At 41.3% G+C, this 57671-nt stretch carries 63 protein-coding genes and 1 pseudogene (2 of these 64 cut by a window edge); 17 read left to right on the forward strand and 47 right to left on the reverse strand.

The annotated features are described in order from the left end of the window. Positions 1-670 carry the 5' portion of a 3-deoxy-7-phosphoheptulonate synthase gene (gene aroF, locus ACTVAI_RS00290; RefSeq protein ID WP_443485623.1) on the reverse strand. 371 nt of this gene lie to the left of the window's left edge, so 670 of the gene's 1041 nt are visible here — the first part of the coding sequence; its start codon is at positions 668-670; the stop codon falls past the left edge of the window. A 13-nt stretch (positions 671-683) separates the two neighbouring features. Continuing rightward, positions 684-1523, reverse strand: a complete 840-nt coding sequence (locus ACTVAI_RS00295; protein ID WP_443485624.1) for a prephenate dehydratase — start codon at positions 1521-1523, stop codon at positions 684-686. Positions 1524-1949: 426 nt separating this feature from the next. Between ACTVAI_RS00295 and aroE the strand changes: the two genes are divergently transcribed. Genes aroE through aroQ form a run of 3 tightly spaced genes read left to right on the forward strand, consistent with a single transcriptional unit; the run spans position 1950 to position 3701 of the window. After that, positions 1950-2759: a shikimate dehydrogenase gene (gene aroE, locus ACTVAI_RS00300; protein WP_443485625.1), complete on the forward strand. Its 810-nt coding sequence runs from the start codon at positions 1950-1952 to the stop codon at positions 2757-2759. Then, a complete protein-coding gene (locus ACTVAI_RS00305) occupies positions 2756-3280 on the forward strand; it encodes a shikimate kinase (RefSeq protein ID WP_443485626.1) in 525 nt (174 codons plus the stop codon). The genes aroE and ACTVAI_RS00305 overlap by 4 nt, the downstream gene beginning before the upstream one ends. Then, the gene (gene aroQ / locus ACTVAI_RS00310; protein ID WP_443485627.1) at positions 3270-3701 is read left to right on the forward strand and encodes a type II 3-dehydroquinate dehydratase; all 432 of its coding nucleotides are present in this window, start codon (positions 3270-3272) and stop codon (positions 3699-3701) included. The genes ACTVAI_RS00305 and aroQ overlap by 11 nt, the downstream gene beginning before the upstream one ends. Positions 3702-3853: 152 nt before the next feature. Here aroQ and ACTVAI_RS00315 read toward each other — a convergent pair whose 3' ends face one another. The 8 genes from ACTVAI_RS00315 to ACTVAI_RS00350 form a co-directional block, all read right to left on the reverse strand. Further along, the gene (locus ACTVAI_RS00315) at positions 3854-4366 is read right to left on the reverse strand and encodes a DUF2812 domain-containing protein (RefSeq protein ID WP_443485628.1); all 513 of its coding nucleotides are present in this window, start codon (positions 4364-4366) and stop codon (positions 3854-3856) included. Continuing rightward, a complete protein-coding gene (locus tag ACTVAI_RS00320; protein WP_443485629.1) occupies positions 4353-4691 on the reverse strand; it encodes a PadR family transcriptional regulator in 339 nt (112 codons plus the stop codon). The genes ACTVAI_RS00315 and ACTVAI_RS00320 overlap by 14 nt, the downstream gene beginning before the upstream one ends. Positions 4692-4814: 123 nt before the next feature. Further along, positions 4815-5438, reverse strand: coding sequence for an ABC transporter permease (locus tag ACTVAI_RS00325; RefSeq protein WP_443485630.1), 624 nt, complete (start codon positions 5436-5438; stop codon positions 4815-4817). Then, positions 5435-6202 carry an ABC transporter ATP-binding protein gene (locus tag ACTVAI_RS00330; RefSeq protein ID WP_443485631.1) on the reverse strand — a complete coding sequence of 256 codons (768 nt, stop codon included), beginning with the start codon at positions 6200-6202 and terminating at the stop codon, positions 5435-5437. The genes ACTVAI_RS00325 and ACTVAI_RS00330 overlap by 4 nt, the downstream gene beginning before the upstream one ends. 18 nt (positions 6203-6220) lie before the next feature. Then, positions 6221-7093 (reverse strand): glycine betaine ABC transporter substrate-binding protein, encoded by an 873-nt coding sequence (locus ACTVAI_RS00335; protein ID WP_443485632.1) that lies wholly within the window; start codon positions 7091-7093, stop codon positions 6221-6223. A 1-nt stretch (position 7094) separates the two neighbouring features. Beyond that, positions 7095-7721: an ABC transporter permease gene (locus ACTVAI_RS00340; protein ID WP_443485633.1), complete on the reverse strand. Its 627-nt coding sequence runs from the start codon at positions 7719-7721 to the stop codon at positions 7095-7097. A 186-nt stretch (positions 7722-7907) separates the two neighbouring features. Next, positions 7908-8360 (reverse strand): YhcH/YjgK/YiaL family protein, encoded by a 453-nt coding sequence (locus ACTVAI_RS00345; RefSeq protein ID WP_443485634.1) that lies wholly within the window; start codon positions 8358-8360, stop codon positions 7908-7910. 78 nt (positions 8361-8438) lie between these two features. Continuing rightward, entirely contained in the window at positions 8439-9608 is a 1170-nt protein-coding gene (locus ACTVAI_RS00350; RefSeq protein WP_443485635.1) for a DNA/RNA non-specific endonuclease, read from the reverse strand. Positions 9609-9800: 192 nt separating this feature from the next. On the opposite strand from ACTVAI_RS00350, the gene brnQ reads away from it, so the two are divergent. Next, complete coding sequence (brnQ, locus tag ACTVAI_RS00355; protein ID WP_443485636.1) at positions 9801-11114, forward strand: branched-chain amino acid transport system II carrier protein; 1314 nt, start codon at positions 9801-9803, stop codon at positions 11112-11114. A 28-nt stretch (positions 11115-11142) separates the two neighbouring features. On the opposite strand, the gene ACTVAI_RS00360 is transcribed toward brnQ, so the two are convergent. From ACTVAI_RS00360 to ACTVAI_RS00375, 4 genes and pseudogenes are all read right to left on the reverse strand, one after another. After that, positions 11143-12504, reverse strand: a complete 1362-nt coding sequence (locus ACTVAI_RS00360; RefSeq protein WP_443485637.1) for a glycoside hydrolase family 32 protein — start codon at positions 12502-12504, stop codon at positions 11143-11145. A gap of 19 nt (positions 12505-12523) precedes the next feature. Then, a pseudogene (locus tag ACTVAI_RS00365) lies at positions 12524-13906 on the reverse strand (sucrose-specific PTS transporter subunit IIBC); the annotation flags it as partial. Positions 13907-14022: 116 nt separating this feature from the next. Continuing rightward, positions 14023-14994, reverse strand: a complete 972-nt coding sequence (locus ACTVAI_RS00370) for a LacI family DNA-binding transcriptional regulator (protein WP_443485638.1) — start codon at positions 14992-14994, stop codon at positions 14023-14025. A gap of 382 nt (positions 14995-15376) precedes the next feature. After that, positions 15377-15814, reverse strand: a complete 438-nt coding sequence (locus ACTVAI_RS00375) for an OsmC family protein (RefSeq protein WP_443485639.1) — start codon at positions 15812-15814, stop codon at positions 15377-15379. 232 nt (positions 15815-16046) lie between these two features. Here ACTVAI_RS00375 and ACTVAI_RS00380 point away from each other — a divergent pair, with 232 nt between their 5' ends. Genes ACTVAI_RS00380 through ACTVAI_RS00390 form a run of 3 tightly spaced genes read left to right on the forward strand, consistent with a single transcriptional unit; the run spans position 16047 to position 17620 of the window. Continuing rightward, a complete protein-coding gene (locus tag ACTVAI_RS00380; protein WP_443485640.1) occupies positions 16047-16334 on the forward strand; it encodes an ArsR/SmtB family transcription factor in 288 nt (95 codons plus the stop codon). A gap of 26 nt (positions 16335-16360) precedes the next feature. Continuing rightward, the gene (locus ACTVAI_RS00385) at positions 16361-17362 is read left to right on the forward strand and encodes a permease (protein WP_443485776.1); all 1002 of its coding nucleotides are present in this window, start codon (positions 16361-16363) and stop codon (positions 17360-17362) included. 24 nt (positions 17363-17386) lie between these two features. After that, the gene (locus tag ACTVAI_RS00390; protein ID WP_443485641.1) at positions 17387-17620 is read left to right on the forward strand and encodes a thioredoxin family protein; all 234 of its coding nucleotides are present in this window, start codon (positions 17387-17389) and stop codon (positions 17618-17620) included. Between the two features lie 135 nt (positions 17621-17755). On the opposite strand, the gene ACTVAI_RS00395 is transcribed toward ACTVAI_RS00390, so the two are convergent. Continuing rightward, the gene (locus ACTVAI_RS00395) at positions 17756-18997 is read right to left on the reverse strand and encodes an MFS transporter (protein ID WP_443485642.1); all 1242 of its coding nucleotides are present in this window, start codon (positions 18995-18997) and stop codon (positions 17756-17758) included. A 229-nt stretch (positions 18998-19226) separates the two neighbouring features. Between ACTVAI_RS00395 and ACTVAI_RS00400 the strand changes: the two genes are divergently transcribed. Next, on the forward strand, positions 19227-20435 hold the full coding sequence (locus ACTVAI_RS00400; protein ID WP_443485643.1) for an NAD(P)/FAD-dependent oxidoreductase: 1209 nt from the start codon (positions 19227-19229) through the stop codon (positions 20433-20435). A gap of 112 nt (positions 20436-20547) precedes the next feature. Next, on the forward strand, positions 20548-21147 hold the full coding sequence (locus ACTVAI_RS00405; RefSeq protein WP_443474122.1) for a nitroreductase family protein: 600 nt from the start codon (positions 20548-20550) through the stop codon (positions 21145-21147). A 190-nt stretch (positions 21148-21337) separates the two neighbouring features. On the opposite strand, the gene ACTVAI_RS00410 is transcribed toward ACTVAI_RS00405, so the two are convergent. Next, positions 21338-22486, reverse strand: a complete 1149-nt coding sequence (locus tag ACTVAI_RS00410) for an ArgE/DapE family deacylase (RefSeq protein ID WP_443485644.1) — start codon at positions 22484-22486, stop codon at positions 21338-21340. A 128-nt stretch (positions 22487-22614) separates the two neighbouring features. Continuing rightward, entirely contained in the window at positions 22615-23133 is a 519-nt protein-coding gene (locus ACTVAI_RS00415) for a GNAT family N-acetyltransferase (RefSeq protein ID WP_443485645.1), read from the reverse strand. A 133-nt stretch (positions 23134-23266) separates the two neighbouring features. Here ACTVAI_RS00415 and ACTVAI_RS00420 point away from each other — a divergent pair, with 133 nt between their 5' ends. From ACTVAI_RS00420 to ACTVAI_RS00440, 5 genes are all read left to right on the forward strand, one after another. After that, positions 23267-23719 (forward strand): PH domain-containing protein, encoded by a 453-nt coding sequence (locus ACTVAI_RS00420; RefSeq protein WP_443485646.1) that lies wholly within the window; start codon positions 23267-23269, stop codon positions 23717-23719. Positions 23720-23823: 104 nt separating this feature from the next. Next, positions 23824-24924: an exonuclease domain-containing protein gene (locus tag ACTVAI_RS00425; protein ID WP_443485647.1), complete on the forward strand. Its 1101-nt coding sequence runs from the start codon at positions 23824-23826 to the stop codon at positions 24922-24924. Between the two features lie 158 nt (positions 24925-25082). After that, on the forward strand, positions 25083-25637 hold the full coding sequence (locus ACTVAI_RS00430; protein ID WP_443485648.1) for a hypothetical protein: 555 nt from the start codon (positions 25083-25085) through the stop codon (positions 25635-25637). Beyond that, entirely contained in the window at positions 25637-26203 is a 567-nt protein-coding gene (locus ACTVAI_RS00435) for a hypothetical protein (protein WP_443485649.1), read from the forward strand. The genes ACTVAI_RS00430 and ACTVAI_RS00435 overlap by 1 nt, the downstream gene beginning before the upstream one ends. 288 nt (positions 26204-26491) lie before the next feature. Beyond that, complete coding sequence (locus ACTVAI_RS00440; RefSeq protein ID WP_443485650.1) at positions 26492-26674, forward strand: hypothetical protein; 183 nt, start codon at positions 26492-26494, stop codon at positions 26672-26674. A gap of 114 nt (positions 26675-26788) precedes the next feature. Here the strand turns inward: ACTVAI_RS00440 and sufB are convergent, their stop codons facing one another. From sufB to ACTVAI_RS00485, 9 genes are read right to left on the reverse strand one after another with little or no spacing between them, the layout of a single operon-like run. Then, positions 26789-28183, reverse strand: coding sequence for a Fe-S cluster assembly protein SufB (gene sufB / locus ACTVAI_RS00445; RefSeq protein WP_443485651.1), 1395 nt, complete (start codon positions 28181-28183; stop codon positions 26789-26791). Beyond that, positions 28180-28635 (reverse strand): Fe-S cluster assembly sulfur transfer protein SufU, encoded by a 456-nt coding sequence (gene sufU / locus ACTVAI_RS00450; protein WP_443474127.1) that lies wholly within the window; start codon positions 28633-28635, stop codon positions 28180-28182. Before sufU ends, sufB begins: the two co-directional genes overlap by 4 nt. Continuing rightward, positions 28622-29854 carry a cysteine desulfurase gene (locus ACTVAI_RS00455; RefSeq protein WP_443485652.1) on the reverse strand — a complete coding sequence of 411 codons (1233 nt, stop codon included), beginning with the start codon at positions 29852-29854 and terminating at the stop codon, positions 28622-28624. Before ACTVAI_RS00455 ends, sufU begins: the two co-directional genes overlap by 14 nt. Further along, complete coding sequence (sufD, locus tag ACTVAI_RS00460) at positions 29854-31128, reverse strand: Fe-S cluster assembly protein SufD (RefSeq protein WP_443485653.1); 1275 nt, start codon at positions 31126-31128, stop codon at positions 29854-29856. The genes ACTVAI_RS00455 and sufD overlap by 1 nt, the downstream gene beginning before the upstream one ends. Before the next feature lie 11 nt (positions 31129-31139). Next, positions 31140-31913 (reverse strand): Fe-S cluster assembly ATPase SufC, encoded by a 774-nt coding sequence (sufC, locus tag ACTVAI_RS00465; RefSeq protein ID WP_443485654.1) that lies wholly within the window; start codon positions 31911-31913, stop codon positions 31140-31142. Positions 31914-31955: 42 nt separating this feature from the next. Continuing rightward, the gene (locus tag ACTVAI_RS00470; protein ID WP_443485655.1) at positions 31956-32900 is read right to left on the reverse strand and encodes a siderophore ABC transporter substrate-binding protein; all 945 of its coding nucleotides are present in this window, start codon (positions 32898-32900) and stop codon (positions 31956-31958) included. Positions 32901-32917: 17 nt separating this feature from the next. Then, positions 32918-33676, reverse strand: a complete 759-nt coding sequence (locus ACTVAI_RS00475) for an iron ABC transporter ATP-binding protein (RefSeq protein ID WP_443485656.1) — start codon at positions 33674-33676, stop codon at positions 32918-32920. Continuing rightward, positions 33673-34626 carry an iron chelate uptake ABC transporter family permease subunit gene (locus tag ACTVAI_RS00480; RefSeq protein ID WP_443485657.1) on the reverse strand — a complete coding sequence of 318 codons (954 nt, stop codon included), beginning with the start codon at positions 34624-34626 and terminating at the stop codon, positions 33673-33675. The genes ACTVAI_RS00475 and ACTVAI_RS00480 overlap by 4 nt, the downstream gene beginning before the upstream one ends. Next, on the reverse strand, positions 34623-35576 hold the full coding sequence (locus tag ACTVAI_RS00485) for an ABC transporter permease (protein ID WP_443485658.1): 954 nt from the start codon (positions 35574-35576) through the stop codon (positions 34623-34625). The genes ACTVAI_RS00480 and ACTVAI_RS00485 overlap by 4 nt, the downstream gene beginning before the upstream one ends. A gap of 351 nt (positions 35577-35927) precedes the next feature. Between ACTVAI_RS00485 and ACTVAI_RS00490 the strand changes: the two genes are divergently transcribed. After that, the gene (locus tag ACTVAI_RS00490) at positions 35928-36671 is read left to right on the forward strand and encodes a gamma-glutamyl-gamma-aminobutyrate hydrolase family protein (RefSeq protein WP_443485659.1); all 744 of its coding nucleotides are present in this window, start codon (positions 35928-35930) and stop codon (positions 36669-36671) included. A 207-nt stretch (positions 36672-36878) separates the two neighbouring features. Here the strand turns inward: ACTVAI_RS00490 and ACTVAI_RS00495 are convergent, their stop codons facing one another. The 6 genes from ACTVAI_RS00495 to ACTVAI_RS00520 form a co-directional block, all read right to left on the reverse strand. Then, the gene (locus ACTVAI_RS00495; RefSeq protein WP_443485660.1) at positions 36879-37481 is read right to left on the reverse strand and encodes a Maf family protein; all 603 of its coding nucleotides are present in this window, start codon (positions 37479-37481) and stop codon (positions 36879-36881) included. Between the two features lie 15 nt (positions 37482-37496). After that, positions 37497-38282 carry a DUF3307 domain-containing protein gene (locus ACTVAI_RS00500; RefSeq protein ID WP_443485661.1) on the reverse strand — a complete coding sequence of 262 codons (786 nt, stop codon included), beginning with the start codon at positions 38280-38282 and terminating at the stop codon, positions 37497-37499. Continuing rightward, on the reverse strand, positions 38272-38943 hold the full coding sequence (locus tag ACTVAI_RS00505) for a SatD family protein (RefSeq protein ID WP_443485662.1): 672 nt from the start codon (positions 38941-38943) through the stop codon (positions 38272-38274). Before ACTVAI_RS00505 ends, ACTVAI_RS00500 begins: the two co-directional genes overlap by 11 nt. 121 nt (positions 38944-39064) lie before the next feature. Beyond that, positions 39065-40861 (reverse strand): beta-glucuronidase, encoded by a 1797-nt coding sequence (uidA, locus tag ACTVAI_RS00510; RefSeq protein WP_443474042.1) that lies wholly within the window; start codon positions 40859-40861, stop codon positions 39065-39067. Positions 40862-40994: 133 nt separating this feature from the next. Beyond that, the gene (locus ACTVAI_RS00515; RefSeq protein ID WP_443485663.1) at positions 40995-41462 is read right to left on the reverse strand and encodes an MFS transporter; all 468 of its coding nucleotides are present in this window, start codon (positions 41460-41462) and stop codon (positions 40995-40997) included. Next, on the reverse strand, positions 41462-42514 hold the full coding sequence (locus ACTVAI_RS00520; protein ID WP_443485664.1) for an MFS transporter: 1053 nt from the start codon (positions 42512-42514) through the stop codon (positions 41462-41464). Before ACTVAI_RS00520 ends, ACTVAI_RS00515 begins: the two co-directional genes overlap by 1 nt. 157 nt (positions 42515-42671) lie before the next feature. Between ACTVAI_RS00520 and ACTVAI_RS00525 the strand changes: the two genes are divergently transcribed. Continuing rightward, a complete protein-coding gene (locus tag ACTVAI_RS00525; protein ID WP_443474040.1) occupies positions 42672-43418 on the forward strand; it encodes a helix-turn-helix transcriptional regulator in 747 nt (248 codons plus the stop codon). After that, positions 43418-43645 (forward strand): hypothetical protein, encoded by a 228-nt coding sequence (locus tag ACTVAI_RS00530; RefSeq protein ID WP_443485665.1) that lies wholly within the window; start codon positions 43418-43420, stop codon positions 43643-43645. Before ACTVAI_RS00525 ends, ACTVAI_RS00530 begins: the two co-directional genes overlap by 1 nt. Positions 43646-43680: 35 nt before the next feature. Here ACTVAI_RS00530 and ACTVAI_RS00535 read toward each other — a convergent pair whose 3' ends face one another. The 15 genes from ACTVAI_RS00535 to ACTVAI_RS00605 all read right to left on the reverse strand — a co-directional run. Beyond that, positions 43681-44037, reverse strand: coding sequence for a glycine cleavage system protein H (locus tag ACTVAI_RS00535; protein ID WP_443474039.1), 357 nt, complete (start codon positions 44035-44037; stop codon positions 43681-43683). Positions 44038-44044: 7 nt separating this feature from the next. After that, a complete protein-coding gene (locus tag ACTVAI_RS00540) occupies positions 44045-44398 on the reverse strand; it encodes a Spx/MgsR family RNA polymerase-binding regulatory protein (RefSeq protein WP_443474038.1) in 354 nt (117 codons plus the stop codon). Between the two features lie 70 nt (positions 44399-44468). Next, positions 44469-45500 carry an AbrB family transcriptional regulator gene (locus ACTVAI_RS00545; protein ID WP_443485666.1) on the reverse strand — a complete coding sequence of 344 codons (1032 nt, stop codon included), beginning with the start codon at positions 45498-45500 and terminating at the stop codon, positions 44469-44471. A 64-nt stretch (positions 45501-45564) separates the two neighbouring features. Next, on the reverse strand, positions 45565-47022 hold the full coding sequence (locus ACTVAI_RS00550; protein WP_443485667.1) for a gluconokinase: 1458 nt from the start codon (positions 47020-47022) through the stop codon (positions 45565-45567). Continuing rightward, entirely contained in the window at positions 47023-47931 is a 909-nt protein-coding gene (gene gnd, locus ACTVAI_RS00555) for a phosphogluconate dehydrogenase (NAD(+)-dependent, decarboxylating) (protein ID WP_443474035.1), read from the reverse strand. Positions 47932-47988: 57 nt separating this feature from the next. After that, the gene (locus tag ACTVAI_RS00560; RefSeq protein ID WP_443474034.1) at positions 47989-49314 is read right to left on the reverse strand and encodes a 6-phospho-alpha-glucosidase; all 1326 of its coding nucleotides are present in this window, start codon (positions 49312-49314) and stop codon (positions 47989-47991) included. Positions 49315-49334: 20 nt separating this feature from the next. Continuing rightward, on the reverse strand, positions 49335-50936 hold the full coding sequence (locus ACTVAI_RS00565) for a PTS transporter subunit EIIC (RefSeq protein WP_443485668.1): 1602 nt from the start codon (positions 50934-50936) through the stop codon (positions 49335-49337). A gap of 105 nt (positions 50937-51041) precedes the next feature. Further along, the gene (locus tag ACTVAI_RS00570; protein ID WP_443485669.1) at positions 51042-51767 is read right to left on the reverse strand and encodes a MurR/RpiR family transcriptional regulator; all 726 of its coding nucleotides are present in this window, start codon (positions 51765-51767) and stop codon (positions 51042-51044) included. Between the two features lie 252 nt (positions 51768-52019). After that, positions 52020-52880 (reverse strand): 3-keto-5-aminohexanoate cleavage protein, encoded by an 861-nt coding sequence (locus tag ACTVAI_RS00575; RefSeq protein WP_443474031.1) that lies wholly within the window; start codon positions 52878-52880, stop codon positions 52020-52022. A gap of 22 nt (positions 52881-52902) precedes the next feature. After that, on the reverse strand, positions 52903-54021 hold the full coding sequence (locus ACTVAI_RS00580; protein WP_443474030.1) for an aspartate-alanine antiporter-like transporter: 1119 nt from the start codon (positions 54019-54021) through the stop codon (positions 52903-52905). A 103-nt stretch (positions 54022-54124) separates the two neighbouring features. Continuing rightward, the gene (locus ACTVAI_RS00585; protein ID WP_443474029.1) at positions 54125-54541 is read right to left on the reverse strand and encodes a hypothetical protein; all 417 of its coding nucleotides are present in this window, start codon (positions 54539-54541) and stop codon (positions 54125-54127) included. 23 nt (positions 54542-54564) lie between these two features. After that, positions 54565-56076 (reverse strand): sodium:solute symporter family transporter, encoded by a 1512-nt coding sequence (locus ACTVAI_RS00590; protein ID WP_443474028.1) that lies wholly within the window; start codon positions 56074-56076, stop codon positions 54565-54567. Between the two features lie 3 nt (positions 56077-56079). Further along, positions 56080-56586 (reverse strand): hypothetical protein, encoded by a 507-nt coding sequence (locus ACTVAI_RS00595; protein ID WP_443474027.1) that lies wholly within the window; start codon positions 56584-56586, stop codon positions 56080-56082. A 79-nt stretch (positions 56587-56665) separates the two neighbouring features. Further along, entirely contained in the window at positions 56666-57466 is an 801-nt protein-coding gene (locus ACTVAI_RS00600; protein WP_443474026.1) for an alpha/beta fold hydrolase, read from the reverse strand. Between the two features lie 23 nt (positions 57467-57489). Next, on the reverse strand, positions 57490-57671 hold the final stretch of the coding sequence (locus ACTVAI_RS00605) for a hypothetical protein (RefSeq protein ID WP_443474025.1). 193 nt of this gene lie beyond the right edge of the window; only the last 182 of its 375 coding nucleotides appear in the window; the start codon falls outside the window, past its right edge — the gene reads right to left on this strand; the stop codon is at positions 57490-57492.

Genomic DNA, 57671 nt, shown 5'->3' on the forward strand with positions numbered 1-57671 from the left:
TGTACTCGGCTGACATCAACCACTCTTTGTAAGTTGCGGACAGACCACGTTTCAAAAGAATAGGGGTTTGGGTTTTACCGATTTCTTTCAAAAGGTCAAAGTTTTGCATATTACGTGCCCCGATTTGGATGACGTCCACACGGTCTACGAATTCATCCAGATATTTGGTGGACATTAATTCGGAAACAATTGGCATACCCGTTTCTTTCTTGGCAAGTTCCAATAGGCGTAAGCCGTCCAATTCCAATCCTTGGAAAGAGTAAGGAGAAGTTCTTGGTTTGAACGCACCGCCACGGATGAAGTTTGCTCCCGCAGCTTTCATGCGTTTGGCAATGCTTACGATTTGCTCTTCACTTTCAACCGAGCAAGGTCCGGCAATGATTGCTAACTGTTTGCCGCCGATGATCTCATTACCGACCCGAATTTGCGTGTTTTCGGGGTGGAAAGCACGGTTTGCCAGTTTGTAAGGTTCGGAAACACGCAGTACTTCGGCCACGTTCTTGTCAGCCCGGATGGTGCGGATATCAACGGTTGCTGTATCGCCGGTTACACCGATTACGTCACGTTCGGTCCCTTCAATGATCACCGGATTTAGTCCAGCTTCTGTGATGTGTCCCATCACTTCTTTTACTTCTTCTGCGGTTGCGTTTCTTTTCATTACAATAATCATAATTAATCTCTCCTTAGTTATTATATTCTTTATCGTTCCGACGTTCAAACTGCCCTAGAATCTGGATTTGGTTGACTGCTTGTAAAACGGTTTGCCACAAAACTTCGAATGAAACTGCCATATCTGACATGTCCAATTCAAGAAAGAATCCATAGGCAAAAGGTTTGCCAGGAATCGGACGGGCATTGAGTGATAATAGGTTACAATTCAAAATCCCAAATATCTGCAGGAGCTTTGAAAGTGCGCCTGGTTCGTGCCGGACTTCCAGGTACAAGGATAATTGGTTGCCTTGTAACACTATGTCGTCTGTATGTTTCATAATATAAAAACGGGTCGTATTTGATTCCTCCGTTTGGATGTTTGTTGCGATCGGTTCCAAACCGTACAATTTACCCGCTCGCGGATTCGCAATGGCTGCCATATAAGGCTTGTTCTGTTCATGCACATGAGCCGCTGATTTGGCGGTGTCACCGTAAGCTTGTGCCTTGATATGCGGATGCTGGGAAAGGAATTTTTCGCATTGGGACAAGGCTTCTGGATGCGAATAAATTTCCGTAATATCCTCCAATTTGCTGCCGGGAATACCGAAAAGCATATAGTTAATCGGCTCATAGCGATCTGATACAGCAACAATCGGCTGGCTTCGGAACAAATCCGCGGTTCTGGTGATGAAGCCGGTGGTAGAATTTTCTACCGGAATAATGGCTGTACTTAATTTTTTATTTGCCAAATCAGAAATTAGTTCAGGGAACGTCGCATAGCCGATTGCTTCGACATCCGGAATATTTTTACATTCATTTTGTAATGCCACTTCGCTGTTTGAGCCTGGTACTCCTAGATAACCTACTTTCAAATGCCCATCCCCTCCTTATTTTTTAAAAAAAGAAACTCTGCTTAGAAAGAACTAAGCAGAGTTTCCAGTCTATCCCGTTACGTCGCTAACAGAATATATATTTGACCAACCGCTAAGTTATTTCTAAGCGGCCGGTGTTGCATGTAAAATCAAGCCACTTTAGATATGAAAGTTTCTCACTGTTCATACCCAAAGTGCGGATATGAACCTATCTAAAGTAGCTAAAGTATGTAGATAAGTTGTTCCATTGCTTGTTTAACATGCCATTACCCCGTTTCCTTTTGTTGTTATTAATCATAAACAAAGAAAATTAAAATTGCAAGTCTTTTCTAATTTTATTTTAACTTTATTGAAAATGAAGCTTGAATTTAGCTGTTTTCTTCCGTATAGTTATTTTCAAATGAACAATGAGAAAAGGTGACCCAGTTGAAATTTTACGGATTATTCGGAGAAACGCTTGGACATAGCATTTCCCCCCAAATACACAAGAAAATATACGAAATAGCCGGCATCGAGGGCGCTTATAAAAACTTTGAAATTGCAGCGAATGAATTGGAAGATGCATTAAAGGGTTTGAAAGTATTGGGCATTAGCGGTTCTAACGTAACCATTCCCTATAAACAAGCTTTTATACCTTTAATGGACTCACTCTCACCTTTGGCCGAACGCCTACATTCGGTTAATACAATCAAAAATAAGGATGGATACTTCGAAGGTTATAATACGGACTATGATGGTATCGCACTGACTTTTGAATTGAGAAATTGGCAGGTCAAGGATAAACATACCTATATCCTTGGTTCCGGTGGTGCTTCGTTGGCGATTGCCCACTACTTCCAGGATCAAGGAGCCGCTTCGGTAACGATTGTATCCCGTTCGGCTGGGGAAATGGACGGTCCATGGGAATACATCGATTATGAGGAATTGACTGGTCGGACTGGTGACATAATCGTAAACTGCACACCAGTCGGGATGTACCCGAATGTAGATGCTTCGCCCGTTGATGAAAGTGTAATAGCCAACTTTGAAATTCTGTTTGATATGACCTATAACCCGGTTGAAACAGTGTTTCTGCAAATAGGTAATCGCTTAGGAAAACAAACCACTAACGGCTTGGACATGCTGGTCGGACAGGCCATCCGTTCGGTTGCGATTTGGGAAGACCGCGAATTCACCAAAGAAGAAGTGCTCGAAATACTGAATTATTTCCGCGAGAATTGGATAGGTGCTTTATGAAAACGAATATTGTCTTAATTGGAATGCCAGGGAGTGGCAAAAGCACATTGGCAAAAATGTTGAGTCAACACTTGGGACTTGAACTGATTGATCTCGATGATGAGATCGAAAGACAATCAGGAAAAAAAATCAGCCAACTTTTTGAAAAAGGTGAAGCGCATTTCCGCGCTGTCGAAACAGCCGTCACGAAAGCTGTCGCCCAAAAAAATCACGCCATCATATCCACTGGCGGAGGTGTGATTCTAAAGACTGAAAACATGGAGGCCCTAAAGGAAAATGGTGTCATCATCTTCCTCAACCGGAGCCTTGAACAAATCGCTAACGATGTCGAAGTGGGGAACCGCCCGCTTTTGGCTGAAGGCACACACAAATTGAGAAAACTTCATGACGAACGGATTCATTTGTATAAAAAATACGCTGAAATCACCATTAAAAATAATGAGACAACAGCAATTGCGATTGAACAGCTACTGGAACAATTACCCGAGTCGTTCAAGAAAGGACTGTCACATGAAATTTAAAGTTATCAACGGACCAAACCTGAATTTTCTGGGTATTCGCGAACCGGATATCTACGGCCAACTTACTTTGGCAGACATCAATGATGAAATAGCTACCTTTGCCAAGGAAAATGATCATGAAGCCAGCTTTTTCCAGAGCAATAGTGAAGGCGAAATCATCGATGCCATCCAAGCGGCTCATCACGAAAATTTTGACGGTATCATTATCAACCCGGGGGCTTATACGCATTATAGTTACGCCATCCACGATGCCCTGAAAAGTGTCACACCCCCAGCCGTCGAAATCCATCTGAGTGCCGTCCACACGCGGGAAGAATTCCGCAAGATTTCCGTCACCGCGCCGGCGTGTGTCGGTCAAATCTCCGGATTTGGTGCCAATGGGTATATCCTGGGCATGATAGCATTAGAACGAAAACAATAAAATAAACGACGATTAGCATTTTTCTCAACAGCTAATCGTCGTTTTTTTGTGTTTTTGCGCCTGTCAGTTACCCGTTCATTTCGTAATCGTCGCTATTTAGGAAAATCACGACGATTAGCTCAAACTAGCTACCTTAATCGTCGCCCATTTCACTACAAACTTTGTTTCAATTTCTTAAGTGAACGGGTGAAACCCAGATATGGGAACAGTGTGAATATGAAACCAACCATCAAAACGACCATTCCTATAACTTCGAGCACCCCTAAATCAATCAGACCGGATATGACCATCCAGATAACGAGCAAGACCCCAAACAATCGCGCATGTTTTCCGCTCATGACTTGATTCCTTTCCAGTACTTCCATTTGCGATTCCTTGTCACTAAAGATGGGTGGTGTTCCCGGTTCAGCCCTGAACACTTGGTAGCCCTCCCCAATCAGTACCGGTTCCCAACCACTTGCCTTATAAAAAACCAGCATTTCTTGATTCGTTTTCATTTCGGCATTTAATGCATAGTGATAATCATGCGGTGTACCTTTTTCGAAACGATAGAAGAGCCCCTTCACTGCATCCAGATGCCACCCTTTTTTACTCATCTCCTTGAATAATTTCACTTCCCGTTCAGGGCTCATTGCAAATCCACCGGCCAGTTTATATTTTCTCATTTTCTGCTCCTCCCATCCAATGTTCTGCAGCCTCAACAAGTCTTTTACGGTATGTCATATTTTTTTTAAGGATGGTTTGTCCTTCCTCTGTGATTTCGTAAAGGATTTTCCCATCCATATCGTCCACTGCGCAAACCCAACCCACTTCCTTCAATTTTTTCAAGGTGGTATACATCGTTGCGGGTCCAATTTCCACTTCTCCATTTGTCATGTCTGTGATTTCTTGCATCATGCGGTAGCCGTGAACAAGTTCCATGGTTGTCAAAAGAATCAAAAAAATGCTGTCGGTTAACTCCCCTGTTTCATAAGGGCTCAAACGTGCCATATTTTCCCTCCTTATATCCATCATTGATATACATGTTATATCAATGATGGATATAGAGTCAAATTATATGATAAAAAAATAAACCTCACGGATGAGATTTATTTTTAGGCAGATTCTGTTTTGTCACTTCATTCTCTTAGAAATTTGGTATTCCACGGCATACAAAACGACATTCACCACGACACACAAACCAACTGCCAACAATGTCCCCCATAGTAACTTGACGACATTCAAGGTCCGGAGTCCGTCAAACAGGATCGTACCCAGCCCCCCGGCATTGATGGTTGCCGCAATTGTCGCAATCCCAATCGTCGAAGTCGCCGCAATCCGAATGCCGGCGATAATCGCATTGGCAGCCAAAGGCAGTTGGATTTTCCGGAATACTTGGCGGTGCGTCATGCCCATGCCGATCGCCGTTTCAACCATAACCGGATCTACTTCCGAAAGACCGGTGGCAAAATTACGCAACAGAATATACTGGCAATAAATAACCAAGACAATGATGGCGGTGTCCTTACCGAGTCCCGTCAGCGGAATCAGGATGGCAAACAGGGCTAGACTTGGCACGGAGTAAATCAATGAGAAGAAATAAATAATCCCACTCATCACCCGTTCATTGACCAAACAAGCTAGGACAATGCCACCGGAGATGAGGATGGATATGAGTAAGGTGATGCCCACCAACTCGATGTGGTCCCATGTTGCTGTAATCAAACGACTGCTGTAGTTATTCCAGTAATCAATCATGACAGATCACTCCAAAACGTCCCTTGTTCCTTGAGCGTCTCTATCAATCCGGTTACAAAAGGACTACCCGGGTTATGCAGGATTTCTTTTGGCTTGGCAAATTGCTGGATTTCACCTTGATCCATAATCAACGTTTTCGAACCGAGTTTGAAAGCCTCATTGATGTCGTGTGTTACGAGAATGAAGGTTTTATCACCCAGTTCTCGGTGGATTTTCAACAGCTCATCCTGGAGTTGCATGCGGGTGATGGCATCGACTGCTCCAAAAGGTTCATCCAGAAGCATCACTTTCGGATTCGCCGCCAGAGCCCTGGCGACACCGATTCTTTGTTGCTGACCTCCCGAAAGCGCTTTGGGCTTCCGGTCATAATAAATTGCAGGATCCAGTTGTACGAGCCGCAACAGTTCTTCCACGCGCTGTTTGGTTTTTTCCTTTGGCCATTTCAATAAATCCGGCACCGTGGCAATGTTTTCGGCTACGGTCATGTGGGGAAACAAAGCGATTTGCTGCACCACATAACCAATTTGTCGCCTTAGCCCCACCACGTCTAAATCGCGCACATTTTCCCCGAAGTAAAAGATATCCCCTTGCTCCGCTTGCACCAACTGATTCATCATTTTCAAGATGGTCGTTTTGCCCGACCCTGAAGAGCCAAGGACCGTGATAAATTCCCCCGCTTCAATTTCAAAAGATACATCCTTTACGGCTTCAAAATCACCATACGTTTTCGTAACATTCTTGAATGCTATTGCTATTTCGGCCACTTGGCTTCCCTCCTCGCACTATTCAATTGAATCATAGAATTCCTTTGCCACTTCGACATACTCGCGCTGATCAACGTCAACGGCCGCGTTCAATTCAATGACCGTTTCCGTATCCAATTCAGCACTGATTTTGTTCAAAATATCGGCTATTTCCGGACTGGCTTCCAAGGCATCATTACGGACAATCGGAGCCATGTTGTAAGGCGGCCAGAAATTCTTGTCATCCTCCAGGACGGTAAATTCTTCCGTATTGGTCAATTGGCCTTCAGTTGTGTAAGCAGGGGTCACGTCTGCCTCATCATTCAATAATACCTCATACTTCAAGCTGTTATTATAGACGGTCGAACTTTCCCACTCAAACGGGCCGTAAACTTCGGTCAATCCCGGAATACCATCCTCACGCTCATCAAATTCCCCTTGCGATGCGAATCGTAATTCTGAAGCATGCTCCTGCAAATCTGAAATGGTGTAAATGTCCAATTCTTCAGCCACACTGGTCTTGATGACCAACCCTTGGCTATCATTGGCTTCAGCGTAATCTAGCCAGGTGATATCAAACTGCTCGTCATATTCCGCTTTTACGGTGTCATAAACGACTTGGGGATCGGTTTCCATCGGCAATTGCAAAACAGATAATAAGCCTGTTCCGGTGTATTCCGGATACAAATCGACTTCATCATTCACAATCGACGTATGAACGACTGAACTGGCTATTCCTGGCACGCGCTCAACCGTAAGGCCTTCATTTTCCAAAGCCAACGCATAAATCTCGGCCACGATTAAATTCTCGGTAAAGTCCTTTGACCCGATACGGACCGTTTCCTCTCCCGAACTGGAACACCCTGCCAAAAGAAATACGGTTAAAAGCAACGCTGCTATTTTACCCTTCATGTTAACGCACACTCCTTCTTATGATTGCATCCAACAACAAACTGGCCGTAAAAGATAGGACAGCAACCGATACGCCACCAACTATCAGTAAATCCAGACGATATAAACCTAATCCCGTGAAGATGAGGGTGCCCAGCCCGCCCGCACCAATATAGGTGGCCAAGGTCGCACTCGCAATGATTTCCACTAGAGCCAACTTGGTACCGTTCATCAAAAATGGAAACGCCAATGGAAATTTCACTTTCCGCCACACTTGCCAATCGGTCATTCCCAAACCCTGACCTGCTTCAATAAAACTCGTCGGTACCTCCCGAAAACCAACCACAGTATTGATCAAAATCGGTTGAACGCCGAGAAAAACCAATGCAATCAAAGCAGGTTGCCTGCCGACCCCAAGATAAGGAATCAAGATGAACAAGACAGCGAGGCTTGGGATGATACGAACGGCTTGTGCTGAGAAGGTGATGGCGCGGCTGAATTTAACAAAGCGGTAACTAATCAACCCCAAAGTAAATCCGATCAAAGTAGAAATTAAGACAGCCTCCAAGCTTAACCACAGATGTTCACCCACGTAACCCAGATATTGCGACCCATTCCCTTGAAAATATTCCATAATTTTCCCAATCAATTGGTACCACCCTCTTTCACACCCACTTTCTTTCATTATAAAGTTGTGATGAAGGGTTTTACAAAGGAAATGGTTCGACTTTAAAGTAATAAACACCTCCAATATGACTGTTGAGTGGGGTCCATACAAAAAAATGGTGCCAGCAAACCGAAATTCGCCGACACCATTTTATTTTTCTATTCAAAACTATTGCGGGATTTTCACCACTAATTTGCGGACTTTCGCCGGCGTGCTGTCAACCATCCCGGCACCGCGATGTGGTTCATTTGCACCCATCACTACGAACTCATTTTCATTTAAAATGAATTTGGCATACGCATGATGCGGTTCTTCCAGCAACTCCAGGTCGTTGGCTAAATCATAAGGAACCGCTTCTTCATAATTCGTATAAGGGGAAACGTGGATTTCTTCTGTGCCACTGATCACATATTGGATATCCAAATAGTTACGGTGGGATTCAAATTGCCGTTCATTAATATTGCTCGTTTCATATTCCATTACATTGGCGAAGATGCCTTCCCCTATTTCGAAGCGTCCTAATTCCAGTTCCTTCAGGTCAAGAGTCTTCAAAAACGCCAGTACTTGTTGTACCTTTATATAATCTTTTTCGTTGTAGTCCTGCAGTGTCGAATAGAGCATGTCTTTCCTCCTGTTAAATATGTCATTAAGAGAAAGTTTACGCTTTCAAAGACGCTTTAGCAATGATTAAAATTATTTCTACTCCCCAACCATCCCGTCGCCATCACGGTCATCCATATACGGATACAACCAGTGATCGCTGTAAATCGGCATTGAGAAACCAGCCTCTTTGGCTTCTTTGATGGTGACTTGGCCGTTTCCGTTGGTATCAACCGAAGAAACATCTCCACCTGGCGCTGTTTCTACCACAGGCACTTCTTCAACGACTGTTTCTGCGGGTACTTCTTCCACTACTTCGACTTCCGGTTCGTCCACCCAACTCGATCCGGTTGCATAATCAATATGCACTTGCGGTTGGATATTCGGCACATAAATATGGAACATCAAATCATTTCCATTATCCTCAATCGACATTCCTTCCATGTATAAGCCGGAAGCCAGCATGTTTTCACCTTCAAAATAAGGAGTCACGCGGTATCTGACATGATTTTCGGTTGTTTCGACGTAGTTCGCGACGAAGTTTTCAAAAGGCAACATTCCTTCTGTATTGAACCAACGTGTTCCCGTCATCAGGTTTCTGTTATTCGCATCCTCGCCTGTTAGTTGAAAACCGATCAAATGACTGCGATTATACAGCCAACCGCCGGAAACAACGTCGTATTTCGCTTGGTTCCATCCTGTAGGCGTTACGTCGGAAATGTTCCCGCGTTCAGCAGCCGGCATCAATTCAACCCCTAACACCGCATTCGCTACCGTTACTCGTCCCAGATGATCCAAAGCGCCATAATCTTCCCAGGCTTCCGTGGAACTTAAATCTTCATTGGTAAATAAAGGAACATTCCCATTGACTTCAACATACGTGTTCCCATCTGGAACGGGTGGAGCTGCCGTTTGGATGGCTAGACGCTCAGCTTCAACTTTGGCATCTGCTTCAGCCTGTGCTTTGGATTCAGCTTCAGCTTTCGCCTCTTCTTCCGCTTTTGCTTTGGCTTGGGCTTCACTCTTTTTCTTTGCTTCCGCTTCCGCTTTTTCTTGCTTTTCTTTTTCTTTTTCTTTACTTTCAGACTCCGAACTCTTCGGAGATTCTGCTTGCTCCGAAACAGCCACACTGCTCACTTGGTCTGCTTCAATTTGACTATCTTCACTACAGCCAGAAAGCATGAACAAACTCAATATCATCATAATAATTGAATAATTTCTCAATTTCTTATGTCCATCTTTCATAAATTCTCTTTGTTTCTTAACCACTTGATCTCCCCTTTTTAATAAAATAATATAATAATTTTGTACTATTTCCTTCATTTAACATACACGAGAAATTCTTAAGCGTCAAACTGATTTTCAAAAATGATTAAAACAAGATAAGAGAACGCCGGATTCCATTGACACTGCGCTTTAAAATTGAGATAGTCATACGAGCTATTATTTTGGAGGCGTTACATGAAAGTTAAAGACATATTTATTGTAGGTTTTATGTTATTTGCAATGTTTTTTGGAGCTGGTAATATGATATTCCCGGTTGCTCTGGGATTCCAGAGTGGCGGAAATTATTGGCCTGCCATTCTCGGGTTCATTTTAACGGGTGTTGGCCTGCCGTTAGTTTCCGTCATCGTCGGATCCATCTCGGAAAACGGTTACCGTGATCTCTTACATAAAATTCATCCTACCTATTCCGTTGTATTTTTAATCATTATCTACTTAACCATCGGGCCATTCTTTGCGATTCCTCGCACGGCCACAACGGCTTATGAAATCGGGGTTGTTCCATTTTTGGGTCAGTCAACCAATCTTGGTTTATTTATCTTTTCCCTTATCTTCTTTTCTGTCGTTCTCATGGTGGCGTTGAGCCCGAACAACTTAGCTGATAACATTGGTAAATTCCTGACGCCGACGTTACTCGTGACGATTATACTTTTGATTATTCGTGCTGTTTCAATGTATCGTTCGAACACACCACAACCCCTTGAGATGGAAACACCGTTTGTGGTTGGTTTTACGGAAGGTTACTTAACGATGGACGCCATTGCGGCCATTGCCTTTTCTATTGTTGTTTTGAATGCCATCCGGGCCACGGGTGTTACCGATAAAAAAGAATTGTTTATGGGAACGATCAAGTCATCATTCCTGGCAGTTGTTTTACTTGGTTTCATCTATACGGGCCTTGGATGGGCTGGAAATCAAATGCCTGTTCCGGCTGAAATCCCAGCCAATCACAACTTGGGAGCATACCTCATTCAAATTATTTCTAATGAAGCATTTGGTGGTTTGGGGATTCTTTTATTGGGAGTCATGGTCTTCTTGGCTTGTTTGACAACAGCCGTTGGGTTAATTGCCGCGGTGAGTGAGTACTTCAATAGCTTATTGCCAAGCATCTCGTATAAATCATTTGCGTTTATCTTTTCAGGTATTTCTTTTGTTTTGGCCAATCAGGGGTTGGACGCTGTTATTCAGACAAGTGTCCCAGTTCTGGGGATGATCTACCCAGTTGCCATTTCAACGGTTATTTTGATTGCTGTTTCTTATTTTGTCCCTTCATCAAGAATCAGTTTACAGCTGCCTCTAATCATGGTGGCAATCATCAGCGTTCTGTCAGTCGCGCATCAGGGTGGTTGGTTGAATCTTCCCATTTTAGAAAACTTACCACTCTATAGCATTAAGTTCGAATGGATTCCGTTGCTCATAATTGGTTATGTTTTAGGCCAAATCATTGGTTTCAGAAAAAAGAAAGTAACTTACAGATCTTCCTTCAATTAAAAAAGCGATGCCGGTTGGCATCGCTTTTTTAATTTAGTTCATACACCTTCGCGGACCCCTTCAATTCACCTTGGTAATGAATGACAAGCGGTCCTTCTTCAAAGAATCGGGCTGTCGCAACAGCAGACCCTTCATTCGCAAAAACCTCGATACTTGAACCGTCAAGGAAAATCTGCAAGTCTGTCAAAGGCTCTTCCAAATAGGTCATGCGGGTTTCACGTTCATTCGTCAGCCAGTTCATTCGTTCCAGAATCAATTTTCTTTCTGAAGCCTGATAGCTTAACTTGGTCGAATCCTTTAGTGAAACTTCAAACGCTGCTTCTTCTTCGAAGCGCATCTCAATTTCATACGCATACTTTTCCGACTTGAATTCCCATGATTCAGAAAGCGTAAAGGAATGGGAATCCTGTCGCAACATCTTTAATTCTTCCACTGGAATCTGTTTTAATTTATTATCTTCAAACCGTAACTCCCGGGGAATCGTCAAGCCGTGAACCCAGCCTTCCGCTATCGTTGGGATGGCTTGTTCTTTATCAGATTCCATCACACCCATCCAGGCATAAAGAATTCTTCTGCCATCATCAGCCTGGAACGTTTGCGGTGCATAAAATTCAAAGCCCCAATCCAGTTCCTTCATGTCATCTGTTGTTAATGCGAAGCGTCCCTCTTTGAAGGTTGCGGGAACATACACGGAGTGATAGATGTTTTGGAACTGATGGCCACGCGGTTTAAAACCTTGCGGTGAAATTAAAAACAACCACTGATCATCCAACTCGAAAACATCGGGGCACTCCCACATATAAGCCGCGGATTTTGCATCAACGATTTCTCCTAAAAATTCCCATTCAAGTAAATCACCTGAGGCATACCAAATCGCAGTTCCGCGCAAATCATCCGTTTGAGCGCCTAAAACCAGGAACCATTTTTTTTCCGGCTCCGAGTACCAAACTTTGGGATCCCGCACATGCCTTGTATAACCCTCTGGATGGGGAAATAAAGGCCCCTTTTTCTCAAAAGATTCACCGTCTTCAGAAATAGCGTAGCATTGATAACTTCGTTTTGTACCATCGGCTTCGATGACGTTACCGGTATAAAATAAGTACAAAACACCTTCTTTGACGACGGCTGACCCTGAATAGATACCATCTTTATCGTAGTATTCTGAAGGAGCCAAGGCGATTGCTTTTCTTTCCCAATCAACCATATTTTTCGAAACCATATGTCCCCACGCTTTGTTCTCATGGCTGGTTCCGTATGGGTTTAATTGGTAAAAAACATGATACGCTCCCTTAAATTGAACCAATCCATTCGGATCATTCAACAAACCCTTTAATGGGGTAATATGGTAACGCAAAGGATATTTTGATTGTTTTACTACTCCATCTAACATATGATAACCCCTAATTTTGTTCTAATACTTCCTCTTTGAACCCGAAGAAATACGTTAATAAGAATCCTGTCGCAATAGCGATTAAGTTAACAAGGATGTAAGGAATAAGTTGGTTATCCAAGTACAACAAGATACCAGGAATAACTGTAATTGACATACCTGATCCCGCTAATTGAAGAATATTGGCAACGAAACCACCGACTGCCCCACCGATTAAGCCCATCACAAAAGGTTTTCCGTAACGTAAGTTCACTCCGAAAATGGCTGGTTCTGTAATACCCAACAAAGCAGAAAGTGCTGAAGGGAATGCTAAAGCTTTTAGTTTTGCAGATTTTGTTTTCAGTCCGACCGCCAACGTTGCGCCACCTTGTGCTGCCATTCCGCTTGTGATGATTGCGTTGAATGGATTTTCGCCCAAGTTCGTCAATAATTGCACTTCCAGGAAGTTGAAAATGTGGTGAACACCGGTTACAACTATGACTTGGTTCAAACCACCGATGATAAGACCTGCTAGACCAAATGGTAATTCCAACAACCATTGCGTCGCATTTAACACCACTGTTTCAAAGGAATGGAAAATAGGTCCAATGATCATAAGAGATAAAATACTCATAATCAATAATGTCACAAACGGTGTAACCAAGAGATCAAACGTTTCGGAAACACTCTTGTGTAGTTTCTTTTCTAATTTCGCACCTAAAATACCAGCGATGAAGGCCGGTAAAACCGTTCCTTGATAACCAACAATTGGGATGAAGTCAAATAACATAATGGGTTGCGCATCTCCTGCAGCAACTGCATAAGCATTTGGCAGTGATGGATTTACTAACATTAAACCTAGAACAATACCAATAACCGGACTACCACCAAAAACTCTAAATGTAGACCATGCAACTAAGGCAGGTAAAAATGCAAAAGCAGTGTCTGTTAAGACTTGTGTATAGAGTAAGAAGTTCTGACTAATAGAATCGGGAGTCAAACCAAATATTTCCAAAATTTGCGGTTGTGTTAATAAGCCACGTAGCCCCATGAATAAACCAGTCGCGACCAATACCGGAATAATTGGGACAAAAACATCACCAAATGTCCGAATCGCACGCTTAAAGAAATTACCTTCCACAACTGCCTGCTTTTGTTCAGATTTCGTTGCTTCTGCAACCCCTAACTGCGCAACTTCATCATAAATTTTATTGACCGTACCCGTACCAAAAATAATTTGGTATTGGCCCGAATTGAAAAATGCGCCTTTTACTTTATCAATGTTCTCGACGCGATCCTTATCAATTAAAGCCTCTTCGTTAACCATCACGCGTAAACGGGTTGCACAATGTGACACACTGCTGATATTTTCTTCACCACCAACCGCAGCAATGACTTCTTTTGCAATTTCTCTGTTCTCCATTCTCTTCTTCCTCCTTTTGTGGGACCGGTCCCACTTTTGTGTAAAATCAAGTAAGGGACCGGTCCCTTACTTCTTTTTCTAGACTCTATCACGAAATGAATACGCTGTCAACATTTTCATATGACACTTTTTCTTTTTAAGTACGTTACCGCGATAGTCGTCTCACGAGCAATGGATTTACCGGCGATTCTTTCAAATAAGTTGAATGCAGCCGTTTCTCCAACTAATTCATGATGGAAATCCATGGTAGTCAATGGTGGTGTCAAGAATTCACTAAAGGCATATCCACCGAAACCGGCAATCGAAATATCCTTTCCAACGACTAATCCTAAATCATGTGCAGCGCGATAAAAACCCATGGCCATGTTGTCCGTAGCGGCTATATAAAGCGTCGATTTTGATTCTTTCAACAAATCTAAAGCCAAATAGTAATTATCTTTGGTCCGGAAAGTAGATTCAACTTCAGTAACTGTTATTCCAACTTTTTTATATGTTTCAACGACACCTTTTTTTCTTTCGACTCCGACTGATTGATCATGTTCCGATACGCCAACATAGGTAACATTTTTATGATTGAACGGTATCAGGTTTTCGGCCAATACTTTACCCGCTGCATAATTATCATGATTCACGGAATAAACGGCATCATTATTTTGCCCGATAAACAAAATCGGTACTGACACTGATGCTTGGGCCGCTAAATGTTCAGGGGTAATCTCGGTGGCAATCAAGATAATTCCGGCAACTTTATTTTGAATTAAACTATAAATGCTTTCGATTTCCCTTTCAACTTCCAAATCGGTATTGGAAATCAGAATTTGAAAACCATGCGCTCTCACTGTGCGGTCAATGCCGTCAAGCATACTCATTGCAGATGGCGAATCAATTCTGGGAATGATGACGCCAATGTAATTACTCTTTTCCGACTTAAGGGTGCGGGCGAATTCATTGGGGACATAATTATATTTATCGATTACGGTTTTGATTTTTTCGGCGGTATCTTCGCTCACGTAGCCTGCATTCAAGTAACGCGAGACTGTACTTTTAGAAACTCCCGCTTCTTTTGCAATTTGTCTGATTGTTATCATTCATAACACAACCTTTATAGAGGATTCTCCCTCATATTATCATACTCTAGTGTGCAATACGCGGAGAAATTGGATGACGCGTGAGACATAACTTAAAAGCTTGATAAAAGTTATGTCCAATTTCGTATGGAATTGGACACAACTCAGATAGTGAGCAGAAGTTATGTCCATTCTGTATAAATTTTGGACATAACTTTACGGCGAAACTAAAGTTATGTCCGAATGTTTGGGTAAATGATAGTTTGTAAATATTCAAAAGAACCCCTGAAGCTGTTTTTTCAACAACTCTAGGAGTTCTTTATAAATAGTTATTGCGGACTTTCACCGGTTTATGGAATGACAATCGCCCCAAACGAATCCCGGGACCCGCTTAGTTTTTTATCTACGGTTTGGCGACATCTTGTCCATTTAACACGAGAAAATAGTCTATATCCGCTTTCAAAGAATGGGCCACCGGACAATATTTTTCGGCACCAAGCGTAATGGCACGCCACACTTTATCCGCTGGAACTTCCCCTTCTACCATAAAAGTAACCGTAATGGCATCGAAAGACTTGGGATGAGTGGCTTCTTTTGTTCCTTCAGTAATGATTTCAATGCTGTCGACTTGGTCGATATGCGACTTCAAAATCGCCCTGACATCCATACCAATACAACCGGCGAGCGCTCCCAGCAGTGCCTCCGTCGGCATGACGCCTTGATTTTGTCCTCCGACCCCCTCATGTGCATCCATTTTTAGTTGACTGCCTTCAGAATTCGTCATCGAAAATACATAACCTTTTTCCCACTTGGTAGAAATTTTCATCTTGTTACTGTCCACCATAATCCCTCATTTCTTTTAGATATGACTGTGGAATTCTCTTCCCCACAAGTTTAACACTATTTAACGGCTAAAGGAAGAAAGCGCTTCAAAAACATATTGATATCTATCTATATCGGAGTATAATGAAGGTATAAAGAAATGTACATTTCAAAGATTTTTATGTGATTATTTTCACTAATGTGGCTAATTTGAAGGAAAGGAGGTCTTCTGATGGAAAGGAGGTCTTCTGATGGACCCGGATTATACAAGTTATGCAAAAGTATTTAAAGTATTATCAGACGAAACAAGACTACAAATCATGGATATGTTGGGAAATGAAGAATTGTGTGCCTGTGAATTGCTGGAAGAATTCTCAATCTCACAACCGACCCTTTCCTATCACATGAAACTGTTATGCGAAAGTGGTTTGGTTGGTAGCAGGAAAGACGGTAGTATGGTCAAATATACCGTCAATCATGAGTACTTAGATGGCTTGAAGACATTTTTCAAACACCTTTCCAATAAGTTGACTGTCTGAATATTTAGGAGATGCTGACAATGAACATATTTGCTTGGCTGAATGATCAGCTATTCAAAATGGTATGGTTGAATGATTTTATGGGGAAGGTGGTCGAAAATGTTTTTGGCCTGGATACCTCTGAACGTGTGGGAGCCAGTCTGCAATTTTTCCTTTTTGATACCATTAAAATTTTTATTCTTTTATCCGTTTTGATTTTTGTGATTTCTTATATCCAAAGCTATTTCCCGCCAGAACGGACCAAAAAGATACTGGGACTTTTCAATGGTTTAACAGCCAGTATTCTAGCTGCTCTGTTGGGTACAGTGACGCCCTTTTGTTCCTGCTCATCGATTCCGCTGTTTATCGGTTTCACGGCTTCCGGTCTACCTCTTGCGGTTACCTTTTCCTTTTTGATTTCTTCCCCGATGGTTGATTTAGCATCCGTTATCCTCCTGGGAAGCATCTTTAATTGGCGAATAGCTTTTGCCTATGTCATTGTCGGGTTGATTCTCGCAGTCATCGGCGGAACCCTCATCGGAAAAGCAAATCTTGAAGATCAAGTTGAGTCTTTCGTTTATGGTAACCGGAACAGCATTGATTTACCGGAAAGTGAGTTAACCACTAAAGACCGAATCGATTTCGGTGTGGAACAAGTAAAGGATATTGTCAGGAAAGTTTGGCTGTATATCTTAATCGGTGTCGGGATTGGAGCAGCCATCCACAACTGGATTCCGGAATCGCTCATTACCGCTATATTGGGCCAAGACAAATGGTATTCGGTCTTGGTGGCATCGTTTGTCGGTGTGCCTATGTACGCAGACATATTCGGAACCCTACCGATTGCGGAAGCGTTGGTTGCCAAAAACGTTGGCCTAGGAACAGTTCTTGCCTTCATGATGAGTGTCACAGCCTTGTCGCTACCTTCACTTATTATGTTGAAGCAAGTCGTCAAGCCGAAATTGCTGGGTGTCTTCTTCACCGTTGTCGTTGTCGGTATCATTTTGATTGGGTATGTCTTTAATTTCTTGGCACCTTTATTTATTTAATAAAATTACTTAGGAGGGATTTCAATGGAAATTAAAATTTTAGGATCAGGATGCAAGAATTGCGTGAATTTGGCAAAAAACACTGAGGAAGCATTGAATGATCTTGGAATGAAAGCTACCATCACCAAAGTGACGGATATGCAGGAAATCGCTGCTTATGGAATCATGCGGACGCCTGGCCTCGTCATTGATGAAAAGGTGGTCTCTTACGGCAAAGTGGCGAAGCCAAATGAAATCATCGCGATGTTGAAACAGTAAAGCCGCTCAAATCAATAAGCGTTGGACATAACTTTACAGCGAACAGGAGTTAAGTCCAATCTTTCTCAACCATCAGTTTATCCTCAAAACAGAAAAACACCTCCGAGATGGAAGCATCTTGAAGGTGTTTATTTCTTATTGGTTTTGGCCTTTTGCATTGCGATAAGCGCCAATCCACATAACAGCAACTAAAGCTGAAACGATCATAAGTGTAATCCAGGAAGCAGCATAGTTGCCGGTAAAATCGGCGATTGATGCGGCTACCAAGGATCCTACCGTCATACCTAATTGAAGCGCACTTTGCACATAACCATAGGCTTTAGGGAAATCATCCTTCGAGAAGATGGCTGAAGTGATCAGTGGCGGAGCAACGGTTCCCATTGCATTTCCTAATCCAAACAACACTGCCATAACAATTGCGAAGAAGACATTTCCAGCAAACAACATGACAAAGTAAGACAAAGCCAGCAAGACACTTGCGTATAGGGTACTAATAACAGTACCAAAACGGTCGTTCATGTTCCCCAATAAAATTTTACCCAGGATACCGACTGCTGAGTAAACCGAAACAATCATAGCGCCGGTCGTCGGACCATGCATCCCATACAATACGGGTGGAAACTGACCTAGTCCCCCGTTGTTGGCAATTCCAACAAACATAGCCCCAATCATTAATAATGCGAAATAAGGAGTAATGCCCATTTTGGTTTTTGGTGCTTGGTTAGTAGCTATTTGATCTTCAGAATCACTTACCGATGCGGCAATTTCCGCTGCTCCGTAAGCTCTCAAATTCATCATTTCTGGTTTGGCTTTGAAAATAAATAAAACAATCGGTAAGCAAACAGTCAGCATGATCACACTATAGATTAGATACGTTTGGCGCCAACCTATGGTTATGATCAAGGGAGTCAAAATTTGACTGAATACAACGCCACCGATTCCCAGTCCAGACAAAGCAAGACTCAACGCCAAGCCACGTTTTTTGATGAACCAGTTGTTTATCAACATACTGACGGGAATAATGGTTGAAGTCATGTAGCCGAAACCAACAAATAATGACAACACATAAAAAACATAAATATTTGGTGCTAATCCAAAGCCCATATACGCCAGAGCATAAATTACAATACCGATTGTGTAGACTAATTTGAAATTTCCAGTTGCGAATTTTTGCGAAATAAACGGTGAGAGAAAAATGCCCACACCTAAAACAAGTGAGTTGCTGATTGCAAATTGACTATTGCTGATACCAAATTCTTCGGTAACGGGGGTTTGGAAAAGATTGGCTACCGCTACTGATGCCGGTCCCATGACAGCCAATACAATCGCTGCTCCTAACACTATCCGCCAGCCATAAAAGACTTTACTATTTTTCATACTCTTCACCTCTTTGGATTTTTCCATTGTCAATTATTTAGTATACTGCTCGTTTTATGAAAACTAAACAAGTATATTGACTTATAACCGCGTTAAACTGCAATAATATTGGTAGTATGTCTTTCCTGAAGGCAAAGCCATTTAGATGCTTATCTCTTTAAACCACTCTATAATAGGGTTGAATAGTTGGTTAATTTCTTGTGCGAAATAAAAGTAGGAGATGATAAAAATGGAACATGGAATCGTCATCATCGGAGGTTCCGTTTCTGGTTACAATGTGATTGCGGGGCTTAAGAAAGGCGGTTATCAAGGGAAGATCACCCTTATTAATCAACAAAACTATCTGCCTTATGACGTCTCGACACTTTCAAAAAGCTGGATGTTGGATCAAGAAAATCTGGATCCTCCCCTTTTTAAACAAGCTGACTATTATGCCGATGTCACACTCAAATTAAATACGGTCATCACTCAAATAAATCCAGAAGAAAAAACGATCCTGACGCAAGACAATGAAGAAATCCCCTATGATACGTTGGTACTCGCTACTGGCTCCGTCCTTCGTACATTGAATGTACCGGGAAGCGATGCAGCGGGAATCTTTTATTTAAGGGATTTTGAAAAAGCCACCAAAATAAAAGCATGGGCCAAGAAAATTAAAGAACTCGTTATTGTCGGTGCCGGTTTCATTGGTTTGGAAATGGCATCAACATTTTCCCAATGGGGTTTGCAAGTGACTGTCATTGAGCATGCAGACTTTCCTTTGGGTCGCATTTTGGGTGAAGAAGCTTCCCGCTACTTCATGAAAATGCATGAAGAACATGGTGTGCGTTTTTTAACCGGTGAAGACTTACAGTCGTTTATTATCGACGAGAATGGTAACGTCAGTGCAGCAGTTACTGCCACTGGCAAACAAATAGACTGTCAAATGGCCGTCATTGGCGTGGGGGTTACCCCGAACATCACCCTCAGCCATCCGGATTTGAAGGTGGAACGCGGTTATCTGGTTAACGAATACGGGGAAACCACCCTTCCAGATGTCTATGCCGTAGGAGATTGCGTTGTTTGGCCATATCAAAGCCAGCTAATCCACGTCGAACACTGGGAGCATGCCCACGACCATGGTAAAGCCGTGGCGCGCAACATTTTGAATCCTCAGAGTTCCCCTTATACTGTCCGCCCCTATTTTTGGACCGACCAATATGATCAACATTTTGAATATCTGGGCCATGCGCTCACCTGGGACCGTATCATTACACGCGGATCTTTGTCCGACTGTCAATTTACACTTGCTTATGTGGATGAAAACAATCTCCCGATCGCCATCTTTTTTGCCAACAACGGGGATAAACGGAAAGACGTTGCGAAATTCATGGATACAAATCAACCGATTGAAGAAGAGAAATTCATTGATATGAATAACAAATTGAATGAAATTTAAAAATTATTCCCAATTCGGAATTTTCTACTTGCATTTACTTTTTGTAAGTGTTAATCTGATTATAGTGTTTCAAACACATACAAATTTTTTATGCCAAAGGAGAAAATTATACATGTCACCATTTACAGAACTAGCTAAAAGCCGTCGTACACAGTACGCAATCGGAAACAATACAGAACTTACAAAAGAAGAAATCACAGCGCGCCTGCGTGCAGTAGCAAAAGAAGTTCCTACAGCTTTCAACAGCCAAACGAGTCGTTTAGTTGTCGTATTCGGGGAAGATAACGAAAAACTATGGGGTCATATCCTGGACGTTCAAAAAGACGTTTTACAAGGTGAAATGTGGGATATGATGTCTGGCGTTATGCAAGGAGCTAAAGGTGCAGTTGGTACTGTCTTGTTCTTTGAAGACTTGGATGCTGTAGCAGCAATGCCAGTTCAAGGAGCTCGCGGCGAAGCTTACAAACAAAATAACAACGCAAACTTACAATACGCAACTTGGTTGGCTTTGACTGAACTAGGTCTAGGCGCAAGCTTGCAACATATGAACGTTGGCCACGCAGAAGGATTCGACAAATCAATCCTTGAAATGTTCAACTTGCCAGCTAACTACGAAATGATTGCTCAAATGCCATTCGGTTCAATCGAAGGCGAAGCATTCCCTAAAGAGTACATCGCAGACGAAGTTCGCGTTCAAGTTATCGGTGAATAATTTTTAACACACTCCCCTCGTTGGGAGTGTTTTTTTGTGATTTGGTCGGCGAAAGCTCACTCAGGATAAGATTTTCGAGACGAGTGAGCCATTTTTAAAAATAAAGCTCACTCGCGATAAAAAATTCGGCTGAGTGAGCTTTTTGCAATCAAAAAGCCTACTCACAGAAATGAGTAGGCTGCTGAATCATTTATTTCGTTAATCCCAAAATCAATTCTTTGTAAATATCAAAGAAAGCAAGATAGTAGTCTTTACGAACGTATTCATCCGTCTTATGCGCCATCTTTGTTTCGCCAGGTCCGTACATCATGAACGGGAAGTTCTCGTCTTTATCGCGTAACAGGTTGGATGCATCTGTCACACCAGGTGAACCTTCTACTTTGACATCTAAGTTTAGATATTTTTTACCAAGTTCTTTCGTCAACTCAACCATGTCTGATTTTCCAGTAGTGAAGACACTCGGTAATGACATCGTTACTTCAACGTTAATTTTTGAACCTTCTTGGTTATATTTCTCAGCTGTTTCTTTGAATAATGCGATGACTTCATCATTATCAAATTCCGCAATCGTACGCACGTTGATTTCCGCCACTGCTTTTTCTGGGACAGAGTTCACTTGGTTACCGGCATTTAAAATGGTTGTACTCATAACCAGTTTGCCAAGAACTTCATTACTGCGTGGATCATTGTTTAACTTTTCGTCCAATTCCAACAAATATTTCATAATTGGATTGATCGCATTGTAGCCGTGGTGTGGCATTGAGCTGTGTGCCGCTTCACCGAGAGATGTAATACGGAAGTTCAAAGAGCCTTTGTGCGAATAAATGATTGTTTCTGGAGATGGTTCCGCAACCCATAGGTAATCAACATCGTCCATGTAGCCTTCTTCGTAAAGTTTCTTGGAGCCTGCTCCACCAACCTCTTCACCAGTCGTTGCCATGAAACGAACAGTACCGTTCTTCAATTCATTGTTTTCTTTCAGTTCAATCATGACCAAAGCCAAGTTAACCAAGCCAGCCTTCATGTCATTCGTGCCACGACCGTATAGATTACCGTCACGTTCTGTCATTACAAACGGATCAGACGTCCACTCACTCTCGTCACCCGCCGAAACCACATCCATATGACCGGAAATACCGATTACCGGACTGCCGCTACCAATTTCAGCAACCAGGTTTACACGTGTTTCCGTAACCGGAACGATTTTAGATTCAATACCGTATTCGGCAAATAAATCCTTCAAGTAATTCGCTACTTCTATTTCATTCTCGTTGACTGACTTAATCGCGATTAAATCTGCCAAGATTTTTAGTTTTTCTTCTTCTGTAAAGCGTTTCAAATTCTATTCCCCCATGATGTCCTTAATATTATTCCACAAAAAGAACCAAATATTTGATTAACTCTCCTATCAACATATCATACTTAGCCCTGTTCTGTCACGGTTTGCCACAAATATGAACAACTGGACTATAAATTTATCCAGTATCGCTGGGTTATACCATCACCCTGAACAACTTCGTTTTCCAAAACACCACCATTATTCAGAATTGTCTTGGCGGAAGCGATGTTTTCCTTGTCACAGGTCAACAATACCTTTTGTAAATTCAACTTCCTATATTCTTCTAAAGCCAGCCCCAACATTTTCGTGGCATAACCTTTCCGGCGTTCAGACGGATGGATGCTATAACCAATGTGTCCGCCATAGTTGAGCAAATAGTCATTCAGTTCTTTGCGAATATTGATGATACCAACCATCTTTTCTTCAGCATCCATTGCCAAGAATGTAACAGCCGGAACCCATCCTTTCATGACGGTCTCTTTATCAGCACTGTCATCAATCATCTTCAACCACTCTTCATAATTTGTGTATTCACCTAAATTACTAGCCCCATCCAAACTGGCATCAGCTTCGAGAAACGCTTGCCGATAGGCCATGATTTGATCTTTATGTTCAAGTGCTGGAGATAAAAGTTTTATTCTACTCACTATCGTCACCTCTTTATAGATTTTTCTGTAAAAATATTGCTTGATTATTTTAACGATTTGAGAGATATTGGAGATATAACCATTACCTTAACGCATTGTGGAAATTTAAACATTATTAATTAGGAGGTTTTTTATGGCTAAATTTGGTTTCGGCAACATTGTTCAGGGCGTTTTAGGAAATATGAACGAGGAAAGTAAAGAGAGCCTGTCTAAAGAGTATTCGCAATATCTATTTGAGAACGAAGAAATTGAAACAGGCTATAAATTGATTCGGGATGCCATCGTATTTACTAACTTTAGAATCATTTTTATTGACAAACAAGGTGCTACTGGCAAGAAAATTTCATTCAAATCTATTTACTTATCTCACATTGTTGATGTTGAGATGGAAACTGCAGGAACCGGATTCGATGATAGTGAAATTACCATCACCTATTTGACAAACATTAAGCGCAAGGCTAGACAAGAAACTTTAGAGCCTCGGAAATTTGAATTCCCTAAACAGACAGATATTCTTCCTCTTTATAGAATTTTCGGTAATTTAGCCTTGAAAAATAGAAATGAAATAAATCAAGGTACTGATTAATTCAAAAACCCCTTTTTTAAAAAAATATGATTTATCTAAGGCTTCAGGAAGACTTATGGTGGTCAACTCATTTGGAAAGTCAGCTTGGAAAAGGAGGAATTTTCATGGGTATTTTTTCAAAACTATTAACAGTGTTTAATAATAATCTGCCAGAAGAAAACTTCGTTTCTACTCCCAAAAGTATTAATGTGATCACAGAAGAAATTATCAAATCTGGTCTCGAAAAAAAGACTAATGCAGTTAAAGAAGCACTGGTTAAACCTGCAGACAAAGCATTTGATTATGACACTCTAGTGATTGACTTCGAAACTGCGACAGAACAAAATAATAGCGCATGTTCAATCGGCTTGGCTTTAATAATAGGATCTGAAATAGTCAAGACTGAATCATACCTCATCCAACCGCCAAACAATGAATATCGCACAGCGAATATAAATATCCATTCGATTACACCAAAAGATACAGAAAACGAACCATTTTTTGATGAAATATGGAAAAAAATCAACCAATATTTTCAATCGTCTGAATACATCACTGCTTATAATGCCAATTTCGATATGTCTGTTTTAAAATGTACTCTGGAGCTTTACGGGATTGACGATATCGACTTTGAATATTTCGATGCTATCCCTTTCACTACGAAAGCTTGTGGCAATGCCTATAGAAAACTAAACCAACGATGTGAAGCACTGGGAATAGAACTGAACAATCATCACAATGCACTGGCAGATACCGTAGCGGCGGCTGAAGTGATTATCAAATGTATGGAATTGAAAAATGTAAAATCTGTTCAAAGATATTTATCTAAATTTAAAAGCATTTCAATTAAAAAATTTTCTGAACTGAAACCTATAAGAACTTTTAAAAATAGTAAGTTTTCTAAATCCGATTTGAATATGATTAACAGTATTAAAAATGATAAAGATGCAGAGCAACATAATTTTCACGGAAAAAATATTGTTTTTACTGGTAATTTTTCTGAGCATAAAGAAGCGTTGCAGGTTATGGCATCCAAAAAAGGTGCTGTAGTAAAAGGTGCTGTATCTGGCAAGACGGATATAGTTGTGGTTGGTGAAGTTGATCTTAAAGTTTCACCTTCTGGAATCACCACGAACGAGAAAAAGGCCCGCGAGTTGAATGATGCTGGAAAAAATATAACAATTATTGATGAGTCAATCTTTAGAAAATTTTATTCGGAGCCATAAAAAAATGCCTAGAAATACTGTTAATTCAGCACTTTTATTATATTTAACAAAAGCACTTAATTTTTTTACATAGTATATTATAACAATGTTACCATCTTGATTTTATATTTTGAACTATCCCTATTACACTATTCTATTTTTTAAAAGGAGGATTAATTATGATTAAATTTAGGAGAATTTTTCTTTTAGGATTTTCAGTAATCATTCTCGCCGCTTGTGAATCTCCAGAAAATAATGCTCAACAAGAAGAAAAAACAAACCTAGTTTCTTCTTCAGAAATAATTGAAGAAGAGCCAGGACTTCAGGAATTAGACGAAGTAGTCACCAATGAGATATCAAAAATTGGAACCGATGAAGAGATTGATTGGGAAAAAATCAACTTAAATAAACGTCAATTTAGAGAATTTATCGAATCATTAAGCGATATGACAACCGAAGAATATGATGGTGAGGAACAAACAATAGCAATTATTTCCTCAACTATGACTGATGACGATACGATTGAGTTTATTATTAATAATCCGGACAAATCTGAAATGAGTGCATTATCAAACGGATTATTTGCTCTAGTCATGGATAGTTTTAGCAGACAAATGTACTTGTCTTCTGATTTTTCAGATGGTAATACTCATCCTACAATTTACATTAAGGATAACGTTGGTAATATCATATCAGAAGCTTCTGACTTTATAGAAATGGAGGATACAGAATAATGAAGAAATTAAAAACTATTTCTTTACTAAGTTTATCAGCTTTACTGTTAGTTGCTTGTTCTGAAAGTGCTACTGAAAATGAAACTGAAGGAGTTACAGAAACGAATGAAGTACAATCTTCTGAGATAATTCCTGAAGAAAATGTTGAGACAGAAGAAAGCATTACAGAGGATGTTTCCTCTGGTATTATTTATGAATATAACGAAGTTATCGCCGATAATGATAACTTCAAAGCGACTCTTCTAGAAATTGAATATATTTATGATGAACTATGGGATGAAGAAAAAATAGAGATTCGTTTTGACGTAGAAAATAAGCTTGAGGATAGTATTGAAGTCCAAGCGCGCTCACTATCCATAAATGACCGCATGGTAGATGATTCTATTCAAATGATGAGCCAAGAAGTTGCTCCGGGGAAAATAGCCGAAGCAGTACTAACCCTTCAAGACTATGAAGGAAATGATTTACCCGCATTAGAAGGAAATCTTGAAATGTTACTACATATCTTCAGTTGGGATAATATGGATTATGAAGAGGACGCTGCAGTTAGCGTTAGCTTCGAATAAAGTACAAAAAACTATTTTTCGAAATTTGAATAATTAAAGGAGCTGAAACGTTCATTATTCGTTTCAGCTCCTTTTTTTGCGATGAAACCAAGAATTACCCTTATTCCTGTCTAAATTGATGCCTTAATTCTTAATTGTGCTTAATTACTTGTTGTAGATTAGATGTAAATATTTAAATTATTAGATGACGAACTTTACTAAAGGTTTATCCAATATCTCTGAGTAACCTGACTACTGCCACTACTTTGTACCATCGTTGCCAATACTAAGCAGCAAGTAGATGCAGATATGTTCATTTCAGATAGTGTTGGTGGAGATTTTATCGGTCAAGTAGTTAAGAACGGTGATGTTCACTTCTTATTTGAAGAAGACGCCAAGAGACTTACAAACTTTAAGCTAGTTGTGGGTGGTGCACATGATGCAGATTTCAACAAACTAAGCGAAGATTTAAATTTTGAATTAGAGTTTTAGTTACCATTACACTTACTCCATTAATCAAGCGGTTCGATGAGTAAGGGCCAACATTCAACAAAAAAAAAGCTATAAACACTGACTTAATAGTGTTTATAGCTTGTTTTTTAGACTCTACCCCACAGACCCTTCCATCTCATAAGCAATCAGTCTGTTCAACTCAACTGCATATTCCATTGGAAGTTCTTTGGTGAAGGGTTCTACGAATCCCATGATGATCATTTCGGTGGCTTCTTGTTCGCTGAGGCCACGGCTCATGAGATAGTAGAGTTGTTCTTCGGATACTTTTGATACTTTGGCTTCGTGTTCCAAAGAAACGTTACCGTTATGGATTTCGTTATACGGAATGGTATCAGAAGTCGATAAATCATCCATGATGATGGTATCACACTCGATATGGGAAATAGATCCTTCTGATTTCTTGCCGAAACGTACCACACCGCGGTAATTTACCGAACCGCCGTCTTTGGCGATGGACTTGGAAACAATGGAACTGGACGTGTTTGGTGCATTATGCATCATTTTCGCGCCGGTATCCTGGATTTGTCCTTCGCCTGCGAAGGCAACCGTCAGCATCGTTCCGCGTGCGCCGCGTCCGTTTAAGTGAACACTTGGATATTTCATGGTTGTTTTGGAACCTAGGTTGCCGTCGATCCATTCCATCGTCGCATTTTCAAGGGCATGCGCACGTTTGGTAACCAGGTTGTAAACGTTGTTGGACCAGTTTTGGATGGTTGTATAACGGCAGTACGCGTCTTTCTTGACGATAATTTCTACGATTGCCGCATGCAAGGAACTTGAAGAAAACGTCGGTGCAGTACACCCTTCAACGTAATGAATACTTGCGCCTTCGTCAACGACAATTAATGTCCGCTCGAACTGGCCGGATCCTTCATTATTCATGCGGAAGTACGTTTGCATCGGGACGTCACATTTAACGCCTTTTGGTACATAAATAAAAGTTCCACCCGACCACACAGCCGAGTTCAAGGCAGCTTGGAAGTTATCGGTTGGTGGCACCACCGTACCGAAGTGTTCTTTGAATATTTCAGGATACTCTTTCAGAGCCGTATCGGTATCTGTAAAGACAATCCCCATTTTTTCAAATTCTTCCTTCATGCTGTGGTAGACAGCTTCGGATTCGTATTGAACGGATGCTCCGGCTAAATACGCACGCTCTGCTTCCGGAATACCGATTCTTTCGAACGTTTCTTTGATTTTGTCGGGTACATCATCCCACGTACGGGCTACTTTATCGGTTGCGGTTTGATAATAGGTAATATCGTTAAAATCCAGTTCTGATAAGTCTGGACCCCAGTCCGGGAGTTTGGATTTTTGGAAGACTTCCAGGGATTTCAACCGGTAATCCAGCATCCATTCCGGTTCATTCTTTTTCTTGGAGATTTCCCGGACGATGTCTGCATTCAATCCTTTTCCGGTTGAATACAAGATCTCTGCATCGTCATGAAAACCAAATTTATAATCATCTACTACAGGTACATCGCTCATATGGATTCCTCCTTCAATTCTTGATTCGGGTTCATCAGGATACGTTCCAATGCTTTCCAGGACAAGGTCGCACATTTAATGCGAGCTGGAAACTTGGAAACGCCCCCCAACACTTCTGCATCACCCAGATGCGAAGGCTCAGGAGCTTGGCCTTGAACCAACAACAGAAATTCTTCTATCAGCTGCTTCGCTTCTGCCATTGTCTTGCCTTTTACTAGTTCCGTCATCATGCTGGCGCTCGCTGTACTGATGGAACAGCCGTGCCCGGAAAACTTCGCTTCATCGATATGATCACCGACCAAACGCACATGTAACTGAATGACATCACCACAGGTTGGATTATTCAATTCAATCTTTCCGTTGGCATCCGCCAGTTCACCAAAATTACGTGGATGTGAGGAATGATCCAAGATGACTTGGCGATACAAATTTTCTAATCTAGATAAGGCCATTTGTGAAAAACTCCTTTATTTTAACCAAAGACACTAAAAACTGTTCTGCTTCTTCAAGCGTATTGTAGTAGTAAAAACTGGCGCGTGCCGTTGACTGAACATCGAGGTAACGCATCAATGGTTGGGCACAATGATGACCTGCCCGAATGGCAATCCCCTCCATATCAAATCCAGTCGACACATCATGCGGATGCACGCCGTCAATGTTGAAAGTGATGATGCCCGTCCGTTTGTTTGGATCAGTCGGGCCGAATAACGTGATGCCTTCAATCTCCTGCAGCTTCGGCAATAAGTAGGAAATAATTTTGTGTTCTTGTTCAGCGATCGCATCCATACCGATGGCATTCAAATAATCAATCGCCGCTTTCAGGCCAATCGCACCGGCAATATTGGGCGTTCCCGCTTCAAATTTCCACGGTAGCTCGGTCCAGGTTGAATAGTCGTCATAAACGAAATCAATCATTTCGCCACCGAATTCAATCGGCTCCATGATTTCCAATAACGCTTCTTTTCCGTACAACACACCGATTCCGGTGGGACCACTCATTTTGTGACCACTAAAAGCAAAGAAATCCGCATCCAGTGTTTGTACATCGATGACCATGTGGGGCGTACTTTGCGCACCATCAACAACGATATAGCCGTCAACAGCATGTATTAGTTCCGCTAACTCTTTAATCGGATTAATGGTTCCCATGACGTTTGAAGCATGTGTCACAGCCAAAATCTTTCCCTTAGCGGAAATAACGGATTTTGCCGCTTCCAAATCGACACTACCTTCTTCATTCAAGGGCAAATACAATAGTTTGGCTTGCTTGCGTTTAGCCAATTGTTGCCACGGGACGACGTTTGAATGGTGCTCCAGTGGCGTGATATAAATTTCATCGCCGGGTTCGACAATAATGTCGCCGAATCCCCGTGCCACCCAGTTCAGGGAAGTGGTTGTGCCCCGCGTGAAGAGCACTTCTTTCGTGGAACGAGCCTTGATGAAGGCGCGTACCGTTTCCCTTGAAGCTTCGAATTGCCTTGTTGCCCGCTCACTTAGCGTATGGACGCCACGGTGAACATTGGCATTATCATGTAAATAATAATTTTCTATGGCTGAAAGGACTTGTTTTGGCTTTTGAGTAGTGGCAGCATTATCCAGGTAAATGAATGGTTCGTCATTAACTTCCTGAAACAAAATCGGAAAATCTTGTCTGATTTTTGCTACATCCATTAGCTTTCAATCCTTCTCAATTTTTTATCAATCATTTCAACTAATTCATCACGAATTTCTTTCAAGGGAATAGCCGCAATCACGGTACCCAGGAAGCCCCGGATCACGAGCCGTTCCGCCTCTTCTTTTTCAATCCCACGACTTAACAGGTAGAACATTTGCTCAGGATCGACCCGGCCCACACTTGCCGCGTGACCAGCCGTCACTTCATTTTCATCGATTAACAAGATTGGATTCGCATCACCACGAGCGGAATCAGATAGCATCAAGACGCGACTTTCTTGTTGTGCGTCTGCCCCTTTTGCCCCTTTGATTATGTGACCAATCCCGTTAAAGGTTAATGTTGCGCGGTCCAGGATAACCCCGTGTTGTAAAATATGACCGATTGAATGATTGCCGTAATTGGTGACACGTGTATTGATGCCCTGGATTTGTTTACCGGTTGAAACGGCTACTGCTTTGACCACACTATGTGAGCCATCCCCAATTAAGTCAGAATCAAAATCAGCAATAATATTACCATCATTCATGACGCCGATTGCCCAATCAATGGAAGAATCACGTTCCAAGTGTCCACGACGGCTAATAAATGCGGTCGTATTTTCACCTAGATGATCCACAGCCGAGAACTTCACTTTTGCTCCCGGACGGGTTATGACCTCTACAATGATATTTGCACTATTTTTCTCTGTGCCTTCTGTTTCATATTTTTCCACGTACGTTACCGCACTATTAGTATCCGCCACAATCAAGATATGTTTGTTGAAGGCTTCTTTTACAAAGCTGTTTTGAATAAACAAGGCTTCAAGCGGTTCCTTGATGACGACATCTTTTGGTACATATAAAAAGATACCACTGTTCATATAAGCAGCGTGATGACCGGTCAAATTATTTTCATCCGGTTTAACTGCTTTCGTCATATAGTACTTTTCGACCAGTTCAGGATAATCCTGCATAGCCGTGAATATATCAGTAAAGATAACCCCTGCCTCAACCAATTCTTGGGGGAGTTGTTCCATCATTGTTTCCTTGCCATATTGGACAATTTTAGCCGCGTCACCCGCTCCATACTGGTATTGTTGGCTGTTTATCAATTCTTCACCGTATTCAGTGTTGATTGCATCACCCATCAAATCCCAGCGATGAAAATTAACTTTTTCAATATCAGGCTGTTGTAGCGTCGTGAAACTCCCGAAATTATTGAAGCGGAGGTCTTTCATCCAAGTTGGCTCTTCTTTGAAAGCCGAAAATGTACGTATTTCAAGTTCAGTCATCTTGGTTCCCCCTAATCTTCATCTAGTTCGATATCTAGTCCTAATTCATCGCGAATCCCGCGGTAACCTTCTGCTTCCAGACGTTTTGCCAGGCTCGCATCACCTGATTTAACAATTCTACCATCCATCATGATGTGGACGAAAGTTGGGTTGATATAGTTTAATAGTCGTTGGTAATGGGTAATGATCAAGACCCCAAATTCACCATTCAGCATTTCATTAACACCTTTGGAAACAACTTTCAAAGCGTCAATATCCAAACCAGAGTCAATTTCATCCAATAAAGCAAAGGTTGGTTCAATCATCATCAGCTGCAAGATTTCATTACGCTTTTTCTCCCCACCGGAAAAGCCTTCATTTAAATAGCGTTCTGCCATTTCTTCAGCCATATCCAGTGTTGCCATGTTTTTATCCAATTTTTTGATGAAATCCATAACAGACATTTTGTTGTCTTCCGGCCGGCGTGCATTGATGGCCGCACGCATGAATTGCGCGTTTGTTACGCCGGTGATTTCACTTGGATATTGCATGGCCAAAAATAGACCGGCACGAGCGCGCTCGTCTACTTCCATTTCCAAGACATCTTCGCCGTCCAGCAAGATTTCACCTTGCGTTACGGTATAACTTGGATGTCCCATGATTGCTTGGGACAAAGTGGACTTCCCAGTTCCGTTTGGCCCCATAATGGCATGAATTTCACCTGTATTGATGGTTAAATTAACACCTTTTAAAATTTCTTTATCTTCAATCGATACATGTAGATTTTTAACTTCTAAAACTGCCATTTCTCTACCTCCCAGAGTTATTACTTTCTATCATACTATTTTTTAGTCTAATGCTGCACTGATTTCCTCGATCATTAAATGAACGGATTCCAAACCGCCACCTGACAAGTACCATAAATCAGGAGACAAGGTGATGATGCGGTCATTCATGGCAGCATTTGTTTTTTTGATAAATTCGTTATCCAACAATTGTAGTTGGCTCTCTGCATCAGCTTGAATCGCTTGAGAACGGTCTACCACAAACAAAATATCGGGATTGATTTCCAGAATACCTTCGTAACCGACTGTTTGGCCATGGGTTGAAGAGTCGATTGCCACATCCACGGGTTGGAAGCCGAACACATCGAATACTTGTCCAAAACGAGAACCGGTGCTGAATGCGGACATCGCGCCATCGTTCAACATCAATAACAGTGCCTCTTGGTCTGCAAATTTAGCCGTTTTTTCATTCAATTCGGTAATTTCAGTTTCCAAGTCAGCCAATTTACTTTCAGCATCCACCCCATAAATTTCAGCAATCGTATTGATATTGCCTTGGACAGATGCCCAGTAATCTGCCTGGTCGACAGTAATTTGCAGAACGGGCGCAATTTCTTCCAGTTGGGGAGCGAAATCTTCTAAACGTGCAGAAATGATAATCAGGTCTGGTTCAAGGGTAATGAGTTTTTCCATATCTGGTTCTTTCAGTGTTCCCACGTTTTCAAGTTCGGCTACAGTATCCGCCAAATAAGCGGGCGGATTATTCGTTGCTGTTCCGATTACATTTTCAGTTAAACCAAGGGCATCCATCGTATCCAACATTCCATAATCATAAACCACCACACGTTCTGGTTGGTAAGGCAATTCTTTTTCGCCGGCAACGTCGGTAATCATAACTGTTTCTTTATCTACTGCTACACTTGTAGATTCTGTCGTCTCAGATGCTGGCGCTTGGCACGCTCCCAAGAACAGCATTGCGGTAAAGAGGGTTAATAGTTTCTTTGTCATAAAATTTCCACCTTTAATTAGCTCATGTGGTACAAGCAATATTTTTTCCCTTTAATGATTTCAACTTCCATATCCACATCAAATACTTCTTTTAGATTCTCCGAACAAATGACATCATCAACTGATCCGGAATAGCAAATCTCGCCAGCTTTCATCGCAATGATATTGTCGGAATAAGCGGCAGCGAAATTGATGTCATGTAACACGACCAAGATAGTTTTACCCAATTCATCGGCCATATTACGAATGGTTTGCATCACGATGATACTTTGTTTCATATCGAGATTGTTTAGGGGTTCATCCAACAGAATATAATCGGTATCCTGCACCAAAATCATCGCCAAGGCCGCCCGTTGCAGCTGCCCTCCGGATAAGGTATCCAGGTAACGATCCGCAAAAATTCCCAGATCCAAGTAACCCAAAACTTTATCGATGACATCATAATCAGCTTGCGTGAGATGCCCTTTGGAATAGGGAAATCGTCCGAATGACATTAATTCCCGCACTGTCATCTTGACTTGATAGGTATTTTGTTGTTTCAAGATGGCAATTTCTTTGGCCAATTCATCCGTTCGCCACTTGGTGATTTCTTTCCCCTTGATCAACACATGGCCGCTGTCTTTATTTAATAAACGGCACATGGTCGACAGGAGCGTACTTTTACCCGCACCATTGGGGCCAATAAAGGCGGTCACCGTCCCCTGTTCCAGTTCTAGAGAGATATCGTTTAAAATGCAGTTATTGCAAATGTTTTTACATAGGTTATTCACTTTCATGCTTGTTTCCGCTCCTTCCAGAGTAAAGCAAAGAATAAGATGCCGCCTAGCCATTCGATAATGATACTGGCGTTTGTTTGAAATTGAAAAAGTTGTTCGACGATAAATTGCCCAAAGAGCAGCGCGATGAAACCGAGCATGCTCGTAGCTATAAACAGGATATCCATGCGATACGTGCGAAAGAGTATATAAGCGAGATTGGCAGTGGTGAAGCCCAAAAACATCATGGGACCGACCAAAGCCGCGGAAATGGCTGAAAGGATAATAATTTGCAAGAATACTTTCTTGATTTCTTTGTTGGTATCGATACCGAGGTTGACGGCTTGTTCTGTGCCCATTCGCAGGACTTCCAATGTTTTGCGATTTCGCCATAAGGAAATTAAAATCGGAATAATCATTAAAATGGCACAAACTAATACGAAGGTGTCCACATTTTGAAAGGTTGGAAATAATTTCATTTGCAGACGGTCGTATTCATTTGGATCCATCAGCACTTGGAAAAATGTTGAGGTACTGTTCAGTAACATCCCGATGACCATGCCGATCAAAAGAACGGTATGCAGATCATAGCTGATATTTTGCCAGGAATACCGGCTCAATCCCCAAAAACAAATGACCATGATACCTACCACTAAAACAAATTGGGTCACCTGATTTAGATTCGTTTGTATCAGGCGGTAACCGAAGAAATACAAGAGTGTTTGGATCAAGCGGTAAAACGATTCAATGCCCAGAATGCCAGGCGTCAAGAAACGGCTGTTTACGATACACTGGAAAGCTATGGTCGCAACTGAACTGCTGACGCCAACCAACAAAAATATTAATACTTTTTTCAGGCGTAACTGCATGATCAGTGGGTAAGCCAAACCATTTCCCCAAATAACATAAAGGGCGAGTAAAGCTAATGAGATGAAAAGAAGACTTTTCATCGGGTGAGTATTCTTTTTCATGTTGGACGCACCTCTTTGAATAATAACCGAAGGAAGATGAGACCAGCCAAAATGCCTAAAATGAGCTGTACAGGAATTTCATAAGGTGCAATCAAAATTCTGCTGATAATGTCGCAGACTAACAGGAAAAAACCGCCAGTCAGGGCTACTTTCTGATGGGTATTTTTAATATTGTCTCCATACTTCATCGCAATGATATTGGGAACAATGACACCCAAGAAAGGTAAACTTCCTGCTGTTATCAAGATGATGGATACCGTAACGGAAACCAAAAGACTGGCCAAGGTTACAACCCATTTAAAAGAAACCCCTAAAGATTGGGCGGCGTCTTCCCCCATCCGCGCCACCGTTAAATAGTCGGCAAAGAAATACAGGGCTATGATAATAATCAACGCCAGGTAAATGAGTTCATACTGGCCTTTTATAATCAAAGAAAAGTTTCCTTGCAACCAAGCGGAAATATTTTGATTCAAGTCATATCGAAAAGCCAGAAAACTGCTGAAGCCTCCCACAATATTCCCGAACATAATCCCCAGTAATGGTATCAACAATTGCTTTTTCATGGGAAAACGACTGGTCAAAAATAAAAATAATAAGGTTCCTGCCGTGGCAAAGGCAAAAGTAAATAGCATTTCCCATCGTAAGGATAATTTAGGCAAGAGGATCATGGCGATAACCATACCCAGTTTTGCCGATTCCACGGTTCCGACTGTATCCGGGGCCGCAAACCGATTTTGGGTAATGGTCTGCATAACCATTCCTGATAGAGCCAATCCTGCTCCAGCTAATAAAACCGTTATGGTCCTTGGAATCCGTGATGACAAGAAGACAAATAAAGATTCTAAATCTCCGGTTAGCACATTCTCAACCGAAACATTCGCTGTTCCAACAAATAGTGACAAAATGACCACAAAAATGAGGAAGCCTATTAAAGTAATTTTTTTAATCATAAGTTATGACTCATTTCCGTGCATATATTTTTAATTGAGAATCATTCTCAATTGACCTTAAAAATAATAGGGGAATTAAAACCCCTTAATAAATGACTCTATGTGATTCGATAAACATGTAATATTGCGTCAATATATAATTATCTACTTCCTATGAAAGCTGTCCCTTCCATGACGCAATTACCTCTAAAAGGTATCATGAAGAGGCATATTCGTCAATGAAAATTCACCCCTTTTGTTAAAAAGTGAACTTGTATTCTTATCTCTTGAGAGCACAAAATCCAAAGTGTTCCAAAATATTAAAAAATATGCGATAATAATAAAGATAATTTTTAAGAGGAGGCCTGCGATATGAAACCAATTATTGGTATATCCGGAACACAGTTACTAAGCGCTACAAGCGAATTTGAAGGAACCTTGGTGGCTTATACACCCCAATTTTATATTGATACGGTTCAAGGTGCTGGTGCAACACCTATCATGTTGCCGGTCGGTACCGCCGAAGATGCAAGAAACATGGTTGAAGTATTGGATGCATTAATTCTATCAGGTGGACATGATGTTGATCCTGAGTTGTATGGAGAAGAACCCCATCGTAATTTAACCCTGACTTTCCCTAAAAGAGATGCTTTTGATTTTGCTTTGTATGAAGCTGCTATTGAAAAAGGCATTCCTGTTTTAGGTGTCTGCCGTGGATTACAACTGATCAATGTTTATCACGGTGGTTCGCTTTACCAAGACTTACCAGCACAATATGATGCGGAATTACTGCTACATGTTCAAAAAGCACCTTTCGAAACACCCCTTCATGGTATTTCGGTGCAACCAGGCAGTCATTTATATGATGTGATTGGGGCTCATACAAAAGTGAATACCCTACACCACCAAGCGATTAAAAACTTAGGTACTGGTTTGAAGGCAGTTGCCCATAGTCAGGATGGAATCGTTGAAGCGATTGAACCGACCGATCCAAATATTGACATGATTGCGGTCCAATGGCATCCAGAAATCATGGCGTATTCTGATCCAGCCAATAAAACACTTTTCAAAGATTTTGTTGCTCGTGCAGAAAAAGTAAAGACAAAAATTAAGTAAAATAGGATTTTTAGGGGTTGGGACTTCGGTTCCAATCCTTTTTTGTTGTCTCGGGTCTGAAAAACGACGATTAAAAAATCCTATTGACCTTAATCGTCGCGAAATGGTCTAAATACGACTTTTAGAAATATTTTTTTTGGGGAACGTCGCTTTTGAGGCAAAAAGCGACGATTAGCACCATAAAAAACTGCTAATCGTCGCACTATACTAATATTCAGCTAACACTTGATTCAAATAACTAATCGGCAAACCGATGATAGTGGGATAATCCCCGTGGATGGCTTTTACCCATAAGCTTGCCATTTCCTGGATGCCGTATGCCCCGGCTTTATCCATCGGGCTACCCGATTGAATGTAGCGATTCACTTGCTCTTCCATCGGTTTGGACCAATCCCAAAATTCTACTTTGCTCACGGTGGAGAAAGTATGGCTCTGAGTTTGACCTTGGACATGAACACCCGTGATGACCCAATGGCTCTTGCCAAAATAGGAACGAAGCATTTCATAAGCTTCAGTAGTATCAACGGGTTTACCCAAAATCTGGTCATCATGCACCACAACGGTATCAGCGCCAATAACGATGCTGTCAGGATGCGTGTTATAGATCTTTTTTGCCTTTTCTTTTGCTAATTGTTCCACCAGAATCGTCGCTTTTTCCAAAAACGTTTTTTCTGGATGGTGGTTTAATATTTGATTTTCAATCATTTTTTCGTCTATATCGGCTACTTCAACCGTGAAGTCAGTGGTGATAAGTGATAGAAGCTCTTTACGCCTCGGTGACTGGCTGGCCAAGATGAGATTACGTTTCATATAAATACCCCTTTTTTAAAAAATCAGTTGATAACATAGGATAACGGCGAGAATGCTGAATAGCGTGCCAATGAGGTAGTACTCGGCGAAGACGGGATCTTTGGAAATTTTGTCATAGCGTGTGATGGACTTGGCGGTGAAAATAATGCCAAGCGCGGCGTATTGATTCACACTCAATAATAAAGCGGCCAAGACGCGCTCCAAGGTTCCGATATTGGCACCGGCACCGCGGATGGTTGTCGGAGTTTCGGAATGGTGCATCTGCCCTTTAACCAACCATTTCCCTATTGCGGACTCTTCGATTTCTGCGCTGAAGCCTTCCTCGATTTTGAGCTCAGATTGTTTCGTGGTTTCCGGTTGATAGTTGCTAAATAGTATTTTGAAAGTGGTGTTGATTGGTTTGGTTATAACAATGATTAAAAGTACCCATTGTAAAGTTGGAACACGCAACCATGCTGGTGTCGCTATCAAATCCAAATTAAAAATCGAATTTACCGTTAAAATAACAGCCAGGTGCATGAGCTGATCAAGAATAAATACAACCTTCTCGTTTGCAACAGGCAGATGTTTTTTAACCATATCTATCAAAAGATGCGCCAAGATAATAATTAAACCAGCTTTCCAGTATTTTGGGACAATGAAGACGATAATGGCAATTAATCCTGCATGGATTGAGATATGCTTGAAAAGGCTCTTAAAGGAAGTTTTCTTCGTTTCGGCAAGTTGTTCAGATTGAAGCTGGAAATCACCCAGGAAATGAGCAATCAAAAACAGGAGGATCGGGATACTTTCATTTACCATCTTGTAACCTCGCAATCTTTTTCTCAATTTCTATTCTACTACGCAAGTACATTTTAATACCACTGATGGATACGCGCTTGTGCAGGGCTTTGGGTTGGAGTTGCATGGTGTCGGCCAAGTCCACCTGACGGAAGTTTTCTGTATATGTTCCCATTTCGATGACACCAGCCAGTAAGTCCAGTTGGCTCTGGGTCCATTTATATTTCATGTATTCTCCTAGAGCAATCGTATCATTTACGAGCGCAACATCCGGATGGTTCCCATAAGCAAAACCGATACGGTTCATGTTATAATCATCCTCTTTGTGAATGCGCTCGATTGCCGAGCGGGCATACCAATACGCAGGGCCATCAGCACCGATGCTTAGTTCCGAATTGATCCGGGTCGTTATGTCTCCTAAGCCAATGCCGAATCGGATTTCGACGTCCATTGTTTTCATGGTTAAGGTAATTGTATCTATCATTTCAAATAAATGGTTTGAAGTTGTTAAGAGCGCCTGGAATTCGTCTCCTAATGTAATCGTAAAATTGGATGCGATTTGATTTTTATACTTCTTATTGATGTAACTTAATGACCGTTTTAACATTTCTTGCACGCTTTGTCTCTTGGCTGCACTGATTCGTTTGGAATTAACAATATCGCCAATTACTGCAACATACATTAAAATCACCCCTTTATAACAGTATAAAGCAAAAAACCTACTAAATAAAGTAGAATAATTAATCTACCTTTTTTAGTAGGTTTTATCAATAACGAATTAATTGAGTAGATAAAAAAGGAACTTATTCCTTAAATCCAAAATCCGGTATCTTGGTCCATCTTTGTTTCAAGTGATGCGCAATCATTTTCGGTTGGCGTTCGCGGGTGAAGATTCCTTTCTTATTCCCGTTCACACGTTTTGTGGCTGGCGCTGTTTCGAAATCCGCAAAGTTCCAGACTTGTTCCCCAATAACCAAATCAAATTCATCGAATACTTTGTGGTTCGCTTCGTAATATCGTACTTGGTATTCTTCGGTAAAAGGTGCAGAGGAAATGGAATGATAACCTGCCACCGTATCGGCACCATACTCAGTAAAGATAATCGGTTTATCGGGATGACGTTCTTTCCAGGCCTGCAGTTCTTTGCGCAGTGCAACTTCTGCTCCGTCCAAATCATTTATCAATCCATACCAACCATAGTAGCGGTTCAAACAAATGACATCCAGAAAATCAGAAACTTTGTTGTCCGTCGGTGATGAGTGTTGGATAAATACAATTGTTGCTGGTCTATGTTGAGGATCATAATCACGCACAAAATTCGTCAAGGGTTCAAAGTATTCTGCCGAACCTTCTTCGTGTGAAGCGGGTTCGTTTGCCACCGACCACATCACCACGCATGCCAAGTTTTTGTCCCGGTCCACGAGTTCGCGTAATGCTTGTTCATGGGCATCGCGGGTATTCATGACATCGAAGGTGCGGCCTAAATCACCCTTGTCCACTAAGAAAGGATTAAATCCAACAAACAGACCAACTGCCGGCACTTCATCAATGACAACAATTCCTTGTTGGTTTGCTAAACGCATCATTTCTTCAGAGTAGGGATAATGAGACGTACGGAATGAGTTAGCCCCAATCCACCTGAACAAGTTCAAATCAAGTACGTTTGCGGCTTCATTCAAACCACGGCCGTTAATATGAGTATCTTCGTGTTTCCCGAATCCTTTGAAATAAAATGGTTTGTTGTTGATCAAGAATTTGCCGTCCTTCACTTCAACTGTACGTATACCCAGTTCTTCTTCGTATACGTCGACGACTTCTCCATTTTCGATTCCTTCTACACGCATGGTGTACAAATAAGCGGCCATCGGTTCCCAAGCTTGGAAGTTTTCAATGGTGAATGAATCAGTCACTGCTGAAGTCGCCACTACATTACCTTCTTCATCCAACGCAGTAATTTTAACCTCGTCAAAAGATCCGACTGTTTTTACATCTGGATGGATGGTTGCGTTAGCCCCTTCAACATCGAAAGTAAAGATTAAGTCTTCAATGTAAGAAGCTGGTGTGGTATAAATTTTAACCGGACGATGGATACCTGCATAGTTAAAGAAGTCGAAGTTCGGTTCATTCTTTTTAACATTACGTTGCAAGTCTTCATCATAATATTCTTTATACATCCCGACTGGTAAGGTTGTGTAGTCCAAGACGTTATTCACTTTCAGAGTTAAACGGTTTTTACCAGCTTTGACGTAATCATTAATAGCTACTTCAAACGGTGTAAAACCTCCTTTGTGTTCGAAAATTTGTTTTCCGTTTACATAAACGGTCGCAAAATGCGTCACAGATCCAAAACGCAATACCAAGCGCTCGTTCATCACTGTTTTGGGTAGCGAAAATTCACGTTCATACCAAACGTCCCCTACATGAAATCGAATTTTGTCAATGGCGCCTTGATCGTTGAAAGATCCCGGTACAGCCATAACCCCGTCCGTTTCCAAAGGACGCGTTGTGTCCACCAATATCTCATCGTTAGCTAGCAAAAACTTCCATATCCCGTTTAAATCTAAAACGGTACGTGATTCTGTCATAATTGGATAAAGCATCTATTTTCCCCCGTTCGTGAGTATTCCTTCTTTACTTTAGAAAATAAAAACATTTTCCGCAAGAACAAAACTAACTTATATTTGTAAAAAAACAACACAACCCTCAAGGAAGGGTTGTGTGTTTACCCGAATCTTATATTTCTGCTTTGATAACTGCGAATTCATCGGTCACTTCGTGAATATCTTCTGTAATCAAGCCCTTCTCTTTTCTTTCTAAAATAATTGCCTGAACTTCTTCCATCTTCTTACCATCCAGTGGATAGAATCTCATCGCAATCATGGAACACAACCACCCTAACATCGGTCCGCCTAGATAAAGTCCAATGCCTAACAAAATTAGGAGTGGTGTAGAAGCATCACCTACTTCTGGAAGCGTATTTGTATAACCAACCATGGCAATAACGAAACCTACAATACTATTTGAGAATGACGAGAAGAAATTATCGACGAAGGAGAAGATTGTCCCAATTAAACCAGGTACATAAGCACCTGAACGTGCTGTCTCATAATCGGTAACGTCCGAAATCATCGAGATTTGCATGGCATCCCCTGTGTTTTGAACTGTAGCCAGGATAAACAAACCAACAAACAGAACAGTCATCAAGTTAGGATTGGATAAGGAAATTTTTGTAGGTCCCCCATTAAAACGACCAACATCATCAATCCATTAACTAAAAATGCAGAACTTTGCGCAAGTACATAGGTTCTCTTTTGGCCCAATTTACGTGCAATCATGCTCCCAAAAACGTTGAAGAAAATACCTGGTAGAATAGAGATGGCCGAAAGTGCACCCATCAACCCATAATCCCCTATGATAATACCAAAGAAGAGAACACCAGAAATGGAGTTGGATTTTATTTTACTTCCTAATTTGTCTGTTGAAGCTGCAAGCGTCAACATTTGCAGAGCACGATTTTCTTTGACAATTTTCGCGTAGTCTTTAAATTTAATATTATCCGTTTGGTTTTCGGCTCCCAAACCAAAGAATTCAGTACGGTCTTTTTTCCAAATTCCGATTGTTGCTAAAACAGTCAATATCAAGGAACCCACCATAAATGTCGTGGAAAATTCCGTAAAGAAGTCGAGACCAAACTCTCCGTTGTATTTTGAACTCAAGTAGTTAGAAACATAAATGCCTGCCGTTGAATAAAAGAGGGTCGTAAAAATCCCATCAAACATACTGAACAACGGACGTTGTTTCGGATCGTTAGTAATAACGTTTTGCCCAGCTTTGGTAACAGTTGTTTGTAGGGAATAGCCTAATATGTAGACCGCATAAACTGCCAAAAAATAATACAATCGGAAGTTTTCGGGCACAAGGTGCGTCGTTTGAAACAGAAGAACGATGGTTCCAATCATGGTCAAATTCCCAATCCAAATGTAAGGACGAAATTTACCAAATTTACCATCGGTTTTGTCAATCACGTATCCAATAAAAGGATCGACCACCCCATCAAAAATACGCATAGCTGTTAATAATGTTGAAATTAAGAAGACAGCTAATCCCGCTACACCAACCGCATAATAAGTCACAAATCCCATCATGAAGTTATAAAAATTCGTAGCCGTATTGTTTGTTGAAAATAGAATAATTTCATAAAGCTTAGCTGTCCGGTATTGTGACGGCTTTGTTTCTTTTTTGTTTCTCTCCATATCTTTTCCTCCTAAGTAAACCTTTTCACTTTGATTCCTTGAGGTAATTATATGCGCTTACATTTCTTAATTCTTGTACATATCCGAGAGGACCATGTAATTTTTCAACCTCTTTAAAATGCGTTAATATGATATGATTAAGACGGAGGTGGTTCGTGTGTCGCTGAAAATGGATGCTGAATTCCAGAACCGCATGGAGTTAATAGATGCTAAAGAAATAAATTACCGGTATGAAATGGAAGAGCGAATGATAACCGCCATTATGCATGGGAGTTACGAAGAATATGTTGATTTATTCAAGTTAGTCGGTGCCCCTAATAATTTCGATACGCGTGTAATCCGTATGCAAGATGATTATTTACGAGACCGTAAAAATGGGCTGATTACTCGAAAAACGCTGATGCGTGTGGCCGCTAAATACGGCGGGGTTCCACCCGTTTATTTACACTTGATGTCAGAGAAATTTGCGACATTAATAGAAAATGCCACTTCAGCAAAATATTTAGACGAAGTGTTGGCGCATGATATGGCAAAGGCCTTTTGTGACATGGTACGTGATTTTTCGATGAAGAATTATACCGCGGCAATACGAGATGTCATACTATATGTGGATGCTCATTTTACCGATGATGTGAGTGTTAATCATGTTGCCGAAGCCTTGCATTTTCACCCTGCCTACTTATCGCGGAAATTTAAACAAGAAACCGGTAGAAATTTAACAGAATATGTAAATTACCAACGCATTGAATATGCGAAAATGTTGTTTCGAACTGGGAAGACTGTCGTCACCAATGTTGCCTTGAACTGTGGTTTCAATAGCAGCTCCTATTTCAGTAAAGTATTTAAGAATTACACAGGTTGCTTCCCCACTGAGTATATGAAACAGATGGCTGAGGAAGATTGATGATTCGTTTTAAAAAACGACGATTAGAGATCCAGACAATTGTTAATCGTCGTCAATTAGAGATTTCGCGCCTGTTAGCTGCTCGTTCATTCCCTAATCGTCGCTTTTTTAGGAAATCACGACGGTTAGCTACCCGTAGAACTTTTAACCGTCGCCAATTAGTGATTTCACGCCTGTTAGCTATTTACTCATTTCTTAACCGTCGCCAAATGGCAAAAAATAGCTGACATCCCCTCTTTTGGGATATCAGCTATTTTTTTATTTAACCTTCGAAACCTGATTCATTTAATAAAGCTTCGAAATCTGTGTCGGAAACATCGGTCATTTTAACAATCCATGTTTCTTCACGATTATTACTGTTTAAAGTACTTGGATCGTCTTCTAGGTCGGAGTTAACCTCACTGATTGTTCCCGAAAAAGGAACCGTTAATTCCGTGACAGCTTTTGCTGCTTCCACACCGATTAGGACATCCTCTTTTTTGATGGCACCTGTTGATGGTAAGTCTACAAAACTGACTTCCCCCAAATCGTCTTGGCCTTTATCCGAAAGTCCGATAACAAACGTATCTTCTTTCTTTTCAATCCAGAATCCTTCTTCACTAAATTTTACTGCAGTCATATTATCCCTACTTCCATATTTCGTTGAACATATCTTCATTATAACCTACTGATACGGTATTTCCATCAAATAGGAACGGACGACGGATTAACATCCCGTCACTTTCCAACAAATCTAATTTTCCCTCAAGGGACATGGTCTCGATTTTATCTTTGAGACCAAGCTCTTTATAAAGATTTCCACTCGTATTAAATAAACGCTTTGTTGTCAGTTTTTCCGTTTCCAGAATGTCACGAAGTACTTCACGATCGGGAGTCGTTTCCTTAATGTTTTTCCATTCGTATGCAATGCCACTTTCTTCCAACCATTTTTCTGCCATCTTACACGTTGTGCAAGTCGAGTGTCCGTAAAATTGAATCATTTAATTGCCTCCTATGTTGTCCTTACTAAAATATAGCATAGATTGGCTTCAAGAGGCATTAAGTTTTTCCCTATAATTGCAATAAATTATTTACCAACAATATGGCGGTCGGATAAAAGGTAATCACCATCACCATTCGGAATGTTTGCATCAAAGAAACAACTGCAGCATTGGCATTATAATCAATCGCTAGCAACGCCAAATCACTGGCTCCTCCTGGCGCACAGGAAAATAAGGCAGTGGCCAGACTGAGTTTACCAGTTTTATAAAAGAAGGAGGCCATCACCACCACTAGGGTAAGATATCCCACAATCAGGATGATAGCAGGGACAATCGCATCCTTTAACGCCAAGATGGCTTCAAAATGAATGGATGAGCCTATCAAAATACCCGCTGAAATTTGGGCTATTTGTTTGATTTGAACAGGCATGACTGCAGATTGGGTTGAAATATTTTGTGCACCTACGGCAATCATCGAGAAAATAAGCGGACCGGCTGGCACACCAGAAAAGAAACCTATCACTCCGCCAACCATTCCAATAAGTGCTGTCAGCCAAATCCGTCCTCGTTTTTGTTCAGCTACTTTTTGTGGAACCATTGTGTCCTCTAAAGAATCTCCGTTGGAAATCATCCGGGAGAAAATAGCTGGAAACAACCCAATAATACTAAATAAACGCACGGTTTGCATCACCGAGACAATGGCTGGGTCCGCGCCCATATCCAGACTGACAATGACCATGTCCACCAAGCCGCCTGGGGCTGTTGCAAAAGCAGCGGTGGCAAAAGAAAATCCGCCTACTTTAGCGAGTACGAGCGCCATCAACAAACTAAAAATGATTAACACTACAATATTAAGAATTGCAGGGATAATCATTTTCCGTAACAATTTCACGTCTTTTTTGCTGATACCCGCACCGATGAATGTTCCAGAAACCATTTGCGTAAAGTTTTTCATAAAAGTCGGATAAGTCGCACCATCTGTCAAAATATTGAATACCGCCACTGCGAACATGGGACCCAACATAAAACTGGCTGGCACTTTAAATCGTCGGCCCAAATAAGCTCCCAGCACACCCATACCAATCGTCAAAACTAAATCCATTATTTCCAATTCCTGCCCTACTCTCGTCTATCATTGTATCCTTTTAGTATACACGAGAAAATTGTCAGAAAGTGTCCTTTTGTAGTTCTAAATGACGCAGTGCATTTCGATGGCGAATATAATTCTTGTAGTGGATGGCATAGGCTTCAACAAATTTAGCACGCGAAAGGATTTGTTTCCCTTCAGTAAGTACCCCATGATCTTCTTCAACCAAAAGAATGGCTCCAAGACTTGAACTTTCAAGCGAATGAGAAACAGTCAGTGGATAACCGAGAATATCAGCCGCAAGTTGTGCCCATTCGTCCGATGCTAAAAAGCCACCGGATGCTTTAATCGCCAGCGTTTCGCCACCAATTTCTTCCAAGATGTTTAAGACTTCCTTCAAATTGAACATAACACCTTCAAGTGCAGCCCGAATCAGATGCTTTTTACCATGAAAAGCACTTAAGCCATGAAAGGTTCCACGCGCAGTTCCATCCCAAAGTGGTGCGCGTTCGCCGTTCAAGTAAGGGATGAATAGTAACCCTTCAGCGCCAATATCCGTCTCCTTTAGTGCAAGTGGCATTTCACTGTAAATACGCTTGTCTTCTTCATAAAGAATGTTATTTAGCCATTCGAGCACATTGCCTCCGTTATTGACAGCTCCTCCGACCACCCATTTTCCAGGTGACAAATAATAACAAAACGTGCGTCCTTCTGAATCCAGGTATGGTTTGTCCATTGTCATCCGCAATGCGCCACTGGTACCAATCGTTATGGCAACTTCCCCTTTGTCGTTTGCACCCGTTCCTAAATTGGCCAAACAGCCGTCACTCGCACCTATGATAAGTTGCGTTCGTTCGGAAAGGCCGAGTTCTACGGCAACGTGGGCATCTTGGAAAGCAAAAGCTGTCGTCACATCCACGGGTTGCGATAATTTTTCAGGGGAAATTTGTAACTCCGCTAAAATCTCGTTATCCCAATAAAGGTCGTGAATATTGAACAGTCCTGTCGCAGAAGCGATTGAATAATCAATCACATATTTGCCGGTCAAATGATAGAACAGATACTCCTTTATCCCAATCAGCTTAAAAGCATGTTCACAAAGTGTCGTCTCTTCCTGCATCCACAACAACTTCGCAAAGGGACTCATCGGATGTACCGGTGTCCCCGTTTGATGATAATATTTTTGCCAGTCGGCCTGTTGCTTTAGCTTTTCGATTTGTCTTTGTGCCCGATTGTCGGACCAAATCCACATATTCGTTAAAGGTTGTCCCGCTTCATCAACCGCCATTAAGGCATGCATAGCACTGGAAAAGGACAAGAATAAAACTTCCCCATCCGGCTCCACTTGCGCTGTCAGTTGCTTAATTGCTCGTTTAAAGGCTTCATAGATTTGTTTTGGGTCCTGCTCCGATTTTTCAGGAGTAGGACGAAAGGTTGGATAAGCTTCATTCGCAATTGCTTTAATATTATTTTTTTCATCAAATAACACTGCTTTCGTACTGGTCGTGCCAATGTCGACGCCTATTTTATATTGCATTTAATCGTCCTCTCTAACAGGAATTGCATGTCCTCCAAACTCATTTCGCAAGGAGGCAACCACTTTTTCCCCGTATTTTTCTTGATCAGTCGATGCAAAACGCACCATTAATGCCTGTGTGATGACAGGTAGAGAAACTTGGTGTTTTAGAGCCTCTTCTACCGTCCAACGCCCTTCGCCCGACGAAGGAATCGCTCCTTCCAAATCGGTCATATTTGCGTCTTTCAATAATAGCGATTCGGTCAATTCCATTAGCCAACTGCGAATAACCGAACCGTGATTCCACACTTTCGCGACTTTCGCTAAGTCATAAGGATATTCACTGTGATGAAGTAAATTAAACCCTTCCCCGATTGCTTGCATCATACCATATTCAATCCCGTTATGAACCATTTTCAGATAATGCCCGCTGCCACTCTCGCCTGCGTAGAAATAGCCATTCTCAACGTTAATAGCTTCAAACAGAAATTCGATTTCTTTGAAACGTTCCGCATCGCCACCAATCATCATGCAGGCACCATTTCTGGCACCGCTCACGCCCCCGGATGTCCCTACGTCAAAAAAAGAAACCCCTCTTGTAGCTGCTTCTTGATGGCGTCGTTTAGAATCTTCAAAATGGGTATTCCCACCTTCAATCAGAATATCGCCTTCTCTTAAAAGAGGCAACACTTCCTGGAAAACATTTTCGGTAGGGGCTCCAGCCGGCAGCATCAACCAGATGACTTTTTGCTCCTGACCCAATGCATCCACGATAGTTTGAACCGATTGACAAAACTCACCGCCACATTCCTCAACTGATGCGCGTATTTCAGGGTTTATGTCGTGTGCAACAACTTCAATGTTATTCTCCCGCATATTTTGCAACAATGGGTAACCCATTTTTCCTAAACCAATTAAACCAATCTTCATAATTACCTCCGTCATTAAAATAGAGCGAGCAGACCTCTCCGCTCGCCCCATTTTGAATTATTTTAGTTCTGGCCAAAATTCTTTGTTTGCTTCAATTAAATCGTCCAACAATTCTTTTGCAACTTTTGCACTTGGAATCGTTTTCGACAGTGTCAATGCTTGCCATAGTTTTTGGTAACTACCTTCCACATAAGCCTCAACTGCCATTTTTTCCACCATTACCTGTTGGTACATCAATGTTTGATGGAACGATGGTATCTTTCCTTGCGCTAAAGCTTCAGGTCCGTCACTTCCGACTAAACATGGTACTTCTACCATGGCATCGTCCGGGAAGTTTGCGATTGCACCATTATTTTCAACAATCATCACCATCCGCTCATGAGTATTGTAAGCGATTGCCCGAGCTAAATCAACTATAAAACTGGCATGACTATCAATATGGAAACCACTATCAACAGCGGTTCCAGTTTCTACAATACGACGTGCTGCATCAAAGACGGTTTTTTCCCGACCATTCATGACTTCGTTTGCACGGGTGTATGTGCAATCTGAATGTGCAACTTCTTCATCAGGGAATAAATAGTATTTCAAGTAAGTATTCGGCAAATAACGATCATCCACTGCCAAGATATCTTTTGCTTTCTTGTGAGTCGCTTGCCAACTTTCATCCATGTGTTGCGTATCGACTTCCACTTGGGTCAAATACCCATGTTCTGATACGTACTCCCGAATTTGGTCGACATATTCGTGACCTTCTTTATCTTTAACGCTTGTCCACCAACCAAAATGGTTCAACCCAAAATAACGAACGTCCAAATCGCTTGGTTGTTTGCCGATGATTTGTGACATGCGACGTAATGTCCCAACCGGCATATCGCAAATATTCAGTACTTTGGAATTTGGACGAAGCACACGACATGCTTCCGCAACAATTGCGGCAGGATTGGAATAGTTTAACATCCAGCATTCTGGCGAATATTGTTCCATATAATCGATGATCTCCATCATGCCGGTAATACTGCGCATGCCATAAGCCAGTCCACCCGGTCCACATGTTTCTTGCCCGATGACACCATATTTCAAGGGAATTTTCTCATCCTGTTCCCGCATTGCATATTTTCCAACGCGGATATGAGCCATACAGAAATCCGTGTCCGTAAACGCTTCTTCCGGGTCGGTTGTATAAATGAATTCAACTTCAGGCGCTTGTTCTTTCATTAAAATTGCTAAAGCCTCGCCCAATACGCCTTGTCTCTCTGCATCATTGTCGTAGAGGCGCAAAGATCGCAACGGGAATCTATCGGCATTATCCAATAACATCATAACAATCCCTGGGGTAAAGGTACTCCCACCACCAGCAATCACAACTGAAAATTTCTTCATTAGTATATTCTCTCCTTCATCTACTCGCTTGTAACATTACCTAAAAATTGATCAACGGAACGACGGACTTGGGTCACATTCAACCCATAAACAACTTGGACATTTTCACCTTTCGTGATAACGCCGCTGGCTCCTGTTTCGTTTTTCAAAATCGCTTCATCGACTTTACTTGGGTCTGCCAAAGTAAGTCTTAAGCGGGTATAACAGTTTTCTACAGTCTTGATATTTTCTTTACCGCCAAGTGCTGCCACAATGACATCAGCATTGCCTTCGATTTCATTTGCGGTCGCAACGGAGTCAGGTGAAACACCTTTAACTTTTTCTTGATAATCTGCTTTGGAATACAGTTTTACTTCACCCGTATCTTCGCGACCAATTGTTTTCAAGTTCCACAATTTAATCAAGGCACGGAAAATTCCGTAGTAGAGGGCAAAGAATACAACCCCCACCAAGATGTACATCGGCCAGCTCGTTTTTTCGATTCCCAAAGGCACGTTATAAAGCAAGAAGTCAATAAACCCATTTGGACCAATGGCACGAACATTAAAGAGGTTCAACACCACCATGCTGAGTCCACTTAAAACAGAATGGATGACAAACAAAATGGGTGAAACAAACATGAATGAGAATTCGATTGGTTCAGTAACACCTGCTACAAAAGAAGTGAAAGCGGCTGGAATCAAAATTGCTTTTGCACGCGCTTTGTTTTCTGGTTTGGCTGTGTGATACATCGCTAGACAGGCACCAATCAAACCAAACATTTTCGAAATACCACGTGCATCCCAGATGACACTTGGTGAAAGAACACTGATATTTGGATCCGCGATTTCCGCGAAGTAAATATTACGGGCACCTTCCAATACTTGACCACCGACTTCTTCCACACCACCAAGGGATGTGTAAAGGAATGGCGTATAAACCAAATGATGAAGACCGGTCGGAATCAATAAACGTTCCAGCATGCCATAAAGGAATAAGCCGAAATTACCACTTTGGTTAATCCATTGGCCCATTTGATTAATACCAGTTTGGAAGAATGGCCAGATAAACGCGAATAGGATGGCTAATATGACAAGAACGGGAATCAAAATGATAAAGACGAAGCGTGAGCCACCGTAAATTTGGAGGGCTCCGTTAAATTCCCGATCTGCAAATCGGTTGTGAACATAAGCGGTTACAATTCCAAGGATAATTCCCAGAAAAACGCCCATATCCAATATTTGGACACCCAAAACCATTGTTTGACCTGTTCCTTGCAAGGAATCCGCATCAATTAAAGTGCCATTCAATATCAAGAAACGATTCATCGCATTAATAAAGACCAAATAGCCGAGTAAAGCCGTAAAAGCTGCTTCTGCTTTTTTCTTATTGGCTAATCCCAAGGCTATACCCACACTGAAAATTAATCCTAAATTCGTTAAAATGGACACCAATGAACCGGATAAGATGGTTCCAAAACCTGTGGTGATGGGATTATCCATAAATGGAAATTGTTCAATTAATTTTGCGTTGGTGAATAGGTTACCAACCGCAATCAAAATACCTGCAATGGGTAGAATGAGGACTGGAACAAACATGGCCTTGGAAAAACGTTGTAAGCCGTTCATCACTTTTTCTTTCATCTTTTTCTCTCCTTTTTCAATATAAACCTAGTGTATAAAAAAAGAACAGGTATGAAAAGGATTTCAATCCTATTCCATACCTGTTTCGCAGTTTCGAAACGTGTTTCAGTTTTGTTGATACTCTTTCATAATGGTTTCGAAAAGAAAGAGCACCTGGGCGAAGAAATAATTTCCTTTAATATTGCGATCGTCCAATGTGTCCCCATCCATAATCGGAAAGACCACATCAGCTAAGCGTGCGGCTGAATTGTCGGTTTCATTCGTGAAAGTAACCACAGGTATTCCTTGCTCTTTAAAATACTTCATTTTTTCAACGACCTGCCTCGTCTCACCTGATTTCGTAATCGTCAAGAACAATCCCGCAATTTCCACGTTGTTTTCCAGGACCCCTACTGAGTCGGTACCACTGGCAAATAAGGTCCGTTTCCCGTTCACCAAAAGTTTCTTATAAATATATTCACCGATAATCCCTGAGAAACCTGTTGCGTAAATAAAGATGTTTTTATCTTTAATAGTATTCAATAAAGTGAGAAATTGCTCGATTTCAGTTTGGTATTTTTCCAAATCGCCAATATAGCTTTCATAGCTTTGTTTCATGGGGGCTTTACTGCCCCTTACCATGGGTTCTAGATGATAGTAGAGGTCAATAAAACCGTTATATCCCATTTTTTTGGACAAACGCATGACTGTAGCGGGAGAAGTATAGTTTTCCTTAGCAACTGTACGAACGCCTTGATCCAAGACGGTGTCTATGTTTGCGATGATGTATCTAAGAATTGCTTCTTCTGTTTCCGATAGTTTTTTGCCTTGAATGATTTTAGATAAATCCAATTGACAATCCTCCTCACTAAACCTTCCCATTCATTATAGCTGAGAAACATAAGAAACAGAAAGCCTTTTGAAAAGCTTACTCAATTCATTTTCTCGAGTTGAGTAGTCTAAATTCTTTGATTCGAATTTCTTTGTTCAGACATCTTATAAAAATATAAAAAGAGACTGAATTAAGCAAAGCTACCCAGCAAAAAACGCCCACTCGTACAAGTCAGGGCGCTTACAGGCATATATGCCTGTGCGTTATTCTACTTAAATCCTGATTCCCAATATTTTCCTTGCTTCCATTGGACTAGCCACAACATTACCAAATTCGTTGATAATCCTCGCAGCTCTTTTTACCAGTGCAACATTCGTTGCTTTCTGTCCTCGGGTATAATAGAGATTATCTTCTAAACCTACTCGCACATGTCCTCCCATTGCTACTGTAGTAAAAAGAATGGGCAGATGGTCAATTCCAATTCCCAGAGCACTCCATGTTGACCCTGCAGGTAAAGCCTCTTGCAGAAAGACCAAGTTTCTTATAGTAGCTGGCGTGCCACCTGAAACTCCCAGACAAAGCTGGTAATAGGGATTTTCTGGCAATGCCCCCTCTTTTATGAGTTGTTGGGCCATCTGGATATCCCCTATATTAAATATTTCAACTTCAGGAAGGATTTTCAAATCTTTCATTTTTCTTCCTGATGTCCTTAGAAAGGTTAAGGGGTTAAGGAATACTTTTTCACCGAAATTCATGGTCGCCATGTCAAAAGTTGCCATTTCAGGTTCAAGATCCAGTATTCCCAGCCGCTTGTTTTGATAGCCATCCAATTCACCCATTATTTCCAAACCCTGAAAAGTTTTTACTTCACCTGAAGTCGTGAGATTGACAATCATGTCACAACGTCTTTCAATTCCTTCTTTTACTTGTTGGAACTTTTCATTGTTGATTTCATACGTGATGCAGTCATCCGCTTTAACATGAATATGAACGATTGAAGCACCAGCAAGATAACAATGATAGGCATCTTCAATCATCTCATCGACAGTAACAGGTGTATGTGGGTTCTTTTCTTTGGATCCCTGGGAACCCGATAAAGCAACTGTAATTATGGTCTTTTTTTGTCCAGTCATCGCTATTCCCCCCTTACCTTCCTTAACCGAGCAGGCTCAGTATTTGCGCACTCAGAACCACGCACAATAATGCAATCGGATACGTTGAAGCATAAATAGCAGCAACTTGTGGTGTCTCTGTCGCGTCTATTAAAGTTCCTAATCCTGGCGTGGCAGTCATCGCTCCGGTTACTGAGCCCAGTGTATCGATGATATTCATGCGGAAAATAAAATGACCGACCAGGAATGCCGCTAGAGCAGAAAATACTGTAATAGCAACTCCACTCAAAAAGAGAACCAGGCCATATTGTTGGAGGATTTCCAATGCACCTGCCCCCGCACTTACACCCGTTCCAGCATAAAACAATAATAACCCAAAATCGCTCAAAAGGCTTGAATCTTCAGGCGTTATTTTCAATGAAATAGGGCCTATGCCTCCCAAATACCCGAAGAAAAGACCTGAAACGAGAGCTCCTCCCGCATTTCCTAAACTTAATGCTGCCCCTCCTGGAAGCGGTAACTCCAATTTACCAACCAGAACTCCAAAGAGCAAGGCCAAAAAGAAAGCGAAAAAACCGTTTTTATCAAATTTAAATGGATGAATTTTCTTTTTCTCAGACAAGCCACTATTCAAATTGGCCACAAAAATCCTGGCCTCATCTTTTGCATTAATTTTTAGAAATTTGATGGATAACTGAACAAATAAAATGACACCTACTACACCAAAAACATATGCGATTCCATAACCGATTGAAGCTAAATCGGATTGTGTTGCTTCAACAGCCGCACCCAACCCAGGTGTACTTGTCAAAGCCCCAGTCATAACACCAATGGTTAGTGGTAACGGAAGATCAAACATATTGTAGATACCCACCGTCATTAATGATGCAAATGCAATAGTCGATATTGCGATAACAATATAGGACGTGGCCTTATTTTTGAAATTTTGGATAAAAATCGGACCGGCTGACAAGCCTACTCCCGTAACAAACATCAGCAAACCTATGTCGGTAATTATTTTGCTGATTTCAAATCCATAATGGCCGAAAACGAGGCCAACAAGCAACACGCCTGCTGATCCAAACTTGATTCCAAAAAAAGATATCCTTCCGAACACACGTCCCAACAAAACAATTAAAATGATTAACAAAACTTCACTCATATTAGAATCCCACCCTTTAGTTATCATTCGGAAGTACTTAGCCATATAAAATGAAAAGGCGGTTCAGGAAAACATCCTTCGAACCGCCTTTTCCTCCCTCAGATTACTGTTTATATGGATTTTTTAATTCCGATACTTCACGCACTTCATCTGGCGTCAAACCTTTTATCTCTTCAGAAGTGACATATTTTGTAATCGGTTCAACCGTCGCGTCCCAGTAAGCGGTATCAAAAGCTGGGATGAAGACCGTACGGCCATCCTTCATACGAGCTGAAATATCCTCCTTGACCGCTTCAAAATCATCTGTCTCAAAATCCCATATAATCAAATACTTATATTGGTGTTCAGTATCCTTGGACAATTGGATATCTGATAGTTTGTAGTACTTACAACCAACATATCCAGGAATGCGTAACAAGTCATGAATATGCTGACCTGCGTACCAATCCAAGTATTCTTCTTCTTGACCTTCCGTAGGATTGCTCCACACCAACATTGAATATTTTTTCTTCTCTGCCATTTATATTTCCCCCTATATATTTTTTATAAACTCAAAGCACGGACTGCATTTGGTTCTGGTAAATCTTCGACTGCATCAAATGTTAAGTAGGATACTACTACTCCAGTAGCTGTAGTCAAGACAATCAGATACATATACCAAGGCAAGCCCTGAGGCCATTGAATCGTGGTGAAATTGACGAGTAGTAATCCTGTAATATTACCAAGTAATGCTACAACTGCTGCTGCTCCCATACCTTTTGCATTGGCTTTTTTCCAGAACATGCCGATTACTACAACTGGAATGAAGATCGTCATAAAGGTTGCCCATCCAAGTGCACCAAGTAACGAAACTGTCTCGCCAGAGAATGAAGCAAGAAGAATTGCCACTACACCAACAACAACAATCATAATTTGATAGGTGCGGATTTTCGTTCTGTCATCTTGCTTAACACCCACTGCACTCAAGATATCAACGGCAAAAGCTGAAGCTCCCAGCGTCATATATGTACTGGATGAAGAAACAATCGCAGCCATAATCGCTGTGTAAAGGAGTAGTTGCATACCGAAACCAAGATATTCTCCAACCGCCCAGGATACTGTCGATGGATCTGCAATTGGATCCATGAGTCCATTTGTCACAAGCAGTACCGCCAAATAACCGATTGAAAATCCGAAGAATGAAACAACTCCTTGAATAATCCCTGTTTGCATGCCCAAATTTGGCAAGTCACGAGGATTTTTAATTGCATACATCCGAGAAATTGTAGCAGGTTGGCAAACTGCACCGATGATTCCCAAGATGTAGAAGTTCATTGATTGTGCTTCTGTAGCATTACCAAACGCAGTCAGGTGAATCGCTTCAAATGTCGACGTGACACCATTAGAACCTGTCACAACTGCGTTGTTGAGTACTCCTTCAGTCATGGCTCCGAACCCACCCGAAAAGAAGAATATACCCAAAAGAATGATTCCTGCGATGAACATGATCAAACCTTGAAAAGCTTGAGACATGATCCCTGCTGATTCACCGCCCAATGTTACATAAACGATTACAACTGTAAAAATCAGAACAGCGGATATGAAGGTATCCCATCCAAATAGATATGTCAACAAACTCGCGCCAGCACCGATTTGTGCTGCTAAGTAGGAGAATGTCCCAATAAATAACACAGTTGCTGTACAGAATTTAACGAGACGACTATTATTATAGCGTGCATCCACTAAATCCCCGATTGAAGAAATATCTTTAACTTCAGCCAAGCCTCGCACTTTTTTCCCTATAAAAATATATCCCAATGTAAACCCAACAGCCATAAGAGCATTCATTGTCATGGCATTTCCGCTTGTGTATACAACCCCAGGAAGACCTACCAACATCCAACCTGAAGCAATAGCTGCTGCTGTTGACAAGGCAATGACAATTGAACCGAAACTTTTTGAACTACCGATAAAGGAGGAGGCAGAACCCTTGGATCCTTTACTGAAATGAGTACCGATGAAATAAGAGACAACCAACAATAAGCCAATCGTGCCTAATATAATCACATTACGCATTGTCTACACCTCTCCCCTTGCTTCTACTTTATTACCATCTACATCAAGCGTATCAGGTAATAAGGGAGGATTATTATCCTCGGCCTTGATTTCTTCCAGAAAATTGTCCCATTTCTCTTGTGAGAGCCATTGATCTTTCATAAGAATCAAAAATCCAGCTTGATAGAGCAACGACCCCAACCAATAAACGACGACAAAATAAAACCAAGATGGGTGCATGCCCATGATAAGAAAATCTGGAGCTGTGTTACCAAACTGATAATAGTAATAAATCATACCGGTCATTCCACCACCATGGATAATCAAGAATCCAATCACTAAAATCCAAAAACTTTTCTTTGGAATTTTATCTCCCTCAATCAATCCCATAAATAGCTGTATGCCGGTAACGGCTATCGCCGGATAAATTCCCCACAACCCTCTACCAGAAAGCGCTAACGTTATGGCGACGATAAACATGACAGGAATTAAAAATACTAAGAAGTCGGAGGTACGTTCTTTGATTTTCATATTAACCCTCTTTTCTATTCTGATTATGTGATGCGGTAATTTATTCTAAAAATACACCGCATCACCTTCAATCATCTATTTATAGGCTTGAAACAAATTCGTCCAGATACTCTGAAACAAGTTCAGGATTCTCAACAATAATGAAGTGTCCGTAATCTTCGATTGGTTTGTATTCAACTCTTTCAGCGTTAGTCAACATGGCAACCGTTTTCTCTGCCATTTCGCCTGTCGCAATGGCGTCATCTAAACCTTGGATAACCATAACAGGACATTTGATTTCACTCATGCGGTCACGCACGTCGAAACTACCATATTGAGTTAAGTCGCCTTGTTTGGTTTTACCAATTTCCGTCATGACACCCCACATGATAAAATCACGGCGTTCTTGCGTTGTAGCGCTTCCAATTAAACATTCGCTGAATTCCAAGTGAGAATGTTGCGGATTCACGTATGGGTGATTCAATAATTCCAAAATCTTCTCGTTGATGGTATCTGTATGTGCTGCACCCTGCATGGATACAATCGCCTTGACAGGGTATTCAATTGCCATATGATAGACGATATTTCCACCCATCGAGCAACCAATAATAATAGGATTTTCTACTCCTAATTCCGTAACGACATCCCAGATCCATTTTCCATAGTCTTGGAAAGTATTCACAACTTCGTTACCTGGTAGTGGCCAACTCTTTCCGTGTGCCGGCATATCAAAAGAGATCATGTTATATTTATCTGATAGATTATCCATGATGTCATGATATTGGCGATTGTCCCGTCCTGCTGTATGTAAACAGATGATCGTATCCTCGCCGGGTCCATTGTTGGTTTCGCAATAAATTTTTACACCATTAACCTTGATATAGTAACCTGTAACTGCCATTTTAAAATTCCTCCCTTTTCCTATTAGCGAATTCCTGCCCAAACACGGATCAATTGTGCAACAACATTGAAGTTTTGACGGAAGCGAATTGCCCCCCCTAGTGTAGTTAAATTGTCCGCATTCCCTTTGTTCGTGGCAACACTCAGACTCTTATGAGTTGCAAATTTGTCCCATTCTTTTTTTGTTCCTGTTACCCCAATATCCA

Source organism: Jeotgalibaca sp. A127, assembly GCF_052266745.1.
Lineage (GTDB): Bacteria > Bacillota > Bacilli > Lactobacillales > Aerococcaceae > Jeotgalibaca.

Bases quoted from the DNA above. Each gene is read 5' to 3' on its own strand.
- ACTVAI_RS00420 (WP_443485646.1), top strand. From the start codon at position 23,267: ATGGCTAAATTTGGTTTCGGCAACATTGTTCAGGGCGTTTTAGGAAAT.
- ACTVAI_RS00595 (WP_443474027.1), bottom strand. From the start codon at position 56,586: ATGAAAATCAAAGAACGTACCTCCGACTTCTTAGTATTTTTAATTCCT.
- ACTVAI_RS00405 (WP_443474122.1), top strand. From the start codon at position 20,548: ATGTCACCATTTACAGAACTAGCTAAAAGCCGTCGTACACAGTACGCA.
- ACTVAI_RS00585 (WP_443474029.1), bottom strand. From the start codon at position 54,541: ATGGCAGAGAAGAAAAAATATTCAATGTTGGTGTGGAGCAATCCTACG.
- ACTVAI_RS00470 (WP_443485655.1), bottom strand. From the start codon at position 32,900: ATGACAAAGAAACTATTAACCCTCTTTACCGCAATGCTGTTCTTGGGA.
- ACTVAI_RS00520 (WP_443485664.1), bottom strand. From the start codon at position 42,514: ATGGAGAGAAACAAAAAAGAAACAAAGCCGTCACAATACCGGACAGCT.
- ACTVAI_RS00515 (WP_443485663.1), bottom strand. From the start codon at position 41,462: ATGACTGTTCTGTTTGTTGGTTTGTTTATCCTGGCTACAGTTCAAAAC.
- ACTVAI_RS00600 (WP_443474026.1), bottom strand. From the start codon at position 57,466: ATGGCAGTTACAGGTTACTATATCAAGGTTAATGGTGTAAAAATTTAT.
- ACTVAI_RS00580 (WP_443474030.1), bottom strand. From the start codon at position 54,021: ATGAGTGAAGTTTTGTTAATCATTTTAATTGTTTTGTTGGGACGTGTG.
- ACTVAI_RS00565 (WP_443485668.1), bottom strand. From the start codon at position 50,936: ATGAAAGAAAAAGTGATGAACGGCTTACAACGTTTTTCCAAGGCCATG.
- ACTVAI_RS00345 (WP_443485634.1), bottom strand. From the start codon at position 8,360: ATGCTCTATTCGACACTGCAGGACTACAACGAAAAAGATTATATAAAG.
- ACTVAI_RS00490 (WP_443485659.1), top strand. From the start codon at position 35,928: ATGAAACCAATTATTGGTATATCCGGAACACAGTTACTAAGCGCTACA.
- uidA (WP_443474042.1), bottom strand. From the start codon at position 40,861: ATGCTTTATCCAATTATGACAGAATCACGTACCGTTTTAGATTTAAAC.
- ACTVAI_RS00500 (WP_443485661.1), bottom strand. From the start codon at position 38,282: ATGGTAAATGAAAGTATCCCGATCCTCCTGTTTTTGATTGCTCATTTC.
- ACTVAI_RS00540 (WP_443474038.1), bottom strand. From the start codon at position 44,398: ATGATTCAATTTTACGGACACTCGACTTGCACAACGTGTAAGATGGCA.
- ACTVAI_RS00425 (WP_443485647.1), top strand. From the start codon at position 23,824: ATGGGTATTTTTTCAAAACTATTAACAGTGTTTAATAATAATCTGCCA.
- ACTVAI_RS00390 (WP_443485641.1), top strand. From the start codon at position 17,387: ATGGAAATTAAAATTTTAGGATCAGGATGCAAGAATTGCGTGAATTTG.
- ACTVAI_RS00360 (WP_443485637.1), bottom strand. From the start codon at position 12,504: ATGTTAGATGGAGTAGTAAAACAATCAAAATATCCTTTGCGTTACCAT.
- ACTVAI_RS00495 (WP_443485660.1), bottom strand. From the start codon at position 37,481: ATGAAACGTAATCTCATCTTGGCCAGCCAGTCACCGAGGCGTAAAGAG.
- sufB (WP_443485651.1), bottom strand. From the start codon at position 28,183: ATGAGCGATGTACCTGTAGTAGATGATTATAAATTTGGTTTTCATGAC.
- ACTVAI_RS00370 (WP_443485638.1), bottom strand. From the start codon at position 14,994: ATGATAACAATCAGACAAATTGCAAAAGAAGCGGGAGTTTCTAAAAGT.
- ACTVAI_RS00505 (WP_443485662.1), bottom strand. From the start codon at position 38,943: ATGTATGTTGCAGTAATTGGCGATATTGTTAATTCCAAACGAATCAGT.
- ACTVAI_RS00535 (WP_443474039.1), bottom strand. From the start codon at position 44,037: ATGACTGCAGTAAAATTTAGTGAAGAAGGATTCTGGATTGAAAAGAAA.
- ACTVAI_RS00530 (WP_443485665.1), top strand. From the start codon at position 43,418: ATGATTCGTTTTAAAAAACGACGATTAGAGATCCAGACAATTGTTAAT.
- ACTVAI_RS00320 (WP_443485629.1), bottom strand. From the start codon at position 4,691: ATGGCACGTTTGAGCCCTTATGAAACAGGGGAGTTAACCGACAGCATT.
- ACTVAI_RS00590 (WP_443474028.1), bottom strand. From the start codon at position 56,076: ATGCGTAATGTGATTATATTAGGCACGATTGGCTTATTGTTGGTTGTC.
- ACTVAI_RS00480 (WP_443485657.1), bottom strand. From the start codon at position 34,626: ATGAAAAAGAATACTCACCCGATGAAAAGTCTTCTTTTCATCTCATTA.
- ACTVAI_RS00575 (WP_443474031.1), bottom strand. From the start codon at position 52,880: ATGACTGGACAAAAAAAGACCATAATTACAGTTGCTTTATCGGGTTCC.
- ACTVAI_RS00325 (WP_443485630.1), bottom strand. From the start codon at position 5,438: ATGATTGATTACTGGAATAACTACAGCAGTCGTTTGATTACAGCAACA.
- sufD (WP_443485653.1), bottom strand. From the start codon at position 31,128: ATGACTGAACTTGAAATACGTACATTTTCGGCTTTCAAAGAAGAGCCA.
- ACTVAI_RS00455 (WP_443485652.1), bottom strand. From the start codon at position 29,854: ATGGATGTAGCAAAAATCAGACAAGATTTTCCGATTTTGTTTCAGGAA.
- aroQ (WP_443485627.1), top strand. From the start codon at position 3,270: ATGAAATTTAAAGTTATCAACGGACCAAACCTGAATTTTCTGGGTATT.
- ACTVAI_RS00560 (WP_443474034.1), bottom strand. From the start codon at position 49,314: ATGAAGAAATTTTCAGTTGTGATTGCTGGTGGTGGGAGTACCTTTACC.
- sufU (WP_443474127.1), bottom strand. From the start codon at position 28,635: ATGGCCTTATCTAGATTAGAAAATTTGTATCGCCAAGTCATCTTGGAT.
- sufC (WP_443485654.1), bottom strand. From the start codon at position 31,913: ATGGCAGTTTTAGAAGTTAAAAATCTACATGTATCGATTGAAGATAAA.
- ACTVAI_RS00305 (WP_443485626.1), top strand. From the start codon at position 2,756: ATGAAAACGAATATTGTCTTAATTGGAATGCCAGGGAGTGGCAAAAGC.
- brnQ (WP_443485636.1), top strand. From the start codon at position 9,801: ATGAAAGTTAAAGACATATTTATTGTAGGTTTTATGTTATTTGCAATG.
- ACTVAI_RS00395 (WP_443485642.1), bottom strand. From the start codon at position 18,997: ATGAAAAATAGTAAAGTCTTTTATGGCTGGCGGATAGTGTTAGGAGCA.
- ACTVAI_RS00435 (WP_443485649.1), top strand. From the start codon at position 25,637: ATGAAGAAATTAAAAACTATTTCTTTACTAAGTTTATCAGCTTTACTG.
- ACTVAI_RS00380 (WP_443485640.1), top strand. From the start codon at position 16,047: ATGGACCCGGATTATACAAGTTATGCAAAAGTATTTAAAGTATTATCA.
- ACTVAI_RS00485 (WP_443485658.1), bottom strand. From the start codon at position 35,576: ATGATTAAAAAAATTACTTTAATAGGCTTCCTCATTTTTGTGGTCATT.
- gnd (WP_443474035.1), bottom strand. From the start codon at position 47,931: ATGAAGATTGGTTTAATTGGTTTAGGAAAAATGGGTTACCCATTGTTG.
- ACTVAI_RS00440 (WP_443485650.1), top strand. From the start codon at position 26,492: ATGTTCATTTCAGATAGTGTTGGTGGAGATTTTATCGGTCAAGTAGTT.
- ACTVAI_RS00315 (WP_443485628.1), bottom strand. From the start codon at position 4,366: ATGAGAAAATATAAACTGGCCGGTGGATTTGCAATGAGCCCTGAACGG.
- ACTVAI_RS00475 (WP_443485656.1), bottom strand. From the start codon at position 33,676: ATGAAAGTGAATAACCTATGTAAAAACATTTGCAATAACTGCATTTTA.
- ACTVAI_RS00400 (WP_443485643.1), top strand. From the start codon at position 19,227: ATGGAACATGGAATCGTCATCATCGGAGGTTCCGTTTCTGGTTACAAT.
- ACTVAI_RS00545 (WP_443485666.1), bottom strand. From the start codon at position 45,500: ATGGATTTAGTTTTGACGATTGGTATGGGTGTGCTGGGAGCTTATTTG.
- ACTVAI_RS00335 (WP_443485632.1), bottom strand. From the start codon at position 7,093: ATGAAGGGTAAAATAGCAGCGTTGCTTTTAACCGTATTTCTTTTGGCA.
- ACTVAI_RS00550 (WP_443485667.1), bottom strand. From the start codon at position 47,022: ATGCAATATAAAATAGGCGTCGACATTGGCACGACCAGTACGAAAGCA.
- ACTVAI_RS00430 (WP_443485648.1), top strand. From the start codon at position 25,083: ATGATTAAATTTAGGAGAATTTTTCTTTTAGGATTTTCAGTAATCATT.